The sequence below is a fragment of the Dactylosporangium sp. NPDC049742 genome, assembly GCF_040674675.1.
GTDB classification, from domain to species: domain Bacteria; phylum Actinomycetota; class Actinomycetes; order Mycobacteriales; family Micromonosporaceae; genus Dactylosporangium; species Dactylosporangium maewongense.
Genome location: NZ_JBFANF010000044.1, coordinates 1 through 57,671, shown reverse-complemented (window position 1 = coordinate 57,671; position 57,671 = coordinate 1). Strand labels below are relative to the sequence as shown.

Sequence of the window (57,671 nt, the reverse complement as noted above, 5' to 3'; positions counted from 1 at the left end):
CCGCCCGCACGTCCACCGGGTCGAACTCGTGGTCTCTCGCCCACGCCGCGAGCCTGGCGGCCCGCTCCCCCGACCCTTCCTGCAGGCCGTGGTCGACGGTCACCAGCCCGCAGCGCACCTTCAACCGGGCGGTGACAAACCTGGCCGCCACCGCCAGCGCCAGCGAGTCGGCGCCGCCGGAGCAGGCGACCAGCACCGTGCCGCCGGCCGCCACGTCGCCCAGACCGCGCCGGACCGCGGCACGCACCGCCGCCACAGCCGGCGGGAGCGCGGCCACCTCGATCAGCCGGTGGCGTCGGGCTTGGCCGGCCGCTCCTGCGCGCCCTCGTCCTCTGCCACCGCCTGGCTGCCGCCCGGCTTGACCAGCGGCTCCACCTCGGCAGGCTCCACCTCGGCAGGCTCCACCTCGGCAGGCTCCGCCTCGGCGTCCGCACCGGCCCCTTCCGAGGACCCGCCGACCGGCTCCGCCACCGTTGTGGTGGTTGCCGCGGCAGCCCCGTCACCCGGGGCGGCCGTCGTCGCGGGCGTGACCGGGGCGGCCGTCGTCGCGGGCGTGACCGGGGCGGCCGTCGTCGCGGGCGGGGCCGTGACCTCTTCCACGGACAGGCCCGCGACCTCGGTGGCGTCAGCGATCCCCGCCTCCGCCGGCGCCGTCTCGGCGGGCTCCGGCACCGTCGGCAGGGGCGCCGGAGGCGCCTCGACCACGCCGGCCTTCGCGGGCGAGCCCTCCGTCACCGGGGGCGCCGCGGCGGCCGCCGCCGGCGGAGCGGGCGGCGAGACCACGGGCCGGTGCAGCGCGCCCGACCCGTGCACCCGCACCACCCAGGCGTCGGGGTCGCTGAGCTCGTCGAGCCGCGGGATGGTCAGCGGCGACTGCCAGATCTTGTTGAAGCCGTCCATGCCGACGCGCTCCACGACCGCGTGGACGAACTTGCGGCCCTCGGCATACTGGCGCATCTTCACGTCGACCCCGAGCAGCTTGCGCAGCACCCGGTCGAGCGGGTTGGCGGCCGCTTCGCGGCGCCGGTTGAACTTGGCCCGGATGTCCTCGACGGACGGCACCACCTCGGGGCCGACGCCGTCCATGACGAACTCGGCGTGCCCCTCCAGGACGGTCATCAGGGCGGTGAGCCGGTCGAGCACGGCCCGCTGGCCGGGCGTCTGGACCAGGTCGAGCACCGACACCTTGCTGTTGGGGTCGCGGACCACGTCGGCGAGTGCGCCGATGCCGCGCCGCAGCCGCTCGGCGAGCTGGTCCTGGTTGAGCTGCGACGCGTCCACGAACGCGCCGACCTCGCCCAGGAAGTAGCCCCGCATCCAGGGCACGGCGGTGAACTGGACCCGGTGGGTGACCTCGTGCAGGCACACCCAGAGCCGGAAGTCGCGCGGCTCGGCGTTGAGCCGGCGCTCCGCCTCGACGATGTTGGGGGCGACCAGGAGCAGCTGGCCGGGGTCGACGGAGAACACCTCATACTGTCCGAGCACCTTGCCGGACAGATACGCCAGTACCGTGCCGGCCTGCACGCCGGTGAACCGTGACCCGATCGCGCTGGCGACCGGCCCCGGCTGCTTGCCGCCGGCGAGCCGCTCCGCGAGCGGCTGGATCACCTGCCGCAGGCCCTCGATGTTGGTCGCCGCCCAGTCGCGCCGGTCGACGATCCGCACCGGCGGAGCGATGACCTTCGTGCGCAGGCCGGTGAAGGAGCTGACGTGCTCGGTCGCCTCGTCCGCCAGCCCCCGGAGGTTGGTGACTGCGGCGGCGGCCTCCTCGTAGGACACGGCAGGGCCGCTCTTGCCCAACGCCGCGGCGGTTGCAGCGGCCAGATCCCAATCGACGAACTGCGCCATGCACCCACCGTACCCGCGCCGGACCACCGGCTGCTGCTGAGAAGACCCGGAGTCGACCCGTAGCGACGGGTCGACTACCGACAGCCACAAACGGCGAGCGCGGCGGCGACCCGGTCGAGCGCGACCACTGCCTTGTCCCGGTCGGTGGTCGCGTCGGCCATGAACGCGAAGGCGAGCGTCCGCCCGTCCGCGTCCACGACGATGCCCGCCAGCGAGTTGACCCCGGTGAGTGTGCCCGTCTTGGCCCGGACCAAACCTGCGGCGCCCGCCCCTTCCTGCGTTTTGACGAACCGTCCGGTGAGGGTTCCGCTGTACCCGGCGACCGGGAGCCCACTGAAGATGCCGTGCAGGTCGGCGCGGTCGGAACGGGCGGACATCGCCAGCAGGGTGGTCAGCAGCGCCGGGGACAGCCGGTCGTTGCGGGAGAACCCGCTGCCGTCGACCAGCCCGTACCCGGTCACGGGCACGTTCAGCTCCTCCAGCACCGTCCGCATCGCGGCGGCGGCACCCTCGAACGACGCGGGCTGGTTCTTGGCGAGCGCGACCTGCCTGGCCAGGATGTCGGCGAGCACGTTGTCGCTCTGCAGCAGCATGGACTCGACGAGCCGCACCATCGGCGCCGACTCGACCTTGCCGAGCTCCTTGGCACCGGTCGGCGCGGTGCCTGCGACGGCCGCGGTGGCCGGCAGGCCGAGCATCTTGGCGAACGCCTGCGCCGCCTGCACGTCCGGCTGCGGGTACCGCTTGGCGTACTGGCCGCTGTTGGGCCGGCCGCCCTCGGTCATCAGCGGGGTGATCACCGCGCCGGACCCTTCGGTGGTGGCGTCGGCGTCCCAGCCGGGTCCGATGCCGGAACCGGTGAAGAGGGACATGTCGTACACCACCTTCGTCGGCGCGGTGTCGCCCAGCGACTTCTTCACCTGAGCGGCGAGGTCGTCGAGCCGAGCGGCGCCCGGGTAATACGGCGTCTGGAACACCGCGAGCGTCGGGTCGCCGCCGCCGATCAGCACGACCTCGCCGGGCTGTGCACCGGCCACGACACGGGTCGGGATGCGGTACGCGGGCCCACGCGCGGCGAGCGCCGTCACGGCCGTCACGACCTTCGTCGTCGACGCCGGCGTCATGGCCGCGTCGGGCTCCGAGGAGTACAGGACCTGCCCCGTCGCCACGTCCACCACGGAGGCGGTGATGTGCGGGCCGAGCGCGGGCACGGTCAGCAGCGCCCCGATGGCGGCCTTCACCCCGTCCGGCGACGGCAGCGGCGCCTGGCTGTCCATTGCCGCCAGTACCGCCGGCGGCAGCTCCGGAGTGGCCCCGGCGGTCCACTTCGCCTGTTCGTCCGACCCCACGAGTCCCAGCAGGCGGATGGTCTGTGGTCCGGCGTACACCGAACCGAGCGCGGCGACGAGCGCCACGACCAGCGCGACGGCCGCGACGACAGTGCCCAGCTGTGGTCTTTCCCTCGCCAACCGACCCTCCCCGTTCTTCACCATGGTGCTGTCAGGGAGACTAATGGTCGGCGCAGCGGTGCGAGGGTGAGGAGTCATCAGATGGACTTCGACGTGACGGTCGAAATCCCGAAAGGTCAACGCAACAAGTACGAGGTTGACCATGCGACCGGCCGGATCCGGCTCGACAGGACGCTGTTCACCTCGACGCAGTACCCGGCCGACTACGGCTTCATCGAGGGCACGCTCGGCCAGGACGAGGACCCGCTCGACGCGCTGGTGCTGGTGCAGGCGCCGACGTTCCCGGGCTGCCTGATCCGCTCCCGGGCGATCGGCATGTTCCGGATGACGGACGAGAAGGGCGGCGACGACAAGGTCCTCTGCGTGCCGGCCGACGACCCGCGCCTGGAGCACCTCCGCGACATCCACCACCTCGGCGAGTTCGACCGGCTGGAGATCCAGCACTTCTTCGAGGTCTACAAGGACCTGGAGCCGGGCAAGAGCGTCGAGGGCGCGACGTGGGTCGGGCGGGTCGAGGCCGAGGCCGAGATCGCCGCTTCCCGCAAGCGCTACCAGGAGGCGGTCGCCAACGGCACCTATCACGACCCGGGCGTCGCCCCCAACGCGCACCCGACCGAATAGCCCCTTTCGCCCGCCTCGACGCGCGGAACTCAGCCCCCGCGTCGAGGGGCGAAACCTCAGCCCACATCCACGGGCGGACCTGAGCATGCCTCCGACGGGCGAGCTCAGCTTCCTCATCGAGGCACGGGCCCGCGTCGACACGAACACAACCCGTGTCGACGCGCGGAGACCAGAGCCGCGCCGACACCCGGCGCCAACCCCGGCCTGGCCTTTGACGCCAGCCTCGACGACCAGACCAGCGCATTCAACCCGCATCCATGCGGACCCCAGACCCGTGCCGGCGCGCGCCTCAGCCCGCATCGACACCCGAAACCCAACCCGCCTCGACGCGGACCTCAGCCCCCGCGTCGAGGCGGACCTCGGCCCGCACCGGCCCGCGGAACCGAGTCCGCGGCGACGGCAGAAGCTCAGCCGGCCTCGACGGGGACCACGGCCCTCGTCGACGCGGACCTCGACCGTGCCGACCCGCGAGACTCAGCCGCGGCGACGCCCGAAGGTCAGTCCGGCTCGACGTGCGCGACCTGCACCAGGCGCGCACCGTCGCGGCGGGTGACCAGCCAGCCCCGTCCGGGCGGCAGCGGGCCAGGGCGGAGGTTGCCGAGCAGCGCCCCCTCCTCCCTGTCCCCGGACAGCAGCAGCCCCGGCGACGAAAGCTCCCGCAACCGCTGCAGCACCGGCTCGAACAAGGCCCGTGCGGCGCCGCCACTGCGCCGGGCCACGACCAGGTGCAGGCCGATGTCGCGGGCCTGGGCGAGGTACGGCAGCAACGGCTCGACCGGATTGCCCGACCCGACGGCGACCAGGTCGTAGTCGTCGACCAGCACGAAGCACTCCGGCCCGGTCCACCAGCCGCGGCTGCGCAGCTGCTCCTGGGTCACCCCGGGGCCGGGCAGCCGCCGCTGCATGTACGAGGCGACCGATGCGATCAGCTCCTCGGTCTCCTGCCCGCCGGTGCCGTCGCCGATGAGGTGCTCGGTGCTCACCGCGCCGAGCAGGCTGCGCCGGTGGTCGACGAGCACGATCCGCGCCTCCTCGGGCGTGAACCGCTCGGTGATCGTCGTGGCCAGCCCGCGCAGCAGCGTCGACTTGCCCGACCCGGCGTCGCCGAAGACCAGCAGGTGCGGCTCCGCACCGAAGTCCACCAGCGCCGGGCGCAAATCCGACTCGGCGATGCCGACCGGCAGGTCCAGCGGCTCGCCGGGCCCGGCGGCGGCCGTCATCGCCGCGTGCGGCACCAGGCTCGGCAGCAGCCGCACCCGCGGCGCCGGCGGGCCGTCCCATGCCGCCGCGACCGCCCTGACCATGCCGGCCTGGTCGCCGCCGGTCAGTGAGGGCAGCGCGACCAGCAGGTGCAGCCCGTCGGCGGTGACGCCCCGGCCGGGCGACTCCTTCGGCACGTTCGCCGCGGCCTTGCGCGAGGCGTGCGAGTCGCTGTCGTCGCCGAGGCGCAGCTCGATCCGGGAGCCGAGCAGGTCCCGCAGCGCCGGCCGGAAGTCCATCCACCGCGACGCCGACGCGGCCACATGGATGCCGTACGAGAGGCCACGCGTCGCGATGTCCGTGATCGTGCCCTCAAGGTCCTCGTACTCGCCGCGGATGGTCGACCACCCGTCGATCACCAGGAACACGTCGCCCCACGGGTCCTCGCCCCACGGCCCATCGCCTGACGAAACGTCGCCAGCCGAAGGTGCACCCGACCGGAGTTCGCCCGACGAGAGTTCGCCTGACGAGACGTCGGCCGGCGGGCCGCCGGACGCGACGCCGGCCCGGTGGCGGCGATACGTGGCCATGCTGTCGATGCCGGCCTCCGCGAACCGCCGCTCCCGATCGGTGAGCAGCGCGGCGACCTCGCCGACGGTGCGACGGACCGCGGCCGGGTCGAGCCGGCCCGCGACCCCGCCGACGTGCGGGAGGTCGCGGAGCCCGAGCAGCTGCCCGCCGCCGAAGTCGAGGCAGTACACCTGGACCTCGACCGGCGTGTGGGCCAGCGCGAGCGCCGCGATCAGCGTGCGCAGCGCCACCGACTTGCCGCTCTGCGTGCCGCCGACGACCGCCACGTGCCCGTTGGCGCTGTCGAGGTTGAGCCACAGCACCTCGCGGCGCTGCACCAGCGGCTTGTCGACGACCGCGACCGGCACCTGCAACGCCCCGCGCAGCCGGTGGTCGGTGACCGCCAGCCCGCGCCCCGGCTCGGGTGCGACCGGGCCCAGCAGCTCGTCCAGCGGCGGCGACGCGTTGAGCGGCGGCAGCCACACCTGGTGCGCGGGGACGCCCTGCCCGACCAGCCGGTCGACGAGGATCTCGAGCAGGCTCGAGGTGGCGGCCGGCTCGTCGGTCGCGTCGGGCCGCGCGACCGGCGGCGGCACGAACCGCGTGTCATACGCCGTGACCCGCCGCCCGTCGCCGTCGGCACCCGGCCTGCGGCGCCGCCGGTGCGCGCCCGACACGTACGCCGTCTTGAACCTGGCCAGCGGCTCGGTGCCGGCCTTCAGGTAGCCGTGCCCGGGCGATCGCGGCAGCTCATACGCGTCGGGGACGCCGAGCACCGTGCGCGACTCCAGCGACGAGAACGTCCGCAGCCCGATCCGATACGACAGGTGCGTGTCGAGCCCGCGCAGCCGCCCCTCCTCGAGCCGCTGCGACGCCAGCAGCAGGTGCACGCCCAGCGACCGGCCGACCCGCCCGATCTGCACGAACAGGTCGATGAACTCGGGCTTCGCCTCCAGCAGCTCGCTGAACTCGTCGCAGATCACCAGCAGGCTCGGCAGCGGCGCGAGCGGCGCCCCACCGGCCCGGGCCCGCTCGTAGTCGCGGAGCGAGTCGTAGTCACCCGTGCGCCGCAGCACCTCCTGCCGCCGCACGACCTCGCCGTTGATCGCGTCGGTCATGCGGTCGACCAGCGGCAGCTCCGCCTCCAGGTTGGTGATGAACGCGGCGACATGCGGCAGCCGGTCCAGCCGCGCGAACGTCGCGCCGCCTTTGAAGTCGATCAGCACGAAGTTGAGCGTCTCCGACGAGTGCGTCGCGGCCAGGCCCAGCACCAGCGTGCGCAGCAGCTCCGACTTGCCGGACCCGGTCGCGCCGATGAGCAGCCCGTGCGGTCCCATCCCGTCCTGCGCCGACTCCTTCAGGTCGAGCTCCACCGGCTGCCCCTGCGGCCCCACCCCGATCGGCACCCGCAGCCGGTCCCGGTGCGGGCGCGGCGCCCACGCCCTCGCCACGTCGAGCGACCACGGGTCGTCCAGCGCCAGCATCGCCGCCAGGTCGGCACCGGTGTCTCCTCTGGCGTTTTCGTCGTCGGTACGACCAGCGACCGCCAGCCGCAACGGAGCCAACCGGCGGGCGATCGCTTCGACCTCGGCGGTGGCGAGCCGGTCGGGCACGCCGATGGACTCGCCCGGCGCCACGGGGTCGCCGCCGGTCGGCACCGACGTCGTCACCAGCCGGCCGCCGGACGGGTCGAGCACGATCGCGGTCCGATCGGGCAGCCGCGCCGGCGCGCCGCCCAGGTCGATCAGGGTGACCCCGTCGACGCCGCCGTCGGTGCCGAGGTGGGCGCTGCCGGCGAGATCCCCGCCGTCGAGCACGACGACGATGTGCGGCGACGAGCGCTGCGCCACCGCCCGGTCGGGCGCGAACCTTCCCCGGTTGGCGAGCAGGTCGTCGAGGAGCCCCTCCAGCTCGACGGCAGAGTCCGCGACGAGCCGGACCGGCCCGACCGCGTCGGTGCGGGTCGGGTGCATCGCGTGCGGCAACCACTTCGTCCACTCCCACCGCTCCCGGCGGCCGGTCGCGGCGCACACCGCCACCAGCAGGTCTTCCGGCGCGTGGAAGACGACCAGTTGGGCCAGCACGGCCCGTACCAACGCTGCTGACGCTTCATCGGGAGCCTCTGCGCTCAGATGGATGCGGGCGAAACTGCGCAGCGAGATCGCGACCGGCAGGTCCGGCACCACCGAGCAGGCGTCGAGGAAGCGGCGCAGCGCCCCGGCCGTCAGCGGCTCCAGATCCTCCAGCGGCCCGGTCAGGGGCGGGTGCAGCGGCGTGGCCAGGGTCTGCGGGCCGACCGCCACACGCACGACCGCGAAGTCACCGTCGGCCGGGCGGCGCTCCCACAGCCGGAAGCTGTCCACCGTCGACCACAGCGAACCCGGATCGGGATGCCGGTAGTGCAGGCCGGTGCGCTGCTTCTCCGCCGTGTCGCGGACCTGTCGCCGCAGCGACGCGAGGTGGCGCAGATAGTCACGGCGCGCCGCCATCATCTGCGCCTTCTTGGGCCCGCTACCAGCGCCGGCCGAGGTCAGCAGCATGCCCAGCGTCGAGAAGCCGAAGACCGCCCCGATCACGTAGGAGTAGGTGCCGCCGTCACGCCCGGCGAACAGCAGCGCGGTCGCCAGCGTGCCGGTCAGCATGGGCACCACCTGGACCATCTGCTGCCAGCGCGACGGCGGCGCCGGCGGGATCTCGGGCGGCGCCTGGACAACCAGCTCACCGCTCGGGATCTCGGGCGCGGGGCGCCGAGGCAACCGATTGACGACGATCGTGCTCACGCCAGGCACTGTAAGACCTGCACGAGCGGCGTGGGACGAGGTTGCATCGAGAGTTACATCTCAGTCACACAACGTGCGATCCGAGGTCGCGGGGCGCCACCGAGGCATCGATCGTGGTACCCCTGAGGCATGCCCGCAGCATCCCCCGGCCTGGCCCGCGTGACGATCAATTCGCCCCAGCGGCGCGTCGACGTCGCGCTGCCCGACGGCGTCCCGCTGGCCGAACTGCTGCCCGAGTTGTTGCAGCACGCGGGTGTCGGCCTCGCCGACGACGGCGAGCGGCACGGCGGGTGGCTCCTGCGCCGCGGCGACGGCACCGCGCTGTCCACCACCACCGGCCTGGCCGGTCAGGAGGTCCGCGACGGCGCCGTCCTGCACCTGGTCCCGGCCCGGTCGAGCTGGCCCGATCCCGAGTTCGACGACGTGGTCGACGCGATCGCCGCCGGCGCCCGCCGCCAGGGCGTCGCCTGGAGCCCGGCCGCGACGCGGGCCGCCGCGCTCACCGCCGCCGGCGCCGGCCTGGCCATCGTCCTCGGCGCCACGGTCCGCGGCGACCTGCCGCTGGTCGCGGCGGTCGCCGCACTGGTCCTCGTCCTCACCGGCACCGTCGCCTCCAGGGCCTATGGCGACGCCCTGACCGGCGCGGTCGTGGCCGCGTCCGGGCTGCCGTTCGCGGCCGCGTTCGGCTGGCTCAGCGCCCCGCCGCTCACCGACGCCGCCGGGCGCACCCTGCTGGCCTCCACGGCGCTCCTCGTCATATCGCTGCTCGCCGGCGCCGGCGTCGCGCACCTGCTCCGGCTCTTCGTCGCGGCGGCGACCGCCGCGCTGCTCGGCGCCGGGGGCGCGTTCCTGGCCGTGCAGCTGCGCCCGGCCGCGGCGGCCGCCGTCGCCCTCGCGGTCATCGTGGCCGGCGTCGCGGGCACCCCGCTGCTCGCCATCAGGCTGGGCAAGCTCCCCATGCCGGTCGTCGCCCTTCCCGGCGACCTCACCGCGACCGGCGCGGGCCTCGGCACGCCACCCGACCGCGACCGCGTCTTCGCGGCCGTCGCCCGCACCGACGAGATGCTCACCGGCATGCTGCTGGGCTCGGCCCTCGTCGCGGGCGTCGCCGCCGCCGTGCTCACCCACTCCCGTGACGTGTCCGGCCTGGTGCTGGTCGCGGTTGCCGGCGTGGCGCTGGTGCTGCGCGCCCGGATGTTCGTCACGGTGCGCCACCGTGTGCCGTTACTCGCGGCGGGCGGGTGTGCCCTGGTCACGCTCGCCCTGTCCGCTCCGCCGGGGGCGGTGCTGACGTCGCTGATCGCGGCGGCGGCGCTGGGCACCGCGCTGGTGGGAGCGCGTGCGGCGTTGCGGCCGTTGTCGCCGTATGCGGGTCGTGCCGCCGACATCCTCGACGTCCTCTGCCTGGTGTCGGCGATCCCGCTGGCCTGCGCTGTCCTGGGTCTCTATGGCCTTCTCCGGTGACGCATCGCTCGAGTAAGGGGGACTCTGATGTGAGGACGCACCGGCCGGTCCACGGGCCACTAGCGAAAGGATGCACCGGCCGGAACGCGGGCCACTGACGAAGGACGCGCAGGCATGTCCAGGTCGACGACGTGAGCGCGCACCGGCATGTCCGGGTCGACAACATGAGCACACCGGCGTGTCCGGGTCGACGACATGAGTGCGCACACCGACCTGCACGAGCCGACTGGCATGAGGACGCATCCGGCCTGCGCGGCCATCGACGTAGGGGGGCGTCGGCTCAATGAGGACTGAGGTGAGCTCGCATCGGATCGGGGTTGGTTCTTGGGGGACGTTTAGCGGCTGGTTAAGAATCCGGCGGGACGGTCAGGATGGCTGACAGACCCTGCCGGCGCGGTCCAGAATGGGTGGCATCGCACCTGTTTCCCTCTTCCGCGCCGCCGCCCGTGGCCTTGTTACGGCGGTCTTCGCGCTGCTGGTGTGCCTGGTCGCGGCGCAGCCGGCCGGGGCCGACCAGACCAGGTCGGCGCAGTGGCAGCTCAACGCGCTCGACGCCAGGGGTGCGTGGAAGGTGTCGACGGGCAGCGGGGTGATCGTGGCGGTGCTCGACAGCGGGGTCGACGCGAAGCATCCCGACCTCGCGGGGCAGGTGCTGCCGGGCGTGGACCTCGTCGACGGCGGTGACGGGCGGGTCGATCCGGTCGGGCACGGCACGACGGTCGCGGGGTTGATCGCGGGGCGGGCCGACGACAACAGCGGAGTGGCCGGCATCGCGCCGGGGGCGAAGATCCTGCCGGTGCGGGTGCTGGACAGGGCGAACAAGTACGACGATCCCGCAGTCGTCGCCAAGGGTGTGCGGTGGGCGGTCGACCACGGGGCGAAGGTGCTCAACCTGTCGCTCGGCGGCGCGCTGCGCAGCGACGAGATCGCCGAGGCGCTGCGGTACGCGGCGGCGCACGACGTCGTCGTCGTCGCCTGCACGGGCAACGTGGCGACGGACCCGTCGATCCACGAGGTCTGGTACCCGGCCCGCGAGCCCGGCGTCGTCGCCGTGGCAGGACTGAGCGGCGGAGGCGCGGGGCAGCCGAGCGCGAAGCCGGCGCCGAGCACGACCGCCAGTGACAGCGCCGGCGGTGCGGCGGGCGGGGCGGGCGCGTTGTGGACGGGCTCGTTGACGGGGCCGGAGACGGTGCTGACGGCGCCCGCTGACAATCTGACCGGCGCCAAGCCCGGTGGCGGGTACTGGCAGGTGCAGGGCACCAGCTTCGCCGCGCCGCTGGTGGCTGCGACGGCGTCGCTGGTCAGGGCGAAGTACCCGACGATGAGCGCCGCGAACGTGATCAACCGGTTGATCGGCACGGCGAAGGATCTGGGGCCGGAGGGGCGGGACGACGAGTTCGGGTTCGGCGAGGTCGATCCGCTGGCGGCGCTGCGGGAGCCGGTGGCCGAGGTGGTCGCGAACCCGCTGACCGTGACACCGCCGAAGGGCGAGGCCGGGAAGCCTGCTCAGAGCGGGGCGGCGCCGAGGGAAGAGGCCACCGAGGTGCCGGAGGAGGGCGGCGCCGCGCCGCTGCCGGCCAGCGAGGCGGCCGGCCTGGCCCGGGTCCGGCAGGTGGCGGACAGGAGCGTGCCGGTCGGGCCGAGCATCACCGTCGGGCTGCTGGCGATGCTGCTGATCCTCGCCGCCGGCGCCGCCGGAGTCGTGCTCCATCACAGAGCCAGGCACGCCAAGCGCTTCTGACACCGGAGCCCACCGGAGCAGCCCGGAGCAGCCCGGAGCAGCCCGGAGCAGCCCGGAGCAGCCCGCAGTCATCGGAGCCGTAGGACCACGCGGCCACCAGCGGACCGCAACACCATCAGCGAGCCGAAAGACCAGATCGCGCTACCCGGCGGCAGTGCCGTACAGGAGGCGAAAAGGCATCAAGCGCACTTGCCGGTGCCTGTCGGGTCGGTGTGGGTCTTGCCGGCCTCGGCGACGACCGCTGCTTCATCGGCGGTGATGGCGAAGCCCGTGTTCTGGTCGTCGGCGGCGGCGGCGAAGATGACGCCCAGGACGGTGCCGTCGGGGGCGACGAGCGGGCCGCCGGAGTTGCCGCTGCGGACCAGGGCGCGGATCGTGTAGATCTCGCGGGTGACCTTGCCGTCTTCGTAGATGTCGGGGCCGGTGATGTTGCGGTGCTCGCGGATGCGGGCGGACTGGGCGTTGTACGGGCCGTCCAGCGGGTAGCCGATCACGATGGCGTCGGCGTTGGTCTCGGCCTTCTTCGTGGCGAACGGCATGATCGGGGCGTTCAGCCCCTTGACGTAGAGGACGGCGAGGTCACGGTCGGGGTCGTACGCGACGACGACCGCCTTCTTCTGCGAGCCGTTGACCTCGACCGTGGTGGACTTCGTGCCCGCGACGACGTGGGCGTTGGTCATGACGCGGTCGGTGGCGTAGACGAAGCCGGAGCCCTCGATGCGGCGGGAGCAGCTCTGCGCGACGCCGCGGACCTTGACGACGGAGCGCTCCGACTTCTTCACCAGCTCGGAGCCGGCGAGCTTCGGGTCGGGCGCCTCGACCTCGCGGACGCGGGTGGGCGAGAGGCCGTCGAACACGTCGGGGAAGCCACGCGTGTCGACCGTGTCGCGCAGCGCCTCGGACAGCTTGTCGGCCTCCGAGGGCATGAGCTTGTCGACGCCGTTGAGGATGAACGAGTTGCTCACCGAGCGGGCCAGCCACGGCAGCGACGACTGGCTCAGGGGCGCGGCGACGAGCCAGACCACGACGAGGACGGCGATGACGGAGACGACCGCGCCGCCGGCGTTGTCGAGGCCCTGCGCGGTGCGGTTGACGATCGCCGTGCGCAGCCGGTTGCCGACGAAGCTGGCGAGGGCCTGACCGGCGACCGCGAGCCCGAAGACCGCCGCCAACGAGATGACGACCCGGATCGGGTCGTCATCGAAGTGTTCGGCCACGAGTGGCCCGATGCGCAGTCCGAGCAGCGCGCCGCCGAAGAACCCGGCGAAGGACAGCAGACCAACGAGGAACCCCTGGCGGTAGCCGTTGACGGCGAACATCACCACGAGGAGCACAAGGACGATATCGATCACGCTGCCAGACACGCATTCAGCCTACGGGGGCGGCACCAGGTGTCGGCAGTTCCTCAACCCGGTCTGTCGGCCACTCCACCGCCCATCCGCCGAGTTCCAGCAGCGTGGAGACCACGCCGGCGGTGAATCCCCACACCAACATGTCGTGAATCCGAAACGCCGGACCGATCCAGCCGCTCGGGTGACGCACCCGGAGACGGTTCGCCGGGTCGACCAGGTCACGGATCGGCAGGCGCTCGACCCGGGCCACCTCGGCCGGATCGGCGGGCCCGACGAGATGTGGCGAGCGCCACCACGCGACGACCGGCGTGACGAGGAAGTTGCTCACCGGGATCCACAGGGTCGGCAGGGTCGTGATCACCTCGACGCTCGCCGGGTCGAGCCCGACCTCCTCCTCCGCCTCGCGCAGCGCGCACGCGATCGTGTCGGCGTCGGTCGGGTCGACCGCGCCGCCCGGGAAGGCGGGCTGGCCGGCGTGGTTGCGCATCGTGGCGGCCCGCTGCAGCATCAGGATGTCGGGGCCGCTCTCCTCCTGCTCGCCGAAGAGCACCAGCACCGCGCTCTGCCGCGGCCCCTCGCCGTCGGGGGTCGGCAGCCGCGTGAAGTCGCTCGCCGAGGTGTCCCGGAGGCGGTCGAGCAGGGGTTCGAGCCAGTCGGGACGGTCGCTCACGCCGGCACCTCAATCCCCAGATACCCGGCCGTGAGGGCGCGGATCTTCTCCTCGTCGAGGGCTTCCCCCTGATACGTGTGGACGATCCGTCCCCCCGGCGCGACGAACAGCGTGGCCGGCAGCGCGCTGGAGACGGGTTTGCCCACCGCCTGGCTCAACGCGATCGAGAACTGCTGGTCGCGGTCCTCCAGCATCGGGAATGTCAGCTTCTTGTCATCGATCACCGACTGCGCGGCGCTCCGCGAGTCCTTGACGACCACGCCGACGACCCTGACCTTGCCGCCGGCCGCCGTCACGAACCGCTGGAACGCGGGCAGCTCCGTGCGGCAGGGCTCGCAGTACGACCCCCACAGGTTGAGGATCGTCGGCGTGTTGCCGAGCAGTGCGGCGTCGACGTAGCGACCGCCGTCGAAGCACTTCACGGCCATCGCGGGCAGCGGCTTGCCGTCTTTCGAGGCGGCGGCGGGCGACTCGACGGGGGTCAGGCACGGCGGGCCGGTCGGTGCGGCGGCTCCGTCGCCGGATGCCGGTGCGTCGCCGGTACAGCCGGACAGGGCGAGCAGGGCGGCCACGACCAGCCCGGTGAGCAGGCGCTTCATGAGGCGAGCGCCAGCTCGGCCAGCTCGGCGACCCGTGGCCCCTTCAACAGGGCGATCGCCGCTTCGAGGTTCGTTTCGCCTATCCCGTACGAGGGGCAGTCGCGCCGCAGCGTGCAGGCACCGCACGCCGGTTTGCGGGCGTGACAGACCCGGCGCCCGTGGAAGATCACCCGGTGCGACAACATGGTCCAGTCGCGGCGCTCGATCAGCGCCCCGACCGCGTGCTCGATCTTCACCGGGTCGGTCTCCGTGGTCCAGTGCCAGCGCTGGGTGAGCCGCTGGAAGTGCGTGTCGACGGTGATGCCGGGCACACCGAACGCGTTGCCGAGGATCACGTTGGCGGTCTTGCGCCCGATCCCGGGCAGCGCGACGAGCGCGTCGAGCGTGCCGGGCACCTGCCCGTCGTGCCGGTCGAGCAGCGCCTGCCCCAGCTTCATCAGCGAGTCGGTCTTGTTGCGGAAGAACCCGAGCGGCACGAGCATGTCCTGCATCTCGATCCGGTCGGCGGCCGCGTACGCGGCGGCGTCCGGGTAGCGCGCGAACAGCTTCGGGGTCACCTGGTTGACCCGCACGTCGGTGGTCTGCGCGGACAGGATCGTGGCGACGGCGAGCTCCAGCGGGGTGCTGAAATCCAGCTCGCAGTGCGCGTCGGGATGGATCACCGCGAGTGCCCGCCCCATCCTGCGCGCACGCCGCTTCAGCCCCAGCGCAGTCTCAGTCACGCTCCGACTCTACGTCGCCGCCCGGCGGCGGCCGGCTCAGCGTCGCCGGCCGTCGCGCGACGGCGGGCCGGCCCAGCGTCCGTCGCGGCGGCGGCCGGCGTCGTGGCAGCCGCCGGCCCCGCTGGACGAGAGGTCAGCCGCCCGGCTCGGTAATGGTCCCGTCGGCGGCGATCTTCGCCCCCGTGGACGGGAAGTCCTGCTTCGTCAGGTTGGAGACGAACGGGATCGCCTGCTTCTTCGGGTCCGGCTTCGGCAGGCCCGGCGCCACCATGTACGTCGCGGTCAGCGATCCGCTCTTGAAGGTGCCGTCGCCGGTCATCGTCACCTTGAGCACCCCGCCGATGCCGACGGTGCCGTTGTAGCTCAGCGCCTTGTAGCCGGCGAAGTTGCCGAGGCTGTACGCGATCAGCCGGCCCTTGTAGAACTCCATCGCCCGCATGACGTGCGGCCCGTGCCCGACGACCAGGTCGGCGCCGGCGTCGATCACCTTGTGCGCGAACGCGATCGTGTCGCACCGGTTCTCCCCCAGGAAGAACTCCGTGCCGGGCTTGGTGTGCGTCTTGTCGGAGCCTTCCGCGCCCTGGTGGACCTGCACGACGACCAGGTCGGCCTTGGTCGCGGCCTCCTTGATGATCGTCTCCGCCGCGCCGAGGTCGCTGCACAGGTTCGACCACTTGTATGACGCGAACCCGACGACCGCGATCTTCACGCCCTTCGCCTCGCCGACCGAGATCATCCCCGGCCATCCGGTGTACTTGATCCCGGCGCCGTCGAGGGCCTTCTGCGAGTTCTTGTACCCGACCTCGCCGAAGTCGTAGGCGTGGTTGTTCGCCATGGTCATCATGTGGAACCCGGCGTCCTTGAGGTTGCTGACGTAGCCGGGCGGGGTCCGGAACGCGAAGCACGTCTTGCCGGCCGACTCCGCGGAGCACTTGCCGACGCCCGTGTCCTCGGTCAGCACCTGCTCCAGGTTGCCCATCTGGAAGTCCGCGGTCAGGAACTCCTTGACCGGGTCGAAGAACCCCTTGCCGTTGTTGGGCGGCAGCCCGCCCGGTGCCATGCCCATCACGATGTCGCCGGTCGCGGTCATCGTGACCTCCTGCCCGGCCGCCCCGCCCGCCGCGGGCGCGGACGTGCCGCCGCCCGGCGTGCTCGCCTGGCCGCCCGGCTGCGCGACCGCCGGCTGGCTCTTGGCCGGCTCCGGGTCGTCACCGCCCAGGAACGTCGCCGCGCCCGCCGTCCCGGCCCCGATCACCAGCACCGCGAGCACGCCCAGGATGATCGCCGTCCGGCGGCCGCCGCCGTTCTTCACCGGCGGCGCCTCGCCCGGCAGCGGCAGCTTCCGCCGCCCGGCCCGCTCCTCGGGCTGGTACGCCTGCGCCGCGAACAGGTCGTCCGGCCCGCGGGTCGCCCCCGGGTCCGGCGCCCGCGTGGCGTTGTAGACCGGTCCGGCCGCCTGGGCGCCGTAGATCGGCCCCGAGGACGGCCCGTCGCCGAAGCCCCGGCCGGAGGGGCCGTCGTTGTAGCTGGGTCCTTCGCCGTACGCGGTTCCTTCGCCGTACAACGGACCGCTCACCGCGCCACCCGAGGCTCGCAGCCCGGCGTCGCGGAACGTGCCCGTGGCCTGCGGGTGCGGATCCCTGAGCGGCCCCGTCGGCGGCACGTCCCGCAGCGCGCCGCCCTGCGGGTCGCCGTCGCGGAACGCCCCCGTCACCGGCGGCCGGCCTTCCCGGAACGCGCCGGTGGCCTGCGGGTCCGCGTCACGGAACGTCCCCGTCGCGGGCGGGCGGGCCTCCCGGTACGCACCGGTGGCCTGCGGGTCCGCGTCACGGAACGTGCCGGTCGCGGGCGGCCGGCCGTCCCGGTACGAGCCCGTGGCCTGCGGGTCCGCGTCACGGAAGGTGCCGGTGGCCTGCGGGTCGCCGTCGCGGAAGGTCCCCGTCGCCGGTGGGCGGGCCTCCCGGTACGCACCGGTGGCCTGCGGGTCCGCGTCGCGGAACGTGCCGGTCGGCTCGGCGCCGGGGACGGCGGCGGCGCCATACGTGCCGCTCACCGGCCTGGCGCTGCCGCGGACCTGGCCCGTGCCCGGCGCGCCCGGGTCGAACATCGAACCGGACGGCTGCGCGCTCCCGCGGACCTGCCCCGTCGGCTGCCCGCCGGTCTCGAACATGGACCCGGACGGCTGCGCGCTCCCCCGGACCTGGCCGGTGGGCTGGCCGCCGGTCTCGAACATGGACCCGGACGGCTGCGCGCCGCCGCGGACCTGGCCGGTGGCCTGCGCGCCCGGGTCGAACAGGGAGCCGGTCGGCTGGGCGCTGCCCCGCGCCGGAGGGCCTGCGTCGAACGGCGGGGGCGGCGGCACGGCCGAGCCCCGCACCGGGGGCGGGCCGTCGTAGCCGCCCGGCGCGGCACCCCGCGGCGGGCCGGCCGGGTCGAACAGCGGTCCGGCCGGCGAAGCGCTCCCCCGGACCTGGGAGGTGCCCTGCGCACCCCCGCCGAAGGCCGGGCCGGAAGGCGGCTGCGGGCCGCGGGTGTCGTCGGGCGCCCACGCGCTGGGCGGCTGCGTCGCCCGGAAGTCGCCGCCGCGCAGCTCGCCGCCCTGCGGGTCGCCGGGGCGAGGATCGCCAGCACGAGGATCGCCGGAACGGGGGTCAGGACGGGTGTCGCCGCGCCAGGCGGCCGTCGCGGGCTCGCCACCACGGCCGTCGCCGCCCCAGACCGCGGCACCGGCGTCGGCGCCCCACGCCGCCGTCCCGGGCTCGGCACCCCAGTCGGCGTTGCGCGGATCCGGGCCGGGCGGGCCGTAACCTTCATCGCGGCCGGGCGGTTGGTCCTGTGGAGGCTGCTCGCGATCGTCGGGCCAACGGGAAGGCGATCCGCCGTACACCGTCATGCGCTTCCCACCCCACAGCTGAAACCGGTGGGGTCCACTCGCCCCGCGGCGAACATATCGCACCCCCGCGACCTCGTGGCCGTCCGGTTCCGCTGCGTCACCGGTACCGTCGAGAAGGGGCGCGCCCGCAGGTCGGCATGTATTGTGATCATCCTGCCCGACGCCCGGGAGACGACCCCGTGTGCATAAACTGACGTTCGCGTGATTGCTCATGGCGAGCGACGCGCCGACGGATTCGAGGTGGACGCGATGGACGAGGTACTGGCGCGCAGCGGCATTTTCCAGGGCGTCGAGCCCGAGGCTGCCGAATCCCTCGCCAAGGAGATGGAGACGATCGACGTCCGCAAGGGCGAGATCGTGTTCAGTGAGGGCGAGCCGGGCGACAGCCTGTACATCGTGCTGTCCGGAAAGATCAAGGTGGGTCGCCGCGCCGCGGACGGCCGGCAGAACCTGATCGCCGTGATGGGCCCGAGCGACATGGTCGGCGAGCTGTCGCTCTTCGACCCGGGGCCGCGCACCGCGACCGCCACGGCGGTGCTCGACACGCGGCTGGCCCGGCTGCGCAAGCAGGCGCTGCGGCCCTGGCTGACCAACCGGCCGGAGATCGCCGAGCAGCTGCTGCGCGTGCTGGCCAGGAGGCTGCGCCGCACCAACGACGCCCTCGCCGACCTGATCTTCACCGACGTGCCGGGCCGGGTCGCCAAGACGCTGCTGCAGATGGCGGGCCGCTTCGGCACCCGCGACGGCGGCGTCCTGCGGGTCAACCACGACCTGACCCAGGAGGAGATGGCGCAGCTCGTCGGCGCCTCGCGCGAGACGGTCAACAAGGCCCTCGCCGACTTCGCCTCCCGCGGCTGGCTCCGCCTCGACGGCAAGAGCGTCATCATCATGGACCCCGAGCGCCTGGCCCGCCGCGCCCGCGTCTGAGGCACAGCGGAGCAGGACAGAGGAACAGAACAGACACCCCAAAAAGGCACGCCGCCGCGTGCCTTTTTGCCTGCGGTCAAAAAAGTCAGGCTTGACTGTTTGTTTTGAACGGGCCAACCTCGAAGGTGTGAGCGCAACCCGAGCCCCGCAGCAGGAGCGCAGCCGCGCCACCCAGCAGCGCCTGCTGGAGGCGACCGTCGACTGCCTGGTCCTGCACGGCTGGTCGGGCGCCACGACCACGGTCATCGCCGAGCGCGCCGGCGTCTCCCGCGGCGCCCAGCTGCACCACTACCCGACCCGCGCCGCCCTGGTGCTCGCCGCCGTCACGCACCTCGCCGAGCGGCGGGCCGAGGAGATCCGCACCGAGGCCGCCGCGCTCACCGGCGACCGCGACGAGCGGCTCGACAAGGTCCTGGACATGCTGGCGGCCGCGTTCACCGGTCCGCTGTTCGTCGCCGCCCTCGAGGTGTGGGTCGCCGCCCGCACCGACGTCGGCCTCCGCGACGCGCTGGTGCCCCTGGAGGCGCGGGTGGGCCGCGAGATGCACCGCCTGACGGTCGAGCTGCTCGGGGCCGACGAGCGCCGGCCGGGCGTCCGCGAGGCGGTGCAGGCGACCCTCGACCTGCTGCGCGGCCTCGGCGTGGCCAACCTGCTCACCGACGACAGTCACCGCCGCGGCCAGCTGCTCGCGGCGTGGAAAGTGCAGCTCACGACGATCCTGGGGACCTGAGATGGTGACGTTGGACGACGTCCTGCAAGACCTGAAGGCGGAGTCGGCATCGCTCGACCGCCTCGTGTCGGCGCTGGACGACAAGGACTGGAGCCGGCCGACCCCCGCGAAAGGGTGGACGGTCGCGCACCAGATCGCCCACCTGCACTGGACCGACACGGTGGCGACCCTCGCGGCGACCGACCCGGCGGCGTTCATCGAGCGGATGAGCGCGATCGAGGACCCGTTCACGATGGTGGACCGCGCGGCGGCCGAGCACATCGCCCCGCCCGAGGAGCTGCTGCGCCGCTGGCGCGACGGCCGCGACGCGCTGGCGAAGGCGCTGACCGACAGGCCCAAGGACGAGAAGCTGCCGTGGTTCGGCACCGCGATGTCGCCGCTGTCGAGCGCGACCGGCCGGATGATGGAGACGTGGGCGCACGGCCAGGACGTGGCCGAGACGTTCCCGGAGCGGCTCGACGCCCAGGAGCACCGCCGCCCCACGGACCGCCTGCGGCACGTGGCCAACCTCGGCTTCCGCACGATCGGGCACAGCTTCCTCAGCCACGGCCGCGGCGCGCCGGCGGGCCCGTTCCGGGTCGAGCTGTCCACGGTGGACGGCACACAGTGGACGTTCGGACCCGAGGACGCGCCGAACCGGGTCGCCGGCCCGGCCCTGGACTTCTGCCTGCTGGTCACCCAGCGCAGAAACCCGGCCGACCTCGCGCTGCAGGCCACCGGCGACGAGGCGCGGGAGTGGATGACGCTCGCCCAGGCGTTCGCCGGGCCGCCCGGGCAGAAGCGGGAGCCGCGGCAGTGATCCGCGTCGGCAACGCCTCGGGGTTCTACGGCGACCGCGCCACGGCCTGGCAGGAGATGCTCGACGGCGGCCCGCTCGACGTGCTCACCGGCGACTACCTCGCCGAGCTGACCATGCTGATCCTGGCCAAGGACCGCATGAAGGACCCGGGCACCGGCTACGCCAAGACGTTCCTCAGGCAGCTGGAAGGCTTCGTCCAGACCGCCCGCGACCAGGGCACGAAGATCGTCACGAACGCCGGCGGCCTCAACCCGGCCGGCCTGCGCAAGGCGATCGAGGCCGTCGCGCCGGGCGTCAAGGTCGCGCACGTCGAGGGCGACGCCATCGGTCCCAACGCCAACGCGTACCTCGGCGCGTTCGGCATCGCCGAGTGCCTCAAGGCAGGTGCGGACGTCGTGGTCACCGGCCGGGTCACCGACGCGTCCCTGGTCGTCGGCCCCGGCATCGCCCGCTACGGCTGGACCCCCGCCGACCTCGACGCCCTCGCCGGCGCCACCGTCGCCGGCCACATCCTCGAGTGCGGCGCCCAGGCGACCGGCGGCAACTACTCGTTCTTCACCGAGATCCCCGACCTCGACCACGCCGGCTTCCCGATCGCCGAGCTGCACGGGGACGGGTCGTCGGTCATCACCAAGCACCCCGGCACCGGCGGCGCCGTCACGGTCGACACGGTCACCGCGCAGCTGCTGTACGAGATCGGCGCCCCCGAGTACCTCGGCCCGGACGTCACCACCCACTTCGACACGATCCGGCTCACTCAGCTCGGACAGGACCGGGTCGAGGTCACCGGGGTCAAGGGCAGCCCCCCGCCGGACACGCTGAAGGTCGGCACCATCGCCCTCGGCGGCTTCCGCAACAGCATGACGTTCGTCCTGTGTGGACTGCGGATCGAGGAGAAGGCGGCCCTCGTCGAGCGGCAGCTGCGGCGCAGGCTGGACCACCCGATGGAGTTCACGCTGGCCCGCACGGACCACCCCGACGCCGACGACGAGCAGCGGGCGAGCGCGCTGCTGGCCGTGCACATCAAGAGCACCGACCAGAAGGCGGCCGGCCGGGCGTTCTCGCAGGCGGCCGTCGAGCTGGCCCTGGCCTCCTATCCCGGCCTCACCCTGACCGGTCCGCCGGGCGACGCCACGCCCTTCGGAGTGTTCTCAGCGGGTTCGGTACCGCGCGGTGAGGTCCCGCACGTCGCGGTCCTCCCTGACGGCAGCACGGTGGAGGTCCGATGAGAGTGCCACTGGGGACGCTGTTCGGGGCCAGGTCCGGCGACAAGGGCGGCGACGCCAACATCGGCGTCTGGGCCCGCTCCGACGAGGCGTACGCGTGGCTGCGGGCCACGCTCACCGAGGACCTGCTCAAGACGCTGCTGCCGGAGGTGCGCGACGTCAGCCGCTACGAGCTGCCGAACCTCCGCGCGCTCAACTTCGTCGTGCGCGGCATCCTCGGCGACGGGGTCGCGGCCAGCACCCGCTTCGACCCGCAGGGCAAGGCCCTCGGCGAGTGGCTGCGATCGAGGGTCGTCGACATCCCCGACGAGCTGCTGCCATGATCGACGCGTTCGCGAAGCCGGAGCTGCGGGACCTTGTGCGGAAGTTCACCCGCAACGAGATCGTGCCGCACCTCGACGCGTGGGAGCGGGCCGGCGAGGTGCCCCGCGACCTGCACCGCAAGGCCGCCGAGCTGGGCCTGCTCGGGATCGCGTTCCCGGCGGAGGTCGGCGGCGAGGGCGGTGACCTGCTCGACTCGATCGTGGTCACCGAGGAGATCATCCAGTCGGGCGGCTCGTCGGGGCTGATCGCGGCCCTGTTCACCCACGGGATCGCGCTGCCGCACATCGTCGCGAGCGGCGACGCCGACCTCATCGACAGGTACGTGCGGCCCACCCTGCGCGGCGAGCGCATCGGCTGCCTGGCGATCACCGAGCCGGACGGCGGATCCGACGTCGCCGGGATCCGGACCACCGCGAAGGCCGACGGCGACTCGTACACCGTGAACGGCACGAAACTCTTCATCACCAGCGGCGCCAGGGCCGACTTCGCCACCACGGCGGTGCGGACCGAGGACGGCGTGCGGCTGGTCGTGGCGGAAGGCTTCACCGTCACCAGACGACTGGAGAAGATGGGCTGGCACTGCTCGGACACCGCCGAGCTGTCCTTCGTGGACGTGCGGGTGCCGAGGAGCCACGACGTCGGCGGCATCCAGACGCTGCTGGCGCACTTCGCCGCCGAGCGACTCTCCCTCGCCGTGCAGTGCTACGCGACCGCGCAGCGGTGCCTCGACCTGACGCTCGCCTGGGTCCGCGACCGGCACACGTTCGGGCGGCCGCTCGCCGGCCGGCAGCTGGTCAGGCACCGGCTCGCCGAGATGGCCCGGCAGGTCGACGTCGCCCGCACCTACGTGCGACACACCGCGCTGCGTGTCGCAAGCGGCGATCAACTCGTTACGGAGGTGGCGATGGCGAAGAACACGGCGGTCGCGGCCTGCGACCACGTCGTCGACCAGGCCGTGCAGCTGCACGGTGGCCTCGGGTATCTGCGCGACGCCGAGGTCGAGCGCCATTACCGGGACGCTCGGATCATGGGCATCGGCGGCGGGACCACGGAGATCATGAACGAGATCATCGCGAAGCAGTTGGGGGTCTGAGCATGCCGATCCTGACCAGTGCGCTGGACCCGCGCGGGCCCGCCTACCTGGACAACCGGGAGGCGATGCTGGAGCGGCTGACCGAGCTGGAGTCGGCGCTGCGGCAGGCTCGCGGCGGGGGCGGCGAGAAGTACGTGACCAGGCACCACGCCCGCGGCAAGCTGCTGCCCCGCGAGCGGATCGAGCTGCTGGTCGACCGCGACTCGCCGTTCCTGGAGATCTGCCCGGTCGCCGCGTGGGGCACCGACTACCCGGTCGGGGCGAGCGTCGTCACCGGCATCGGCATCGTCGAGGGCACGCCGTGCGTGATCGTGGCGAACGACCCCACGGTCCGCGGCGGGGCGGTCAACCCGTTCTCGCTGAAGAAGACCCAGCGGGCGGGGCAGATCGCCCGCGAGAACCGGCTGCCGATGATCAACCTGGTCGAGTCCGGCGGCGCGGACCTGCCCCAGCAGGCGGAGATCTTCATCCCGGGCGGGGCGGCGTTCCGCGACCTGACCCGGCTGTCGGCGGCCGGCATCCCGACGGTCGCGGTGGTGTTCGGCAACGCGACGGCCGGCGGCGCGTACGTGCCCGGCATGTCGGACTACACGATCTTCGTGCGGGACCGGGCGAAGGTGTTCCTCGCCGGCCCGCCGCTGGTGAAGATGGCCACCGGCGAGACCGTCGACGACGAGACGCTGGGCGGCGCCGCGATGCACGCCTCCCGCTCCGGCCTGGCCGACTACATCGCCGAGGACGAGCGCGACGCGCTCCGCCTCACCCGGGGCGTCGTCCGCAATTTCGGGCATTCCGTCGGCCGGAGCTACGGCGCCGAACCCAAGTTCGACGCCGACGACCTCCTGGGCATCCCGAGCGCCGATCTCCGCGTCCCCTTCGACCCCCGCGAGATCCTCGCGCGGATCCTCGACGGCAGCGAGTTCGACGAGTTCAAGCCCGCCTACGGCCAGGCCCTGTGCACCGGCTGGGGCGCCATCCACGGCCACCGCATCGGCGTCCTCGCCAACGTCCGCGGCGTGCTCTTCTCCGCCGAGGCGCAGAAGGCGGCCCAGTTCATCCAGCTCGCCAACGCCGCCGGCACGCCGCTGCTCTTCCTGCAGAACACCACCGGGTACATGGTGGGCAGCGAATACGAGCAGGGCGGCATCATCAAGCACGGCGCGCTCATGATCAACGCGGTGGCGAACTCCAGGGTCCCGCACCTGACGGTCAACATCGGCGCGTCCTACGGCGCCGGCAACTACGGCATGTGCGGCCGCGCCTTCGAGCCGCGGTTCCTCTTCACCTGGCCCAACGCCAAGTCGGCCGTCATGGGCCCGCAGCAGCTCGCCGGGGTGCTGTCGATCGTCGCCCGGCAGGCCGCGGAGGCCAAGGGCCACGCCTACGACGAGGAGCAGGACCGCACCATGCGGTTCATGGTGGAGCACAAGGTCGAGCAGGAGTCGGCCGCCCTGTTCCTGTCCGGCCGCCTGTACGACGACGGCGTCATCGACCCGCGCGACACCCGCACCGTGCTCGGCATGTGCCTGGCACTCGTCCGTTCAGGCGACCAGAACCCCAACTTCGGCGTCTTCCGCCTCTAAGCAAAGGACCAGCCGTGATTCGCAGGCTACTTGTCGCCAACCGCGGCGAGATCGCCCGGCGGGTGTTCGCCACCTGCCGGGCGATGGGCGTCGAGACGGTCGCCGTCTACTCCGACTCCGACGCCGACGCGCCGCACGTCGCCGAGGCCGACTACGCCGTCCACCTGCCGGGCAACGCGCCGGCCGCCACCTACCTGCGCGGCGACCTGCTCATCGCGGCGGCCCGCAAGTGCGGCGCCGACGCGGTGCACCCCGGCTACGGGTTCCTGTCGGAGAACGCCGAGTTCGCGCGGGCCGTCATCGACGCCGGGCTCACCTGGGTCGGGCCGTCGCCGAAGGCGATCGCGCTCATGGGCTCGAAGATCGAGGCGAAGGCGCTGCTCGCCGACGTGGGCGTGCCGATGCTGCCGACCGCGCTCGAGCCCGAGCAGGTGGAGACGTTCCCGGTCCTGGTGAAGGCGTCCGCGGGCGGCGGCGGCCGGGGCATGCGCATCGTGCGGGACCGCGAGTCGCTCGCCGAGGCGGTCGCGGCCGCGCGGCGCGAGGCGGCGTCGGCGTTCGGCGACGGCACGGTGTTCTGCGAGCGGTACATCGAACGCGCCCGCCACATCGAGGTCCAGATCATGGCCGACACGCACGGCAACGTCGTGACGCTCGGCGAGCGCGAGTGCTCCATCCAACGCCGGCACCAGAAGATCGTCGAGGAGACGCCGTCGCCGGCCGTCGACCCGCAGCTGCGGGACCGGCTCTGCCAGGCGGCGCTCGCCGCCGCCCGGGCGGTGTCCTACGTGGGCGCCGGCACCGTCGAGTTCCTCCTCGCGCCGTCGGGCGAGTTCTTCTTCCTGGAGATGAACACCCGGCTGCAGGTCGAGCACCCGGTCACCGAGTGCGTCGTCGGCGTCGACCTCGTGCGGCTCCAGCTGGTCGTCGCCGAGGGCGGGTCGCTGCCGTTCAACGGCCCGCCGCCGCTGCGGGGGCACGCGATCGAGGTCCGCCTGTACGCCGAGGACCCCGCCTACGCGTGGATGCCCTCGACCGGCACGCTGCACCGCTTCGACGTGCCGGGCGTCGCGCACGCGTTCGGCCCGCTGCCCGCCCCGGGGCTGCGCCTGGACGCCGGGGTCGTGGACGGCTCCGTGGTCGGCGTGCACTACGACCCGATGCTCGCGAAGCTCATCGCCTGGGCGCCGACCCGCGCCGAGGCCGCCAGGATGCTGTCCAACGCCCTCGCCCGCGCCCGCTTCCACGGCGTCACCACCAACCGGGACCTGCTGGTGCGGGTGCTGCGGCACTCGGCGTTCCTGTCCGGCGGCACCGACACCGGCTTCCTCGACCGGCACCCCGAGGTCTTCGTGCCGCTGCTGTCCTCAGTGGACGCCGTGCGCCTCTCGTGCCTCGCCGCCGCGCTGTCCGGCGCCGCCCGCCGCGCCAAGCGGGCCACCCTGCCGGGGCTGCCCTCCGGATGGCGCAACGTCCCGAGCTCGCTGCAGTCCGTGGTGTACGAGGGGCCGACCGGCATCATCGAGGTCGGCTACCGGCTGGACCGCCTGAACGACCTGGCGGCCTGGGCGGTGCGCCGCGTCGACCCCGACGACGTCGACCTGCCGGGCGCCGCGCTCGACCCGGCCGGCGCGCCCGACCACCCGCCGGTCGAGATCCTGTCCGCGACCGGCGACCAGGTCGTGCTCGACGTCGCCGGGGTGCGGCTGCACTTCGCCGTCCACGAGGTCGGCCCGGTGTCCTACGTGGACAGTCCCGAGGGTTCGGTGACGCTGGCCGAGCTGCCCCGCTACCCGTTGCCGGTCGCCGAGCAGCCCGAAGGTTCCCTGATCGCGCCGTTGCCCGGCGCGGTCGGCCGCGTGCTCGTCGTGCCCGGCCAGCGGGTCGCCGCCGGCGAGCTGCTGCTGACCGTGGAGGCGATGAAGCTCGAACACCCCGTCCACGCCCCCACCGACGGTGTCATCAGCGACCTGCGGGTCGCGGCCGGCTCGCAGGTCGAGTCGGGAGCCCTGCTGGCGGTGCTGTCGCCGGCCTAGCTTTGGTTTCGTTTTCGATTGGAGCCCACCCCTCATGGACTTCGACTACACCCAGGAACAGCAGGACCTCCGCGACGCGGTGGCGAAGCTCGGCAAGCGCTACGGGCACGAGTACTTCGTGCGCAAGGCGAAGGCCGGCGAGCACTCCGACGAGCTGTGGGACGAGGCGGCCAAGCTCGGCTACCTCGGCGTCAGCGTCCCCGAGGAGTTCGGCGGCGGCGGTGGCGGCATCACCGAGCTGGCGATCGTCTGCGAGGAGCTGGCCGCGGCCGGCGCGCCGCTGCTGCTGCTCGTGGTGTCGCCCGCGATCGCCGCGACGATCGTCGACCGGCACGGCACGCAGGCGCAGCGGTCCCGCTGGCTGCCGGGCTTCGCCGACGGCACGCGGAAGGTCTGCTTCGCCATCACCGAGCCCGACGCCGGCTCCAACTTCCACAAGCTGTCCACCGTGGCCCGCCGCGACGGCGACGACTACGTGATCACCGGCCGCAAGGTGTACATCTCCGGCGTCGACGAATGCTCGCAGGTCGTGGTCGTCGCCCGGATGGCCGACGACCGCACCGGCAAGCTCAAGCCGGCGCTGTTCATGGTCCCCACGGACGCCCCCGGGCTCACCATGTCCAAACTGGACATGGAGATCGTGTCGCCGGAGAACCAGTTCCTGCTGTTCTTCGACGAGGTACGGGTCCCGGCTTCCTGCCTGATCGGCGAGGACCCCGACGCGGGCCTGCCGGCGCTGTTCTCCGGCCTCAACCCGGAGCGGATCACGGTCGCGGCGATGGCCTGCGGCACCGCGCGGTACGCGCTGGAGCGGGCCTCCACCTACACCGCCTCGCGCTCCGTCTGGGGCCGCCCCATCGGCAGCCACCAGGGCGTCGCGCACCCCATGGCGCACGCGCACATCCAGGTCGAGCTGGCCCGGCTCATGGTCGCGAAGGCGGCGGCCCTCTACGACGCGGGCCGCGACCTGGAGGCGGGCGTCAACGCCAACATGGCCAAGTACGCGTCGGCGGAGGCGTCGGCGCTGGCCGTGGACACCGCGATCCAGGCGCACGGCGGCAACGGCATGACCACCGAGTACGGCGTCGCGACCCTGCTCGGCGCCACCCGCGCCGGCCGCATCGCGCCGGTCTCGCGGGAGATGATCCTCAACTTCGTCGCCCAGCACCTGATGGGGCAGGAGAAGTCTTACTGACGCGCAGCTGCTGGCCGGTGAACGTGCCCGGCGGCTCGCCGGCCAGGCAGCGGAACGTGGTCGGTCCCGCCTGCTGCTGCGCCACGCCGGGCAGCAGCACGTCCACGTCCCATCCCACCGCAGGCAGGTACACGAGCAGCAACGTCTTCACGTTGCACACCTCGCGGACCGTCTGACTGTCCTGGGCCGACCGCACCTGGCTGCCCTTGGGGAGGTCGCCGTAGGCGAACACCTCCCAGGTGTGCGGTGTCTCACAGCCGACCGCCTTCTTGGCCGCGTCGAAGCACTCCACGGTCTGCGAGCAGCGGGCGGTCTTCGGCGCGGTCGGCGGGCACGCGATCGTCGCCGGGATGCCCTTCTCGGTGGCCGCGCTCGCGGACGGGCTCTTCGCCGGGTCGGGGCCTTCCTTCTTGCCGGCCTTCAGGTTGTACGCGATGCCGGCGCCGGCGAGGGCCGCCACGAGCAGCAGGACGGCCGCGGCGACCAGGATGAACCGCTTGGCGCCCGGCGGCGGGGTCGGCGTGTCGAGCACGATCTCCGGCCGCTCTTCGATGCCGTGCTGGACCGTCTTGTCGGGGTCATCCCTGTTCTCGACCGGCGGCTTCTTCTCGACCGGCGGCTTCTTCTCGGCCTGGGGCTTCGACGTGTACACCGGCTCCACCGGCGGCGAGCCGAGCGGCGGGACGACCACCTGCGGCGCCGGCTCCAGGCGCAGGTTGATCAGCTGGTCGCGGAGCTCGATCGCGGACGGCCGGGCGGTCTCGTCGTTGGCCATGCCGGCCCGCAGCACCGCCATCAGGTTCTCGGGGCAGCCGGGCAGGTCGGGGATCTGCTCGTTGAACATGTCGACCAGCGACAGCAGGCTCGGCGCCTGGTCCTCCCGCCACCGCGGCGGGCGCCCGCGCATGAGCGCGTACAGCGTGGCGCACAGCGAGTACACGTCCGCCGACCCGGCCGGCGGCGACTGCCGGAACGTCTCCGGCGGCGCGTAGGCCGGCGTCAGCGTGTCGAGCGTCATGGACTCGTCGCGCCACTCGGCCAGGATCGCCAGCCCGAAGTCGGCGAGCGCCGGCTCCCCGAACCGGCTGAACAGGATGTTCGCCGGCTTCACGTCCCGGTGCAGCACCCCGAGCGCGTGCGCGTCGGCCAGCGCATCAGCAATCTTGAACCCGACGTCCCGCGCCTCGGCCGCACTGAGCGGCGAGTCCCGCATCCGCTCCGCGTACGACCCGTCGCACAGCTCCATGATCAGGTACGGGTGCCCGAGGTCGGTGACCCCCGCGTCGAACAGGTCCACCACGTGCGGGTGGCTCGACATCCGCCCGGCGGCCCGCGCCTCACGCATGAACCGCCGCCGGTCCCGCTCGGACTCCAGCGTGCGATGCTCGACCTTGACCGCCACCTCCCGCCCGACCGACTCCTGCGTCGCCCGGTAGACGGTCGCATACCCGCCACGCGCAAACACGGTCAACCCGGTCATCCCGGGCACCGTCGGCAGGGGTACGGCATCGGCCACGGCTAGAACGGTACGACAGCCACCCGACATTCGCCGTCACGCATCGGCCACAACACCCCGCCAGCCATCGATACCCGTCCCCCACGCCGCCCACCGCCCCCTTGATCACCCCGCAAACACGCCACCCACCCATCCACAAGAGCCGCCGCCCCACCCACCGCGCCCGCCACCCACCACACAGGCGCGATCTCGTCGCCCACGCCCACGTTTGTCGCCGCTGCCGAGTCCGCCAGCCTGCCGTCGCTGGGATCGCCGCAGCGGCCTCCGCCGGCGCTGGGATCGCCGCAAAGGCCTCCGCCGGCGCTGGGATCGCTGCAGAGGCCGAGGCCGCCGCCAGGGTCGCGGGTGCCGGGGGCCGCCGCCAGGGGCAGAGCCCCGCCAGGGCTGGGTCTTTGCCGGGCTGGAGCCGTCACCGCCAGGGTCGCCGCTCACCGGGCTGGGGAAGAACGCACTGGAACGAACCCCAGAACCCGACCCGCACTGTCACAAGCAACGTGGATCTTCGCGGTCTGCCCACCTCAAGATCCCCCGACGGCGTGAGCCGGTTTGCGGCGACGACCCGAAGGACCGCCCGATTCGCCGGGTTCCCACGGCCTCTTGCCGCCACCGGCAGCACGCTGATGCACCCGCACTGCGCTCGATTCCACCGACGCCCGGCCAGTCGAGCCACCGGAGCTAGTCGATGCCACCGGCGGCGACCACGTCGGCCCGCACACCGGCCAGCATCCGGTCGAAGGCGATCAAGGGCCCGCCGGCGAAACCGTGCCCCGGTCAGACACAGGCCCGCCGGCGAAACCGTGCCCCGGTCAGACACAGCGGCGCCCGGAAGCGCACCTTCCACACGAGACCGCCGGGCACCCGCCGATCATCCCCAGCCAGGAGCCGCCGGCCCGCCACTCGCGTCCGCCGCCTGACGCGCAGACGCGCGAGCACGTCGTCAGGCCAAGTCATCGTCGCGGTCGGAGGCCGGCGTTGCCGGGGCGTCGCTCGACCGGGAACGCACCAGGGCGAGGTCGGCGCTGCGTGGCCGCTTTGAAGCTACCTTACACCCTCACCGGAAATTGATCTCCAGTCGAGTTACCACACAATCACGTCGCGTCAGCGCGTGACGCGGTGTGTCAGGTGGCTAGGGCGGCGGTGACGACGGCGGCCTCGTCGCACTGGCCGTTGGCCTCGAGGGCGTCGGCCAGGACGCGGGCCGCGTAGATCCGGCTGCGGACGTCCTCGCCGGCCAGGGTCTGCGCCTGCCGGGCCCAGTCGAGGGCCTCGACCTGCCGGCCCGCGGCGAGCAGGGCAGCGGCGTAGGCGGCCACCGCGTGCCGGCGGGAGAACATCACCGACGGGCCGGGGCGGTCCGCGGCCACGCAGCCGAGCACCTCCAGCGCCGCCGCCAGGTCGCCCTGGGCCTGGCGGGCCAGGCCGAACAGGACCCGCGGCGCGACCTTCGCCGCTTCGAGGACGTCGTGGGTCTCCACGACCTGCAGGACGGCCCTGGCGTCGTCCTCGGCGGCCGCCGCGTCGCCGCGGTCCAGGCTGACGAAGCCGCGCATCGTCCGCGACATGCCGATGAGCAGCGGGTGGCCGGTCTTCTCGCCGTACTCGGTGGCGTCGGTGAGCAGGTCGAAGGCGTGCGCGGGCTCGGCCAGCTCGCGGGCGACCACGCCGCGGACCACGAGCGCGAGGCCGCGGCCCCAGTCGTCGCCGGCGGCGGCGAAGTCGCGGTAGGCCCGGCGCGCCTCCCGGTCGGCGTCGGCCAGGTCGCCGCTCTCCGCGGCCGCGAAGGCCTCGACCGCGCGCAGCGTGCCGACCGCCCAGGCGTCGCCGACCCGCTCGCCGAAGGGCAGGAACGCCTTCGCCAGGCGCCTGGCCTCGCCGAGCCTGCCGGCGAGCAGGCGGACGAAGGCGGTGGTGCCGCGCAGCCAGGCCCGGCCGACGGGGTCGCCCAGCTCCGCGAAGCGGCGGGCGGCCCGGCCGAGGGCGGCGTCGGCGCCGGCGAAGTCGCCGCGGGTGGTGGTGACCCAGGCCAGGTGCTGCAGCGACCATGCCTGCGCCCGCCGGTCGCCGGAGCTGACCGCGATCTGGAAGGACTCGGCGAAGCGCCCGCCGGCCTCGGCGAGGCGGCCTTCGAGGAAGTCGGCCATGCCGAGCCGGCGCATGGCGTCGCCCCGCTCGTACGTGAGGCGCGCCTCCGTCGCCGCTTCGAGGGCTTCGCTGAGGGTCTGGTAGCTGCGGCGCTGGTCGCCGGTGGCGCGGTAGGCGCGGCCGGCGACGAGCAGGGCGCCGACCCGGACCGCGGGGTCGTCGGGCGCGTTGGCGGTGACCTTCTCGGCGCTGGCGAGGGCCTCGGAGACCCGGCCGAGCTGGAGCAACGCCCGTGCGTGGACGAGCCGGTCGCCGAGTGCGACGGCGCCGAGGGCGGCGGCCCGGTCGGCGGCCTGGGCGGCCTGGGCGGGTTCGCCGGTGGCGAGGGCCTCGCGGGCGGCGCGGCCGAGGGCCTGGACGCCGAGCGGCGCGGCGGAGCGGGCGAGGGAGTCGGGGCGCAGCCCGACGACGTCGGCGAGTTGGGAGGCGCGCTCGGCGTGGTCGGCGATGAACGCGTCGGCGGCGCCGGCGGTCATGTTGAGGCCGGTGACGGTGCCGCCGGTGTTGCCGGAGGTCTGCCAGGCGGTCATCGCCGCGGCCGCCCAGCGGGACAGCGCTGCGTGCCGCTCGGCGAGGTCGGCCTTGCCGATGCCGGCGTACGCGGCCTCGCGCAGCAGCGGCGTGGCGAACGCGTACCCGCCGCGGGCGCGGCGCAGCATGCGCCGCTGGAGCAGCTCCTCGACGGCGCGCTCCAGCTCGACGGCGGCGACGACGGCGGGCCGGGCCGGCTGGCCGGGCGGGTTGAAGCGCAGCGCCTCCAGGGCCCGGCTGGGCACGGTGTCGCCGATGACGGCCGCGTCGCGCAGCACGGCGCGGGTGTCGGCGGGCAGCGCGTCGATGCGGGCGGCGAGGACGGCGGCGAGGTCGCGGGAGAGCAGCCGCCCGCCGAGGGAGCCGGGGGTGAGCCGCCAGCCGACGGGGTCGCTGCCGGGCACGGTGCTCAGCGCGCCGCGCTCCTGGAGGAGGGTGACCAGTTCGGCGAGGTAGAACGGGTTGCCTTGCGCGGTCGCGAGGAGCCGGTCCTCGTCGGGTGCCGCGAGCCGCCCGCCGCCGAGGTACGCGCTGAGCAGCCGCGCCGCGTCGGCACCGCGCAGCGGCGGGATCGGCACCAGCTCGGCGTCGGGCACGCGGGTGAGGACGCCGGCGGAGCGGACCAGCTCGGGCCGGCCGAGCAGCACGATGAGGACCGGACCGGTGATCCGCTCGATGACGGCGCCGAGCGCGTCGACGGTCTCGGCGGTCGCGTCGTGCAGGTCGTCGACGATGACGACGAGGGGCGTCTCGGCGGCCATGCCGGACAGCAGCTCCGCGACCGCGTTGGGCACGGCGTGCAGGTCGAGCTCGTCGGGTTTGGCGCCGGGCGCAACCCAGGATGCCTCCGCCGACGAGCCGGAGTAGCCGATGAGGCTCAGCAGCAGGTCGGTGGCGAAGCGGGGCGGCTCGGGGCGGCCGCGGGCGGCGCGGGCCAGCCGCTGCGCGAGGCGGCGCAGCCGCTCCTCGACCGCCTCGCGGGTGAGGTTGGTGGCGTCCGGCGGCAGGCCGATCGCGGCGCGGACGAGGTCGGCGAGGGGCGCGAGCCGACGGCGTTCGCCGAAGGCGGCGCAGTGCACGGACAGCACGCGGGCGCCGCCGCCGGGCGCGAACCCGGCGCTCGGCGTGTAGCCCGCGGTGCCGAGGTAGCCGGCGGCGAAGCGCTCGATCTCGCCGGCGAGCCGGGACTTGCCCAGCCCGGCCTCGCCGGTGAAGACCAGGACGCGGGTCTCCTGCCGGTCGGCGATCTCGGCGAGCCGGCCGGAGACGCGGGCGAGCTCCGCCTCGCGGCCGACGAACGGCGCCTCGTCGCCGAGGCCGGAGCGGGTGCCGGGGGCGTCGAGCAGGCCGAGCAGCTCGTACGCCTCGACCGGCTCCCGCTTGCCTTTCAGGCGGAGGGGGCGCAGCGCGCGCCAGGAGGCGAGCCGCCGGGTGGTGGCGGAGGTGCGGTCGCCCGCGTAGACGGCGCCGATCGCGGCGGCGTCGGCGAGCCGGGCCGCCGTGTTGACGGTGTCGCCGATGACCGTGTATTCGATGCCCGCCTGTACGCCGGCGACGACGGTGCCCGTGTTGAGTCCGATGCGCAGCCCGAGCGGGGCGCCGCCGCCGCGCTCGTCGTCGAGGACCCGGCGCACCGCCCGTTGCATGGACAGCGCGGCGCGGACGGCCCGCTCGGCGTCGTCCTCGTGGGCGACGGGGGCGCCGAAGACGGCCATGATGCCGTCGCCGGTGAGCTTGTCGACGTGGCCGCCGAAGGTCTTGACCGCGCCGGCGAGCGCGGCGAGCACCCGGTCGGTGACCGCGCCGACCCGCTCCGGGTCGAGGTCCTCCGACCAGGCGGTGAAGTCGGACAGGTCGCCGAAGAGAACAGTCACGATCCGCCGCTCGGCGGCCGGGAGGGTGGCCGCGGCCGGCAGCGCGGAGCCGCAATGGTGGCAGAACCGCGCACCCGGAACGGCCACGGTTCCACACACCGAACACGTCACGTTGCGTCCAACCCTGGCTGGGGTGGTTGTGATTCCCGACTCAGATAGGCAAGTTGCGCCCGGACGGACCACTCGGCCGCTGTCCACAGGCTGCGGTCGACATCGGCGTACACCAGAGCGACGACCTCGGCGGGATCGGTGGCGCCCGCGGCGAGCGCCGCCCGGACCTGCTCGAGGCGGGCCTCGCGGTGCTGGTGGTAGAAGCGGGCGGCGACGGCGGTGTCGGTGAGCGCCGGACCGTGTCCGGGCAGCGCGGGCACGCCCTCGAAGCCGGCCAGCAGCCGCAGGCTGGCCAGGTAGTCGCCGAGGTCGCCGTCGGGCCAGGCGACGATGGTGGTCCCGCGGCCGAGGATGGTGTCGCCGGTCAGCATCAGCCGCTGGTCGCCGTGCCGTGCGGCGAAGCAGACGGAGTCGGCGGTGTGACCGGGCGTGATGACAGGTTCGATGAGGACGCCGTCGACGTCGAGTGTCGTGTGTACCGGCGGCTGGTGGACCGGCGCGCCGGTGAGCTCGGCGAGCCGCGGTACACCTTCGGTGTGGTCCTCGTGGCTGTGCGTGAGGATGATGGCCGCGATCGGCGCGTGGCCGGCGACTGCCCGCAGGTGGCCCTCGTCCAGGGGGCCCGGGTCGACGACGACGCAGCCGCCGCCGGGCGCCCGCAGGAGCCAGGTGTTCGTGCCGTCGAGCGTCATCGGGCCCGGGTTGGGCGCGCGGACCAGCGTCACCCAGTCGGGCAACGACGTGAGGACCTCGGCGGTCGGGACGGTGACGTGGCTTACCACGAAGTGATCGTACGGCGGGCCGGTTCCCACGACACGTCACCCGACCGGGCATCGAACCCGCACGGGGGTCCGTCGCTCAGGCGACCTCGAAGATCGCTTCGACCTCGACCGGGGTGTTGAGCGGCAGGGAGGAGACGCCGACGGCGCTGCGGGCGTGCCGGCCCGCCTCACCGAAGACCTCGGCGAACAGCTCGCTGGCGCCGTTGATGACGCCCGGCTGGCCGGTGAAGCCCGGCGCCGACGCGACGAACCCGACGATCTTGACGACTCGGACGACCTTGTCCAGGCCGACCAGGGCGTGCACGGCGGCGAGGGCGTTGAGCCCGGCCTGGCGGGCGAGCTCCTTGGCCTGCTCGGGGGTCACGTCGGCGCCGACCAGGCCGGCGGCGACGAGCTTCCCGTCGACCATCGGCAGCTGCCCCGAGACATACACGTGGTTGTTCGTCTGTACGGCCGGCACGTAGGCGGCGACCGGCGGCACGACCGCCGGGATCGTCAGGCCCAGTTCCTCCAGCCGGGTGAACACCTCATTGCCCACGTCAGTCCGCCTTGGGACGCTTGAAGTAGGCCACGAGGTTCTCCGGGTTGAGGCCCGGCACGATCGCCACGAGCTCCCAGCCGTCCTCGCCGAAGTTGTCCAGGATCAGCTTCGTGTTGTGGACCAGCAGGGGTGCGGTCAGGTACTCCCATTTCTGCATGAGGGGAGACTATCGGTCGCCTGCGGCGCGACGAGCGGACGCCGACCGAAATGGGGTCCCCCAATGCTCGCGTGCGACGGCTACCCTAAGGGCCGCGCCGCACGGGTCCCGGGAGCCGGACCGCCGGCGGACCGGCCGTCGCACACGAGGTGGAGACATGACACAACCGCCCCAGTACCCCGGGCAGCCTGAATACCAGGGCCAGCCGGGCGACCCTTACGCCGCGCCGGGTCAGGCACCGCAGCCGGCTCCGGGGCAGGGCTGGCCGCCCGCGCCGGGCCCGCAGGACCCGTTCGCCGTGCCGCCCACCTCGGCGCCGCCGACCTCCGCTCCGCCGACGTCCGGCCAGCCGTACGCGGTGCCGGTCCAGCCGCCGTTCCCGCAGGCCGGGTATCCGCAGCAGCCGGACCCGACGCAGTTCGGGCAGCAGCCGCAGTTCGGGCAGCCGGATCCGGCGCAGTACCCGCAGCAGGGCTACCCGCAGCAGCCGCAGTACCCGGCGACGGGCGCGTTCCCGACGGGTCCGCAGCCGACCGGGCCGTTCCCGACGGGTCCGCTGCCGCAGCAGCCGACCAGCGGTTTCCCGGCCCAGCCCACGAGCGGCTTCCCCGGCCAGCCGACCAGTGGCTTCCCGGCCGACCCGTACGCGGGTGGCTACCAGCCCGGCTACCAGCAGCCGGCGCCGCCGCGGAAGCGCGGCCTGATGATCACCCTGATCGTCCTGGCGGTCGTGCTCGTCCTGTGCGGCGGTGGCGGCGCGGCGGCGTACTTCGTCCAGAAGGGCAACCAGGGCAAGGGCCAGGCGAGCGCGGTCGACGCGGTCAACGGCTTCCTGAAGGCCGTCTACAAGGACAAGAACACCACCGAGGCGCTCAAGTACGTCTGTGCGTCGTCCCGTGACAAGAACAAGCTGGCCGCCCGGGTCGACGACATCAAGAAGTACGACGCCGGCCTGACCAGCCCGACCTACACCTGGCCCGCCCCGACGGTCGAGAAGCAGGACGCCTCCTCGGCGACGCTGGTCGTGGGAATCAAGGTCGCCACGAGTGACGAGAAGGTCGCCGAGTCGAAGTACAAGTTCCTCGCGACGAAGGACAACGGCTGGTGGGTGTGCGAGATCACTGCCGCGTAGTCGCTGACGGCGCCCTGTAGCGTCGAGGGGTGACAACGCGCGAGTCTCAGGACGGGCGGGGCGGCCGTGCAGGAAGCATGGGCTGGCCCGCCCGTCTGCATGTGGTCACCGGCAAGGGCGGCACCGGCAAGACCACGGTCGCCGGCGCGCTGGCGCTCGCGCTGGCCCGGGACGGCCGGCGGACGCTGCTGATCGAGGTCGAGGCCCGGCAGGGCATCGCGCAGGTCTTCGACCGCGACCCGCTGCCCTACCAGGAGCTGCGGATCGCCACGGCGAGCGGCGGCGGCGAGGTCCGCGCGCTGGCCGTGGACGCCGAGGAGGCGCTCCTGGAGTACCTGGAGATGTTCTACCGGCTCGGCGTGGCCGGCCGGGCGCTGCGCAAGGTCGGCGCCGTCGACTTCGCCACGACCGTCGCGCCGGGGCTCCGCGACGTGCTGCTGACCGGCAAGGTCAAGGAGGCGGTGACGCGCACCGTCGACGGCCGCCGGGTGTACGACGCGGTGGTCCTCGACGCGCCGCCGACGGGGCGGATCGGCCGGTTCCTCAACGTGACCGCCGAGACGGCCCGGCTGGCGAAGGTCGGCCCGATCAAGACGCAGAGCGAGGGCGTCGCGGCGATCCTGCGCTCGCCGATGACGGCTGTGCACGTGGTCACTCTTCTGGAGGAGATGCCGGTCCAGGAGACCGCGGACGCGATCGAAGAGCTCAGCCGGCTCGGCATCCCGATCGGCACGGTGATCGTCAACGCGACCCGCCCGCCCGTGCTGGCCGGGGCGAAGGTGACCCAGGCGGACCTGCGCCGGGGGTTGACCGCGGCGGGGCTCACCGCCGACAAGGAGACCCTCGCGGGGCTGGCGGGCGAGGCCAAGGCGTATCAGACCCGGGTCGCCGCGGAGGCGTCGCTGCGGGCCGACCTGCAGGGTCTCGGCCGGCCGGTGGTGGAGTTGCCCGTGCTCCCGGGTGGTGTCACCCCGCAGGCGCTGGAGTCCCTCGGTGATCTCTTGCTCACCTGAGCTTGACCGAGCGATGAACGGATACGCTCGCTAGGTGGGGACCCCCAAGCTCGACGTCGACGCGATCCTCGCCGACCCGGCGATCCGCATCGTCGTCTGCTGCGGCTCCGGCGGAGTCGGCAAGACCACGACCGCGGCCGCGCTCGCGGTGCGCGCCGCCGAGCGGCACAGCCGTCGCACGGTGGTGCTCACCATCGACCCGGCACGCCGGCTGGCGCAGGCGCTGGGCCTGACCGAGCTGGACAACACGCCGCGACTGGTCAAGGGCTTGCAGCCCGACGCGGCCGAGCTCCAGGCCATGATGCTGGACATGAAGCGGACCTTCGACGAGGTCGTGCTCGAGCACACCGACCCGAAGCGGGCCGAGGAGATCTTCGCCAACCCCTTCTACCAGGCCATGAGCTCCACGTTCTCCGGCACGCAGGAGTACATGGCGATGGAGAAGCTCGGCCAGCTGCGGGCCCGCGACGAGTGGGACCTGATCGTGGTCGACACGCCGCCGTCGCGCTCCGCGCTGGACTTCCTCGACGCGCCGGCGCGGCTGTCGCGGTTCCTGGACGGCAAGATGCTGCGGCTGCTGCTCGCCCCGGCCCGGGCCGGCGGGCGCAGCGTGTTCAACCTGGTGTCTGCCTCGTTCGGGCTGTTCAGCCGTACCGTCACCAAGATCCTCGGGGCGCAGCTGCTGACCGACCTGTCGGGGTTCGTCGGCGCCCTCGACTCGATGTTCGGCGGCTTCCGTGAGCGCGCCGAGCAGACGTACCGGGTGCTCCAGGCGCCGGAGACGGCGTTCCTGGTGGTGGCGGCGCCCGAGCCGGACGCGGTCCGGGAGGCGATGTATTTCGCCGGGCGGCTCGCGGCCGACCGGATGCCGCTGGCGGGTCTCGTGCTCAACCGGGTGGTGTCGGTGCCCGCGGCGCTGAGCGCCGACGATGCCCGTGCCGCCGCCGGCCGCCTCGACGAGCTGGGTGAGCATCCCGCGACGGCGGAGGTGCTGCGCGTGCACGCGGAGCTCGCGGACCAGCGGGACAGGCAGGCGGCGGTGTCAGGTCGGTTCCTGCGGGCCCACCCGGGTGTGCCGGTCGTGAAGATTCCGGCACAGCCCGCCGACGTCCATGACCTCGACGGGCTGCGCGCGATCGGATACTCGTTCTAGCCGGTGCCTCAGCCGGTCGGAACGAGCTCCTTGGTGGCGTCCTTCTCGTTACGATCCATGGCGGCTTCGAACATCTTGCGCCAGCTGGGCACCTGCGGGTGACGGCGCAGCAACGCACGGCGCTCGCGCTCGGTCATGCCGCCCCAGACTCCGAACTCGATCCGGTTGTCGAGGGCATCCGCCAGGCACTCATACCGCACGGGGCAGCTCCGGCAGATCCGCTTCGCCACGTTCTGCTCGGCACCCTGGACGAACAAAGCGTCCGGGTCGCCATTGCGACACGCGGCGATGCTGGGCCAGTCGACGACCATGCTCATATTTCCTCTTCCCCCCTTGGACTCCCCCCGGGTCCATCCGCCGTGCTTGCCCCAGCGAATAGCACCCAAACCACGTCCCCCCATGGCTTTTGGATGCAGTTCGCCGGGCTACCCGGCGCGACAGGAGGGTCCCCGGCCACGGGAACCCCGAGAGGAGCTTTCCGGAACATCATGCTCTGTAGTCGTCCAGTTACGCAACGTTGTTGCACCAGGTTAACCGGCCTTATGTGATCCACCAAAAGGCCGGAGCGTGCTACCGCTGCGTCACGACCGGGTGCGATTTGCCCAAAAAGCCCGCACCCCCGCGATCCGTGTATCAGACTCGGCTACGGGTCAACCTCACGCCCGGTGTCACGCGTCTAGGACAACGAGGACGCCACCATCAGGACGCGGCCTCATGACGCCGTCCCGTAGTCTGAGGAAGTGACCTGGATGCGCAAACGCGAACACGGCCTGCTGCCCAATGCAGCATCACTCCTGCTGTGTGGGCTGCTCGCGGGCTTGGTGGTCGCTGCGGCCGCATTCCCCGCGGTCGCGATGTCGGGCCTCGCCGCGAAGGCCGGCGCCGACACGTTCGAGAATCTGCCGACTGACATCGATGTGCTGCCGTCGCCGCAGATCAGTTATGTGTACGCATCCGACGGCAAGACCCTGCTGGCGATGATGTACGACGAGAACCGCCGCGACGTCACCAACCTCACCGACGTCGCCGACGTCATGCGCAAGGCGATCGTGGCCGCCGAGGACAACCGGTTCTACGAGCACCGCGGTGTCGACGTGAAGGGTGTGGCGCGCGCGTTCGTCGCCAACCAGAACGCCGGCGGCTCCGCCGAGCAGGGCGCCTCGACGCTGACCATGCAGTACGTGCGGCAGGCGATCTCCTACTCGGCCAAGACGCCGCAGGACGTGGTGGACGCCACCGACAAGACCCCCACGCGCAAGCTGCGCGAGATGAAGTACGCGATCGACCTTGAGAAGAAGCTCAACAAGGACGAGATCCTGCTTCGGTACCTCAACATCGCCGCGTTCGGTCACGGCGCCTACGGCATCTTCGCGGCCGCGCACGTGTACTTCGAGAAGGACCCGAAGGACCTGACCCTGCCCGAGGCCGCGCTCATCGCCGGCCTGGTCAAGGCGCCCGGCACGAGCGACCCGGCGACCGCCGAGGGCCTGCCCCGCGCGCTGGACCGGCAGAAGTACGTGCTCAACCAGATGGTCGCGATGGGCTACATCAACCAGCAGCAGGCCGACGAGGCCGGCAAGACCAAGCTGAACATCGTCGGCAAGCGCACGCCCGAGGGCTGCGAGTCGGTGCAGCGCCCCAACGAGCTGGGCGCCGGCTTCTTCTGCGACTACCTGCGCCGCTGGTGGATGGAGCAGAAGGTCTTCGGCGAGGACCAGTACCAGCGCGCCAACCGGCTCCGCGCCGGCGGCTACACGGTGATCTCCTCCCTCGACGTCAACACCCAGACCGCGGCCTTCAAGTACGCCGCCGACCAGCCGAACGTCGGCAAGAACGAGAAGATCCGGCTGGGCAACCAGAACGCGATCATGCTCGCCGCGGTCGAGCCGGGCACCGGCCGGGTCACGGCGATCGCGACGAACCGCACGTTCAGCAACGACAACAGCAAGAACGGGGCCAACACCAACCCGGACAAGAAGGGCCAGAAGGGCAACTACCCGAACACCACGGTGCCGATCATCACCGGTGACAAGGACATCCCCGGCTACCAGGCCGGCTCGACGTTCAAGATGTTCACCGCGGTGGCGGCGCTGGAGGCCGGCCTGCCCCTGGCGACGACGATCAACACCGAGAAGCAGTTCCAGTCGACCTTCAAGATCAACCCGAGCAGCCCGGCCGCCTGCAACGGCCCCTGGTACTGCCCGAAGAACGCCGGCGGCCAGTCCGGTCCGTACAACATGTGGACCGCGTTCGGCAGCTCCATCAACACGTACTTCGTGCCGCTGGAGCAGCAGGTCGGCGCCGACAAGGTGGTCGACGTGGCGAAGCGCCTCGGCATCCAGTTCAACGCCCCCGAGGACGCCAACCTGGCCCAGCCCCAGAACGCGAAGGGCTGGGGCGCCTTCACCCTCGGCGTCAGCGCCACCACGCCGCTGCAGCTGGCCAACGCCTACGGCACGCTCGCCGCGGACGGCCTGTACTGCGAGCCGACCCCGATCCTCGAGGTCAAGGACAACAGCGGCAAGAAGGTCGAGGGGCTCGACCCGAAGTGCAAGCAGGTCGTCGACAAGGAGGTCGCGCGCGCGGCCGTCGACATGGCCCGCTGCCCCGTCGGCGACCAGTCCGCCACCGGCAAGTGCGGCGGCGCCACCGCGGGCTACGCCCGCAAGTACGTCGGCCGCCCGGTCGCCGGCAAGTCCGGCACCACCGACTCGGAGAAGAGCGCCACGTTCGTCGCGATGACCAAGCAGCTCGCGGTCGGCGGCTTCCTCACCGACCCCGACTGGCCCGAGACCAACAAGGACATGAAGCACCCCCAGATCAACTACGCGACCCTGGGCACGCTCAAGGACGGCCTCGCCGGTAAGCCGGTGGTGCAGTTCACGGCGCCGACCAAGGACAAGTCGATGGGCAAGCTGGTGGAGATCCCGTCGGTCAAGTGCGCCCCGGTCGACCAGGCCCGCAGCCGCATCAGCCGGGCCGGCTTCACCGTGACGGTCTCCCCGAGCCAGGTCCCCTCCCCCTGCCCCGCCGGCACCGTCGCCCGCACCGAACCCGGCGGCGCCACGGTCAAGGGGGGCCAGGTCGCCCTGATCATCAGCAAGGGCCCCGGCAACCCCGCCCCGCCCTACCTGGGCACCGACCCCGCCACCGGCAACGGCGTCCGCGACGACACGGAATGCCCACTCCCCTGGGTCTGCTGACCCCGCACCACAGCACACAAAGCGGCCGCCCCGGACCTCCCGGGGCGGCCGCTCCCGTCTCCGCTCTTCTCCAACGCCCCGCACGCGAGGCCCTCGAATTGCCCAACCGGGCCTCGGCCGACACACGGAGTGCCGGACAGACGGGCGGGACTGGGCAGGTCAGGGGACGGCGCGAGCCGGACAGACCAGCGCAGGACAGGCAGGGCCGGGGCAGGCCGGGCCGGACCAGGGCGGGCCAGAGCAAGAGCGGGGCCGGCAAGCCAGGCCCGGGTCGAGGCAGGCCAGCCTGGCGGGTCGAGGCAGGCCAGGCGGGTCAAGGGCAGGGCAGGCGAGCCAGGCCGGGTCGGAGTCGCGCAGGCCAGGCGGGGCAGCACAACACCAGGGCGGCGCAGGACAGCCCAGGGCGGGGCGGGCCAAGGTCGGGCTACGGCAGGACGAGACAGAGCGGAGACGGGACCGCTGAGCGTCGAGGCCAGAGGCCGAGCGCCGAACCAGGCGCTCAGCTTGCAAGTGCGCTGCGCGACAACGAAGCACCCAGCTCTGAATGGCCCGGGCCGCGTCTGACCTGAATCCCTGGGTCGCTTAGCCGCACTCAGCCTCGGTCGCTCGGCCTCCGCCGCTCAGCCTCGCTCAGCCTCTGTCTGCCTCCGTCGTCGCTCAGCCCCGCTCGGTCTCCGTCGCTCGGACTCGGTCAGCCCCTGCACGGCCTCGGTCGGTGCTCCGTCGGTCAGGACTTCGCTAGCTGGGCGCGGACCTCGGCGGCGACGCGGCCGCCCTCGGCCCGGCCGGCGACCGCGGCCTGCGCGGCCTTCATCGCCTTGCCCATGCTCGCCATCCCGCTCAGCCCCTCCGCCGCGAGAGCGTCGCGCACGATGCCGGCGAGGTCGTCGTCGGAGAGCTGGGCAGGCAGGTATCCGGCGAGGATCTCCTCCTCGGCCCGCTCCTTCGCCGCCTGAGCCTCCCGGCCCGCGCCGGCGAAGGCCTCGGCGGCGTCGCGCCGCTTCTTCGCCTCCTTGGTGAGCACCGAGAGGATCTCCTCGTCGGAAAGCTCTCGGGCGGCCTCGCCGGCCACCTCGGCGTTGCGCACCGCGGTGATCGCCATCCGCAGGGTCGAGGTCACCAACCCGTCGCGGGCCTTCATGGCCGTGCGCAAGTCGGACTCCAGGCGCTCCTTCAACATGAACCAAGTCTATCCGCGGGGTCCGACACAAATTCGGTTGTAAAGGGCCGCTGAGGGCCGCCCGGTACGCTGGGCCAATGCGCGCGAAGACTGTCCGGCGACTTGCCGTCGGTACCGTTGCGGCCGGTGCCGCCACATTTGCCTATGCCTCGCTCGTCGAGCGCAACATGTTCACGCTGCGCAGGTTCGACGTGCCGGTGCTCGCGCCCGACGCGGAGCCGCTGCGGATCCTGCACCTGAGTGACTTCCACCTCACCCCCGGCCAGCACCGCAAGCAGCGCTGGATCGCCGAGCTCGCCGGCACCGACCCGGACCTGGTCGTCGTCACCGGTGACAACATGGCGCACGTCGATGCCGTTCCCGCGGTGGTGCGAGCGCTGACGCCCCTGCTCGATCGGCCCGGCGCCTTCGTGTTCGGCAGCAACGACTACCGCGGTCCGGTGCTGAAGAACCCGTTCGGGTACTTCGATCGCGACAAGCCGTATGTGCAGGGTGCCGTCCTGCCCACCGAGGAGCTGCGGGATGTGCTCACCGGCTCGGGCTGGTCGGACCTCAACAACGCGCGGACGACGATCAAGGCCGGCGGCCGCACCGTCGAGCTGGTCGGCGTCGACGACCCGCACATCGGCCGCGACGACTACGACAGCGTCGCGGGGCCGGCCCTGGCGGACGTCGACGTGCGCATCGGGCTCACGCACTCGCCGGAGCCCCGCATCCTGGACCGCATGGCCGACGACGGCTTCGACCTGCTGCTGGCCGGGCACACCCACGGCGGGCAGGTCGCGGTGCCGTTCTTCGGGGCGCTGGTGACCAACTGCGGCCTCGACCGTCGCATGGCGAAGGGCCTGCACCGCTGGCCGTTCTCCTCGGCGTTCCTGCACGTCTCCGCCGGTCTGGGCACCCACCCGACCGCGCCGGTCCGGTTCTCCTGCCCGCCGGAGGCGTCGATCCTGACCCTCGTCCCGCGATGACCGCCACGCCGGCCGTCCCCGCGGCGCCCGCCGCCGTCCGCAAGTGGCCCCGCCGGGCCGCGTACGCGGGCGTGGCCGGCGCGGCCGGGCTCGCCGTGCTGCTGCCGACGGGCACCGCGGGCGCCGGCTGGTTCCTGGCCGGTCAGGTCCTCAACGCCAATGCTGTGCGGGCCTGGCCGGTGCGGGTTCGCGCGTACGCCGGCAACCGCATCACCTTGACCCGCACTCCCGACACGGCCCGCTCGATGCCGCTCGCCTTCGTGTGGCCCGCCGGCCATGCGGTGCTCGGGCCTGTCATCGCCACCGATCGGGCGAGCGTGACCCGTGAGATCACGTCGCTGACCCGGGGGACACTGACCAGCGGGCTCAAGGGGTACACCACCGGCTATGTCTATGAAGGTGACCCCATGTCGGCCCGTGGGCTCCCTTTCGACGAGGTCCGCGTCCCGGCCGAGCTCGGCGACTGTCCGGCGTGGCTGGTGCCGCCGACGACCGGTCCCGCCGACGACACCTGGATCGTCGCCGTCCACGGCCGCGGCGCGCCGCGTGGTGAGGCTCTGCGCATCCTGCCGACCCTTGCCGAGTCCGGGCACAACACGCTCGTCGTCACGTACCGCAACGACCCGGAGGCGTTCCCGAGCCCCGACGCTCTGTTCCACCTCGGCCACACCGAGTGGCGTGACGTGCTGTCGGCGATCGACTACGCCCGCTCCGCCGGCGCCCGCCAGGTCATCCTGTATGGCTGGTCGATGGGCGGAGCCGCGATCCTCAACCTGTTGCGCTCGTGGGACCACGGCGGCTTCGTCCGCGGGATCGTCCTGGACTGCCCCGTCGTCGACTGGATCGCGACGTTGCGGATGAACGCCCGCCAGCTCAACGTCCCGCCCCTGTGGACCTGGACCGCCCTCAAGCTGATCCAGCACCGCCTGGGCGTGCGCTCCGCCGATCTGATCTACCGCGACGTGCCCCTGGACGTCCCGACCCTGCTGTACGTCGACCACGACGACCGCACGGTCGCCCCCGAGCCGACGGTCGCCCTGGCCGCGGCCTGCCCATCCGTCCAGCTCGTCGAGACCCGCGAGGCCGGTCACTGCCGCAGCTGGAACCTCGATCCGGCCGCTTACGAGTCCACCGTGAGCAGCTTCATCAAGTCCCTCTGACGCAACAGGGGATACCGAGTTGGAGCCCTGCCGAGCGTGGGCTACGATTACTCGGCACGCTCGGGGTATAGCGCAGCTTGGTAGCGCGCTTCGTTCGGGACGAAGAGGCCGTCGGTTCAAATCCGGCTACCCCGACAGCGTCCAGGGCCGGTCTTCCACACGGGAGGCCGGCCCTGAGTCATTTTTTTGTCGTACCCGCGTGGGATGCTGCGGGCATGAGCAAAGGTGACCTGCACCGCTATCTGCAGTCCGGCCGCGATGCGCTGCTGTGGAAGCTGGAAGGGCTGTCGGAATATGACGTACGGCGCCCGCTGGTGCCGACGGGCACCAACCTGCTCGGTCTGGTGAAGCACGTGGCCAGCGTCGAGTCGGGCTATTTCGGTGTGACGTTCGGCCGGCCGTTCGAGGAGCCGATGCCGTGGATCGGTCCGGGCGCCGAGCCGAGCGCCGACACGTGGGCCACGCCTGACGAGAGTCGCGAGCAGATCGTCGCCCTGTACCGGCGGGTGTGGGCACACTCCGACGCCACGATCGAGGCGCTGCCGCTCGACGCCGCCGGGCAGGTGCCGTGGTGGTCCGCCGGGCACCGCGACGTGACGCTGCACCGGATCCTGATCCACATGATCGCCGAGACGGACCGCCACGCCGGCCACGCCGACATCATCCGCGAGCTGATCGACGGCGCCGCCGGCTTACACCAGGGCAACGACAACCTGCCGGCCGAGGACAAGGCCTGGTGGGCGAGCCACTACGACCGCGTGGAGCGCGCGGCGAAGGAGGCCGGCGACGGGTGACGCTTGCGTTCCTACGGTGAGCGGGGCCGTCGCGGTGAGCGGGGCCGTCGCGGTGAGCGGGGCTGTCGTGCTCATCGAGGGCGCGGCGGTGGGAGCCCAGCAGAGCGGGTCACAAGACAACCCTGGAGCAACAAACTCACCAAGGCGGCCAATCCACCGGACCTGCTGCCCGCCGAATGTCCATCCCAGCGAACCGACCAGTCCACCGGAGCGACCATCCCAGCGGACCGGCAGCCCGCGGAGGTGCTGACCGTCTGCACGGGTCCTCGTAGCGGCCGGGTGCTTGCGACGGCGTCAGGTTCGTTGGGTCGGTACCCGTCGGTGTGGGTGCCCGTTCGCGTCGGCGTCCGTTTGGCGTCAGGTCCGTCGGTGTGGGTATCCGTCCGTGTTGGCATCCGTCCACTTCAGCGGCGGCATCCGTCCACGTTGGAGACGTTCGGTTGCGGGCGGCTACAGGCTGGCCGGCGGTGGCTGCTGGACGTGTCGCAGGGCGGTGATGGCGACCGTGGTGTAGGGCATCGTGAAGGTGCCGCCTAGGTGGTCGATGGCGGTGCCGACGCTGGCCAGGATCTCGGTCAGGCGGTCCTGGGGCACGCGGGTGAGGGAGCCTGACGTGGGGAGCTGGTCGAGCCAGGTGGCCGTGGTGTAGGTGTGCTCCCAGGAGAAGGTCCACTCCTCCGGCTCGGTGAAGGCGCCGGTCGCGCGGATGCCGGCGGCGGCCTGGGTGAACATCGGGCGGTACATCGCGACGCCCTGCACCGACGGCTGGATGGTGAAGGGGGTGTCGGGCAGGACCCGGTGGTAGACCTCGGCGAAGGTCTCCGCGAGCGGCGGAGGCAGCTCCCAGGTGTGCCAGAAGGCCGCTAGCAGGCCGCCCGGCCTGAGCACCTCAGCGGCCTTGGCCGCGCCCGCTGAGGGGTCCACCCAGTGCCAGGCGGTGGCGGCGACGACGGCGTCGAAGGAGCGGGCCGCGGGGTCCCAGGACTCGAAGGTCGAGACCTCGACGTCGATGCCGGTGGCGCGGGCGAAGGCGGCCATCCGGGGGTCGGGCTCGACGCCGAGCACCGTGCGGCCGGCGGCTCGCAGTTGGCGGCTCGCGATGCCGGTGCCGCAGCCGACGTCGAGGACATCTGGGCCGGGTGCGGTGGCGGTGATGCGGGCGATCAGCGCCTCCGGGTAGGCGAGGCGGGTCCGGTCGTAGCGGCCGGCGTCCACGCCGAACGACTCGGCAACCGCTCGGCGCTGCTCCGGGCTCGGACCCGGCTGCGGCGACAACGCCGGACCCGGCTGCGCCGACGACCCCGAAGCCGACGACAACCCCGAACCCGACGACAACCCCGAACCCGGCGATGACCCCGAAGCCGGCGCCGAAGTTGGCAACGGATCCGGCACCGGATCAAGGGACGGAGAGGGCGGGGACGAAGACGGCGGTAGAGTGGCCATGCGCCCACTATAAATGGGCAAGCGCCCATTCGGAACGGGCAAGCGCCCATCTGTAGCGGGAGCATGTCCGCACGACGGCTGGAACAAGCAGGACGGAGGCAGAGTGCCGACTGGGGTGGCGTTACGCGACGCGCGGCAGCAGTTGCTCGATGCGGCGGAGCGGGTGCTGTTGCGGGACGGACCGGGGGCGCTGACCAGCCGGACGGTCACGGCGGAGGCCGGCTGTGCCAAGGGCGTCCTGCACCGGCACTTCAAGGACTTCGACGACCTGCTCGTCGAACTCGTCCGCGACCAGGCCGGGCGGACGGTGGCCCGCGGGGATGCCCTGAAGGCCGCCGTGGGCACGGGCACCGTCCAGGACAACGTCGCCGAGGCGTTGGAGGAGTTGTTCAGCTCGGTGGCGGTGGCGGTGGTGCCGCTGATGACGTTCCGGGACGAGCTGCGGGCCAGGCTGCGTGAGACCTGGCCCACGAGCCTGCCGGTCCTGCAGGAGGCGGCCGAGTCGATCGCCGCCTACCTGGCCGCCGAGCGTGACCTGGGCCGCGTCGCCGCACAGGCCGACACCGACACCCTGGCGAGGATGCTGATCGGCACGGGCCATCTGCTGTACGCCGACCGCCGCGCCGCACCACCGGCCGGCGGGACCGTCCGAGCCACCATCGCCACCGCGCTCGCCGGCGGCGTCCCGCCCACCGTCGTCTGATTCGGCACCGCCGATCGACTGGACCGGACCGCCGAACGGTGGCGTGCGGCCGGTCCGTGGCCGGGCGTGGGCGCCCGAGGGGGTCGGTCTGCGTGGCGAGGTGGTCAGGTCCCGAACGAACCCGGCGTGGAACGATCGGCGCGCTCGTAGGCTCCGGCCAACCGGAGCGAAGGAGCACCGCCATGCCCGTCTTGGTCAAAGGCGCCAACACCGCCCTGTCGGCGACGTCCGTGCGGGCGGTTCTGGGATGGACCGCCGGCGCCGGAGTGCCCGATGTCGACGTCTCGGCGCTGCTGCTCACCGCCGCCGGAACAGTGCGCGGGGATCAGGACTTCGTCTTCTACAACCAGCCGGTCCATCCTGGCGGCGCGGTGCGTCACGCCGGGAAGCAGATGGCGGGCGGCCCGGCGCACGACAGCATCGTCGTCGACCTGGCGCGGGTCGACCGCGGGGTGGAGCGGGTCGTGATCGCCGCCTCCGCGGACGGCGGGACGTTCGGGCAGGTGCCGGGGCTGCACATCAGCATCGTGGACGCCACGCTCGGCACGGAGATCGCGCGATTCGACGACATGCGGGCGACGTCGGAGCGGGCTTTCGTCGCGGGTGAGCTGTACCTGCGCAACGGCGCCTGGAAGTTCCGGGCGGTCGGACAGGGGTGGGACTCGGGCCTGGCCGGCCTGGCGACGGCGTTCGGCATCACCGTCGACGACGAACCGCCGGCAAAGGCCGCCCACCAGATCCCGGCCCAGCCGCCCACCCAGGCACCGACCATGACACCGGTGGCACCGATGGCACCGGCCGCGGCCGCGATGCCGCCTGCGGCGCCGTCCCGGCACACCGGAGTCCTCCCGAGGCAGGGATGGGCGCCACCCGTACCCCGGCAGCCGACGACGATCAGTCTCACCAAGGGCAGCGGCCCAGCCCGCCTCACCAAGACGGCCACGATCGTCGCGTCGGCGTCATGGAGTTCGAGGACGGACTACGACCTGTACGCGCTCGTCGTCACCAGAGACGGCAAGGTGCACCACGTCGCGCGGTTCGGCGCTATAGGGGTCAGGGCGTCGTCGAAGTTCCGCGGCGTCCGGCAGGAGGGCGACGTCGGCCGGGCCGCGGGTGCGCAGGGGACGGCGACCGAGCGGTTGACGATCGCGTTCGACGACACCATCGCGGCCGTCGTCCCCGTCGCGTACTCGGCGCAGTCGAACGGGACCGGGTCGTTCCACCAGTACCGGGTGTCGCTCGCGGTCGACAACGGCGCCGGGGAACGCGTCACGATCGACGCCAGCAACGGCAACCGGAACAACCGGATCTACACGTGCGTGCCCGCGGTGATCCACAACGGGCGGGACGGCAACGTGTGGGTGGAGTACCTGGAGGCGTACTCGCGGCCCAACTCGGAGTGCCGGCCGGACGCGCACATCGGACCCGACGGGCGGGTCGTGGTGCGGATGGACGCGGGGCCGGTCAACCGGTTCAAGTAGCCGTCAGAAGATCTTGCCGGGGTTGAGGATGTTGTCGGGGTCGAGGGCGGCCTTGATCGAGCGGTGCGCCTTCAGGCCGGTGGGGCCGATCTCCCGGGCGAGCCAGTCGCGCTTGAGGAGGCCGACGCCGTGCTCTCCGGTGGAGGTGCCGCCGAGGGAGAGGCCCAGGGACATGATGGCGTCGAAGACCTTCTGGCCGCGGGCCAGGCTGGTGGGGTCGGAGCGGTCGATGACGATGATCGGGTGGAGGTTGCCGTCGCCGGCGTGGCCGACGGTGGCGACCACCACGCCGTGGGTGGCGGCGATGGACTCGATGCCTTCGATGAGCTCGACGAGCCGGGTGCGCGGGACGGCGACGTCGTCGACCATGATGCCGCCGCCGCCCGGGTAGAGCTGCGCGGCGAACTGCTCCAGCGCGGGGTGGGCGAGGCGGCGGGCGGCGAGGAGGGCGTCGGCCTCGACGCTGTCGGTGGCGACGTGGATGTCGGAGGCCTGCGCGTGGCGGCAGAGGGCGGCGATCGCGGCGAGGTCGTCGGGGGCCCGGCTGCCGGAGTCGACGGCGGCGATGAGCAGCGCGGCGGCGGTCGTGGGCAGGTCCATGGGGCGGTACGCCTCGATGGCGCTGAGGCTGACCCGGTCGATGACCTCCAGCATGCTGGGCTGCAGGCCGGAGGCGATCACGGACGAGACGGCGGCGCCCGCGGCGGGGAGGGTGTCGAAGACGGCGACGAGGGTGAGGGAGTCGGCGGGCGCGGGGCGCAGCTTGACGGTGATCTCGGTGATGACGCCGAGGGTGCCCTCGGAGCCGACGAAGAGGCTGGTGAGGTCGTAGCCGGCGACGCCCTTGGCGGTGCGCCGACCGCAGTTGAGGACCTCGCCGCTGGCCAGGACCACCTCGAGGCCGATGACGTGGTCGCTGGTGACGCCGTACTTCACGCAGCACATGCCGCCGGCGTCGGTGGAGACGTTGCCGCCGATGGTGGACTGCTCCCAGGAGCCGGGGTCGGGCGGGTAGTAGAGGCCCTTGTCGGCGACGGCGCGGCGGAGCTGGGCGTTGACGACGCCGGGCTGGACGACGGCGACACGGTTCGCGGCGTCGATGTCGATGATCTCGTTCATGGCGATGAGGGACAGCACGATCGCGCCGTCGATGGCGTTCGCGCCGCCGGCCAGGCCGGAGCGGGCACCCTGCGGGATGACGGGGACGCGGTGCTGACTCGCGGCGCGGAGGACGGCGGAGACCTGGCCGGTGGTCCGGGGACGGACGACGACCGCGGGGGTGCCGTACGCGCACAGGTCGGCCTCGTCGTGCTCGTACGAACGCAGCAGGTCCGGGTCGGTGATGACACCGCCTTCGTGAGGCAGTGCGGCACGGAGCGCCTGAATGAGATCCATGCTGAGATCCATGTTTGGCAGGCTAGTAGGCGTGCTCTACATCGACACGCCGCGGTGGCCGGCGCACGGCAGGTTCTGGGCCCATCTGATCAGCGACGTGTCGGCGGCGGAGCTGCACGCGTTCGCGGAGCTGCTGGGGGCGCCGCGGCGCGGGTTCGAGCGGGATCACTACGACGTGCCCGCCGAGATGGCGCAGCGGGCCGTCTGGCTGGGCGCGGAGCGGGTGACCGGCAAGGAGATCGTGGCGCGCCTGAAAGCTGCCGGCCTGCGTCGGCCACGGCATTTGTCCGACTCCACTGGCGCATCCAAGACAGTGAAATAGCTGCTCAGGGGTTGTTTTTGGAGGTAACTTAGGCGACCCTTGCTTAGGTAAGGCTAAGCGAGGAGTGCACCGTGTATGTCTGCATCTGTGCCCGCGTCCGGGAGTGCGAGATCCGGCGGGCCATCCGCGCCGGGGCGCACAGCGAGGACGCCGTCGGCGACGAGTGCGGCGCCGGCACCGGCTGCGGGACCTGCCTCGATCGGGTGGCGGACCTGATCGAGGCCGAGGCGCCGAATGCGGTATTGCCCGCTTTGGCCTAGAAAAGCGGCTACCCTGCCCACATGCAGGGGGATGCACGAGTCATTGAATTTCTCAACGAACAACTGACCGCCGAGCTCACGGCGATCAACCAGTACTTCCTTCACGCCAAGATGCAGGAGAACTGGGGATACACGGTCCTGGCGAAACACACCCGGCACGAGTCGATCGACGAGATGAAGCACGCCGAGGTGCTGACCGACCGGATCCTGTTCCTGGACGGTCTGCCCAACTATCAGCGCCTCTTCGCGCTGCGAATCGGCGAGACCGTGCCGGAGCAGTTCAAGTGCGACATGCAGATCGAGATGGAGGCCGTCGACCGGCTGCGGCGCGGCATCGAATACATGCGCTCGATCGGCGACGTGACGTCGGCCAACATCTTCGAGGAGATCCTCGAGGACGAGGAGCACCACGTCGACTACCTGGAGACCCAGCTGGCCCTCATCGAGAAGCTGGGCGAGCCCTTGTACCTGCAGAACGTCACGGAGCATCCAGAAGCGTCGTGATCTCGGCCCGCAGGTTGTCGTGTGCGCGGGCGGTCCACTCCGCCCGCGCCGGCACCGCGCGGAACAGCGATGGCTCGGCGAGGAACGCCCCCAGGATCTGTGCCCGCCCGGAGCGGAAGGCTTCCTCAGGGACGGCCGCGTACTCCGCTCGTACAGACGCCGCATAACGGGCATATTCGGCCGGCGGTGCCGCGAGGATGGCGAGGTCGGCGTCCGCGAGCAGGGCGCCGTTGCGGTCACCGCCGGCGACGGTGTGGCCCGCCGTCAGGCGGACGAGCCGGGCCACCTCGGCCGCCCGGTCCGGCGAGACGCCCAGGCCGGGCAGCACGTCCAGCGCCAGGACGGCGCTGCGCTCCTCATTGTCGGCGGCGAACGGCTCGTAGACCGCGTCGTGGAACCACGCCGCCATCCGCACGGCGTCGACGTCGTCGGCGGCATCGCCGTGATCGTCGATGACCTGGAGCATGAAGCCCAGGTGGTCGAGGGTGTGGTACCGCCGGTGCGGCTCCGACCAGCGGGCGATCAGATCGGCCCCGATCGAAGCGTCACCGGGAAACAGGCGCTGCCAGTCAGCCAACGACACCATACGAGGACTGTAGGGCCTCCACGATGTGCTCGATGCTGACCGCCCGTCCCGCGGCGCGGTCCCGCTGGTGGTCCGGCAGCAGCGGCAGCGTCACGGAGCGCAGCGTCTGCGCGTCCGGCGGCTCCGTGAGCCGGTGCCGGGCCCGCAGGCCGTCCGCGGCGCCGATCAGCCGCGCCGCGTGCCCCGGGTCGTCGGCCGCGACCAGCGCCGCGACCACGTCCAGCGAGATCGCCAGGTCCAGCCGGTCGCCGACCTCGTGCCGGGTGACCAGCGCGGTCACCAGCAGCCGCAGCGCCTCGACCCGGTCGCCCTCCAGCCGGGCGGCGAGGCCGAGCTGGTGCTGGGCCATCGCGGCGCCGAACGCGTCGCCGATCTGCCGGCTGAGGGTGAGGCTCTCGTCGAGGGCCTCGCGGGCCGCGGCGACGTCGCCCCGGGCGAGCATGATCTGCCCGAGGCACTCCAGGGCGAGCTGGATGCCCCGCGTGTTGCCGGCGGCACGCTCCAGCGCGAGACACTCGGTGGCGTAACGCTCGGCGACGGCGATCTCACCCTGCGACAGGGAGACCTTGCTCAGGTTGCCCAGCGACGCGGCGACCCCCTGCGGCACGTCGAGCTCCCGCCAGATCGCCAGGCTGTGCCCGAAGTGCTCGGTCGCGGCCGCGTGGTCGCCGCCGCCGATCGCCGCGATGCCCATCGCGTTGTGCGCGTGGCCCACGGTGGCGCGGTCCCCCGCCGCGGTCGCCTTCTCCAGGGCGGAGGCGCCGTAACGGAACGCCTCCTCGTGCTCGTCCTGGGTCGCGGCGAGGATGGCGGCGGCGTGCAGCAGCCGCGCCAGGGCGCCGTCCTCGAGTCCCGGGGCCGCCAGCAGCGCCGAGAGCCATTCGCGACCCTCGTTGATGTGGGCGCCGTTTCGCCAGTACCGCCAGAGCCCCAGACAGATCCGGGTCTTGATGCCCACGCCCGCGTGCGCGAAGGCGGCCCGCACGTTCTGGTAGTCCGCCTCGACCCGGCCCGTCCACTCGACCTGCTCCGGCCCGGACAGGCCGGCGGCCGACGCCTCCGCGAACTCGGCGTAGAAGTCGGCGTGCCGGTCCAGCGGCGCGGCCTCGTCGCCGAGGCGGTGCCTGGCGTACGAGCGGATCGTCGACAGCAGCCGGAACCGGCCGTCGTCCTCGTCCCGGACGACCAGGTGCTTGTCGACGAGCCCTTCGAGCCGCTTGACCAGCAGGTCGAGGTCGCCGCCGGGCAGCGTGACGGCGAGCGCGGCGGCGGCCGTCCAGCCGCCGGCGAACACGGACAGCTCCGTGAGCAGCCGCTGCCCCTCGGCGTCGAGCAGCACGAAGCTCCAGTCGATCGCCCCGCGCAGGGTCTGCTGCCGCGCCGGCAGGTCCCGCGGGCCGGCGCCGCCGAGGGAGTCGAGGTCGCGGTCGAGGTGCTCGGTGAGGTGGTTGAGCAGCTCGTCGGGGGTCCAGCGGTCGATGTGCGCGGCGGCCAGCTCGATGGCGAGCGGCAGGCCGTCGAGCCGCCGGCACAGCGCCGCGACCGGCAGCGCCGTGTCGATGGTGATCTCGAAGTCGGCGTCGACGGCCCGGGCGCGCTGCTCGAAGAGCGTCACCGCGGGCGAGTCGGCGAGCGTCGGCACCTGGTACACCTGCTCGCCGTAGAGCGAGAGCCGCTCCCGGCTGGTGACCAGCGCGCGGACGCCCGGCGCCGCGGCCAGCAGGTCGCTGACCAGGGCCGCGCCGTCGTCGACCACCTGCTCGAAGTTGTCCAGGACCAGCAGCAGCTCCGACTCCTCGAGCTGGTCCAGCACCGTGTCGAAGAGGTGCTGGTCGGGCAGCTCGCTGACCTGCAGCGCCCGCGCCAGGGCGGCGGTCATCTGCTCGGCGTCGATGCTGTCGGCGAGCGGCACGAACACGGCGCCGCCCTCGAAGTCGTCGGCGACGGTGGTGGCGGCCGCCAGCGACAGCCGGGTCTTGCCGATGCCGCCGGGGCCGACCAGCGTGACCAGCCGCGCGTCCCGGATCAGGGCGGCGACCTTCGCGGTCTCCCGGTCCCGTCCGACGAGCCGGGTCATCGGCACGGGCAGCCGGCTGCGGCGGCGCCTCGCCTTCGGTGGCTTGACCGTCCAGGTGCCGTCGGGGGCGCCGATGAGCTCGCCCTGCGACCGCAGCCGCGCCAGCTCCGCCTCGGCCTTCGCCGGCAGGCCGCCGGAGCGCTCGACGAGCCGGTCGACCAGCGCCTTGCTGGGCTCGCCGGCCAGGGCGATGCGCATCCAGATGCGCAGCGTCGCCGGCGACCACGGGGTCAGCTCGACGACGGCCTCGCGCAGCCCGGTGCGGCGCGGGTCGTCGTCGCGCGGGTTCGTGGTCGCGTACACGATCGCCGCGGCGTCCCCGAGCTCCGGCAGCGGGTCGCCCACGTCCGCCAGCAGGATGCATCCGGGGGTGCGCTCCGCCGCCAGTACAGCCGGAAAACCGCGCAAACGGGCGATCTGGGCGACTTCCCGGAGGAAGCGGGTGTGGCCCGCGCCCGGTGGGCCGACGATCCGCAGGGCGGCGTGGCCACCGGCGGCGACCCTCGTGAGGAACTCCTGCGTGCTGCTCAGCGCCGCGTCGCGCTCCCACAGCCGGGACGAGCCGCCACCCTGGCCGCCCGAGACCTCGACGTCGTCGCCGACCGCCTGCCCGCGGCCGCGGCGCTTCGCCAGATAGTTGCGGCGGTCGGCGGCGGCGATCAGGGTCTCGCCGTCGGTACCGTCGACCGGGCTGGTCGCCACGCCGAGGCTGATCGACAGGTGCAGCGGCGGGGTGCCGGCGAACTCCCGGGCGCGGATCTCGTCGGTCAGCCGGATCGCGAGGCGCAGCGCCTCGTCGGCGCCGGTGTTGGGCAGCAGCAGCACGAACTCGTCGCCGCCGTAGCGGAACAGCATGTCGTCGGTGCGGATGAGCTCGGCGATCCGGTCGGCGAGCTGGCGCAGCAGCAGGTCACCGCGGAGGTGGCCGAAGGCGTCGTTGACCGTCTTGAAGTGATCGACGTCGAACAGCAGCAGGCTGCACCCGGCGACGTCGTGCAGGGCGTCGTCCAGCGCGGCACGCGAATGAGCACCGGTGACTGGATCCATCGTCACCGGTGCTGGGCCGCCCTGCACGTTCATTGTCAACTTGATCGGCCTTCCGGGGTCGCCGATGAGGTGTTCAGCAGGTTTTGACCGTCCGGTGTCCACCCGCTGGATGTTCGTCGGCGCCGAATGTCTCTTTGCGTCCGCGGGACGTGACTATCTGTAAGCCCTCCTGCATGTTGGGTGAGCCGGCACCGATCGGGCCGGACCCCAGGAAGGAGCACTGGTGGCAGCTCACAGGACTGTCGTCGCGGGTGCGTTGGCGCTTGGTCTCATGTCACCCGTCGTCGTGGAACCGGACACACCGGCCGCTTTCGCCCACGACCAAGGGTCGAAGGTCTGGCACGCGGACGCGTGGTCCAACGCCGGCGGCACCGGGCTCACCGCCACCGACCTGGGCAACGCCTACTCCTCGCAGGTCGGCGGCGGCGACGGTACGGGGGTCGGCGTCGCGCTGATCGACACCGGCGTCGTGAACGTGGCCGGCCTGCCCGCGTCGCAGGTCGTCAACGGGCCCGACCTGTCGTTCGAGTCGCAGTCCGCGAACCTGCGCTACCTGGACACGTTCGGCCACGGTACGCATCTCGCCGGCATCATCGTCGGCAACGACCCCGCGACCGGCTTCCGCGGCATCGCCCCCAAGGCGAAGCTGACCTCGATCAAGGTCGGCGCATCCGGTGGTGCCGTGGACGTCTCGCAGGTCATCGCCGGGATCGACTGGGCCGTGCAGCACCGCAACGACGACAAGGCCAACCCGATCCGGATCATCACCCTCGCGTACGGCACCGACAGCACCCAGCCGACCCTCTACGACCCGCTGAACTACGCCGTGGAGAACGCGTGGCGCAACGGCGTCGTCGTCGTGGCCGCGGGCGGCAACGACGGCACCGTCGCCACGCTCACCAACCCGGCCAACGACCCGTCGGTGCTGTCCGTCGGCTCGGCCTCGGTCAACAACACCGTCAGCAGCGCCGACGACACCGCGTCGTCGTTCAACTCCCGCGGTGTCGCGCGCAACCTGGACCTGCTCGCACCCGGCGAGCAGATCGTGTCGCTGCGCGACCCGGGCTCCTACCTCGACCAGACCTACCCGGGCGCCCGCGTGGGCGACAGGTACTTCCGGGGCAGCGGCAGCTCGCAGGCCGCGGCGGTGACGTCCGGCGGCATCGCCCTGCTCCTGCAGAAGCGCCCCACCCTCACCCCCGACCAGGTCAAGGCGCTGCTCAAGAGCACCGCCACGGCGCTGCCGGGCGGCGTGGGCGAGCTCAACCTGGCCGCGGCGGTCAAGGCCGCGACCCCGGCAACGGTCCAGAGCGCCGGCACGGCGGCGGGCGTCGGGTCGTTGGAGTCCGCGCGCGGCTCCAACCACGTCGTGCACGACAACCAGCAGCTGGTCGGCGAGTTCGACATCTTCGGCGGCTTCAACTCCGCGGTCTGGGCGCAGGCGGCCCGCAACGGCACCTCCTGGAACGGCGGCGTGTGGATGGGCCGCCGCATGGCGGGCGACGGCTGGACCGGCACCTCGTGGGCGTCGAAGACCTGGGCCTCGGCGGCGTGGGCCGGCGAGAGCTGGGCCGACGAGACCTGGTACGACGACACGTGGTCGGGCCACTACTGGTCCGGCGGGACGTGGTCGGGGCACTACTGGAGCGGGCACTACTGGAGCTCCAGCACCTGGTCCGCGAAGCGCTGGAAGTGAGGTGGTCGGGGGGGCCCGCCGGGGCGGGGGACCGCGGGGTTTATTGGGGGGTTTT

General features: G+C 72.6%; 41 protein-coding genes, 1 tRNA gene and 3 pseudogenes (1 of these 45 running past the window's edge). 25 read left to right on the top strand and 20 right to left on the bottom strand.

The genetic code is table 11. The features are described from left to right. From tilS to dacB, 3 genes and pseudogenes are all read right to left on the bottom strand, one after another. On the bottom strand, positions 1-277 hold the beginning of the coding sequence (gene tilS / locus AB0J72_RS39590; RefSeq protein WP_363408672.1) for a tRNA lysidine(34) synthetase TilS. 692 nt of this gene lie to the left of the window's left edge; only the first 277 of its 969 coding nucleotides appear in the window; its start codon is at positions 275-277; its stop codon lies off the left edge, out of view. A gap of 527 nt (positions 278-804) precedes the next feature. Then, positions 805-1,848 (bottom strand): annotated as a pseudogene (locus tag AB0J72_RS39585) (zinc-dependent metalloprotease); the annotation flags it as partial. 74 nt (positions 1,849-1,922) lie between these two features. Beyond that, positions 1,923-3,317 (bottom strand): D-alanyl-D-alanine carboxypeptidase/D-alanyl-D-alanine-endopeptidase, encoded by a 1,395-nt coding sequence (gene dacB, locus AB0J72_RS39580; RefSeq protein WP_363408669.1) that lies wholly within the window; start codon positions 3,315-3,317, stop codon positions 1,923-1,925. Positions 3,318-3,398: 81 nt separating this feature from the next. On the opposite strand from dacB, the gene AB0J72_RS39575 reads away from it, so the two are divergent. Then, positions 3,399-3,938, top strand: a complete 540-nt coding sequence (locus AB0J72_RS39575; RefSeq protein WP_344514118.1) for an inorganic diphosphatase — start codon at positions 3,399-3,401, stop codon at positions 3,936-3,938. 497 nt (positions 3,939-4,435) lie between these two features. Here AB0J72_RS39575 and eccCa read toward each other — a convergent pair whose 3' ends face one another. Further along, positions 4,436-8,488, bottom strand: a complete 4,053-nt coding sequence (eccCa, locus tag AB0J72_RS39570; RefSeq protein WP_363408664.1) for a type VII secretion protein EccCa — start codon at positions 8,486-8,488, stop codon at positions 4,436-4,438. A 129-nt stretch (positions 8,489-8,617) separates the two neighbouring features. Here eccCa and eccD point away from each other — a divergent pair, with 129 nt between their 5' ends. After that, positions 8,618-9,952, top strand: coding sequence for a type VII secretion integral membrane protein EccD (eccD, locus tag AB0J72_RS39565; protein WP_363408661.1), 1,335 nt, complete (start codon positions 8,618-8,620; stop codon positions 9,950-9,952). A 403-nt stretch (positions 9,953-10,355) separates the two neighbouring features. Then, positions 10,356-11,693: a S8 family serine peptidase gene (locus AB0J72_RS39560; RefSeq protein ID WP_363408658.1), complete on the top strand. Its 1,338-nt coding sequence runs from the start codon at positions 10,356-10,358 to the stop codon at positions 11,691-11,693. A gap of 179 nt (positions 11,694-11,872) precedes the next feature. Here the strand turns inward: AB0J72_RS39560 and AB0J72_RS39555 are convergent, their stop codons facing one another. From AB0J72_RS39555 to AB0J72_RS39535, 5 genes are all read right to left on the bottom strand, one after another. Beyond that, on the bottom strand, positions 11,873-13,057 hold the full coding sequence (locus tag AB0J72_RS39555; RefSeq protein ID WP_363408655.1) for a MarP family serine protease: 1,185 nt from the start codon (positions 13,055-13,057) through the stop codon (positions 11,873-11,875). Positions 13,058-13,061: 4 nt separating this feature from the next. After that, the gene (locus tag AB0J72_RS39550) at positions 13,062-13,715 is read right to left on the bottom strand and encodes a CoA pyrophosphatase (RefSeq protein WP_363408652.1); all 654 of its coding nucleotides are present in this window, start codon (positions 13,713-13,715) and stop codon (positions 13,062-13,064) included. After that, positions 13,712-14,314, bottom strand: a complete 603-nt coding sequence (locus AB0J72_RS39545; protein ID WP_363408649.1) for a TlpA disulfide reductase family protein — start codon at positions 14,312-14,314, stop codon at positions 13,712-13,714. The genes AB0J72_RS39550 and AB0J72_RS39545 overlap by 4 nt, the downstream gene beginning before the upstream one ends. Next, a complete protein-coding gene (gene nth / locus AB0J72_RS39540; protein WP_363408757.1) occupies positions 14,311-14,994 on the bottom strand; it encodes an endonuclease III in 684 nt (227 codons plus the stop codon). Before nth ends, AB0J72_RS39545 begins: the two co-directional genes overlap by 4 nt. A 175-nt stretch (positions 14,995-15,169) precedes the next feature. Further along, complete coding sequence (locus AB0J72_RS39535; protein WP_363408646.1) at positions 15,170-17,929, bottom strand: CapA family protein; 2,760 nt, start codon at positions 17,927-17,929, stop codon at positions 15,170-15,172. 249 nt (positions 17,930-18,178) lie between these two features. On the opposite strand from AB0J72_RS39535, the gene AB0J72_RS39530 reads away from it, so the two are divergent. From AB0J72_RS39530 to AB0J72_RS39495, 8 genes and pseudogenes are all read left to right on the top strand, one after another. Next, the gene (locus tag AB0J72_RS39530; RefSeq protein WP_033363643.1) at positions 18,179-18,856 is read left to right on the top strand and encodes a Crp/Fnr family transcriptional regulator; all 678 of its coding nucleotides are present in this window, start codon (positions 18,179-18,181) and stop codon (positions 18,854-18,856) included. A 91-nt stretch (positions 18,857-18,947) separates the two neighbouring features. Next, on the top strand, positions 18,948-19,586 hold the full coding sequence (locus AB0J72_RS39525; protein WP_363408643.1) for a TetR/AcrR family transcriptional regulator: 639 nt from the start codon (positions 18,948-18,950) through the stop codon (positions 19,584-19,586). 1 nt (position 19,587) lies between these two features. Next, the gene (locus AB0J72_RS39520) at positions 19,588-20,385 is read left to right on the top strand and encodes a TIGR03084 family metal-binding protein (protein ID WP_363408640.1); all 798 of its coding nucleotides are present in this window, start codon (positions 19,588-19,590) and stop codon (positions 20,383-20,385) included. 56 nt (positions 20,386-20,441) lie between these two features. Further along, positions 20,442-21,934, top strand: a pseudogene (locus AB0J72_RS39515) (acyclic terpene utilization AtuA family protein). Further along, complete coding sequence (locus AB0J72_RS39510) at positions 21,931-23,028, top strand: acyl-CoA dehydrogenase family protein (protein WP_363408637.1); 1,098 nt, start codon at positions 21,931-21,933, stop codon at positions 23,026-23,028. Before AB0J72_RS39515 ends, AB0J72_RS39510 begins: the two are co-directional and overlap by 4 nt. 2 nt (positions 23,029-23,030) lie before the next feature. Then, complete coding sequence (locus tag AB0J72_RS39505) at positions 23,031-24,611, top strand: carboxyl transferase domain-containing protein (protein ID WP_363408634.1); 1,581 nt, start codon at positions 23,031-23,033, stop codon at positions 24,609-24,611. Between the two features lie 14 nt (positions 24,612-24,625). Beyond that, positions 24,626-26,647, top strand: coding sequence for a biotin carboxylase N-terminal domain-containing protein (locus AB0J72_RS39500; protein ID WP_363408631.1), 2,022 nt, complete (start codon positions 24,626-24,628; stop codon positions 26,645-26,647). 34 nt (positions 26,648-26,681) lie between these two features. Continuing rightward, the gene (locus AB0J72_RS39495) at positions 26,682-27,842 is read left to right on the top strand and encodes an acyl-CoA dehydrogenase (RefSeq protein WP_354889084.1); all 1,161 of its coding nucleotides are present in this window, start codon (positions 26,682-26,684) and stop codon (positions 27,840-27,842) included. On the opposite strand, the gene AB0J72_RS39490 is transcribed toward AB0J72_RS39495, so the two are convergent. The 5 genes and pseudogenes from AB0J72_RS39490 to AB0J72_RS39470 form a co-directional block, all read right to left on the bottom strand. Next, positions 27,796-29,358 carry a serine/threonine-protein kinase gene (locus AB0J72_RS39490; protein ID WP_363408627.1) on the bottom strand — a complete coding sequence of 521 codons (1,563 nt, stop codon included), beginning with the start codon at positions 29,356-29,358 and terminating at the stop codon, positions 27,796-27,798. The genes AB0J72_RS39495 and AB0J72_RS39490 overlap by 47 nt on opposite strands. Before the next feature lie 1,163 nt (positions 29,359-30,521). Further along, positions 30,522-34,016 (bottom strand): annotated as a pseudogene (locus AB0J72_RS39485) (adenylate/guanylate cyclase domain-containing protein); the annotation flags it as partial. After that, positions 34,013-34,798 (bottom strand): MBL fold metallo-hydrolase, encoded by a 786-nt coding sequence (locus tag AB0J72_RS39480; RefSeq protein ID WP_363408624.1) that lies wholly within the window; start codon positions 34,796-34,798, stop codon positions 34,013-34,015. The gene AB0J72_RS39480 and the pseudogene AB0J72_RS39485, both read right to left, overlap by 4 nt. Before the next feature lie 76 nt (positions 34,799-34,874). After that, the gene (locus tag AB0J72_RS39475; RefSeq protein WP_363408621.1) at positions 34,875-35,336 is read right to left on the bottom strand and encodes a RidA family protein; all 462 of its coding nucleotides are present in this window, start codon (positions 35,334-35,336) and stop codon (positions 34,875-34,877) included. 1 nt (position 35,337) lies between these two features. Further along, positions 35,338-35,496: a hypothetical protein gene (locus AB0J72_RS39470; protein ID WP_344515934.1), complete on the bottom strand. Its 159-nt coding sequence runs from the start codon at positions 35,494-35,496 to the stop codon at positions 35,338-35,340. 157 nt (positions 35,497-35,653) lie between these two features. On the opposite strand from AB0J72_RS39470, the gene AB0J72_RS39465 reads away from it, so the two are divergent. The 3 genes from AB0J72_RS39465 (at position 35,654) to AB0J72_RS39455 (ending at position 38,794) form a co-directional block, all read left to right on the top strand. Further along, entirely contained in the window at positions 35,654-36,628 is a 975-nt protein-coding gene (locus tag AB0J72_RS39465) for a hypothetical protein (RefSeq protein WP_363408618.1), read from the top strand. Positions 36,629-36,705: 77 nt separating this feature from the next. After that, a complete protein-coding gene (locus AB0J72_RS39460) occupies positions 36,706-37,641 on the top strand; it encodes an ArsA-related P-loop ATPase (protein ID WP_363408615.1) in 936 nt (311 codons plus the stop codon). 34 nt (positions 37,642-37,675) lie between these two features. Continuing rightward, positions 37,676-38,794, top strand: a complete 1,119-nt coding sequence (locus AB0J72_RS39455) for an ArsA-related P-loop ATPase (RefSeq protein ID WP_363408612.1) — start codon at positions 37,676-37,678, stop codon at positions 38,792-38,794. Between the two features lie 8 nt (positions 38,795-38,802). On the opposite strand, the gene AB0J72_RS39450 is transcribed toward AB0J72_RS39455, so the two are convergent. Beyond that, on the bottom strand, positions 38,803-39,111 hold the full coding sequence (locus AB0J72_RS39450) for a WhiB family transcriptional regulator (protein WP_344515926.1): 309 nt from the start codon (positions 39,109-39,111) through the stop codon (positions 38,803-38,805). A 432-nt stretch (positions 39,112-39,543) separates the two neighbouring features. On the opposite strand from AB0J72_RS39450, the gene AB0J72_RS39445 reads away from it, so the two are divergent. Next, positions 39,544-41,997 carry a transglycosylase domain-containing protein gene (locus AB0J72_RS39445; protein ID WP_363408609.1) on the top strand — a complete coding sequence of 818 codons (2,454 nt, stop codon included), beginning with the start codon at positions 39,544-39,546 and terminating at the stop codon, positions 41,995-41,997. A gap of 727 nt (positions 41,998-42,724) precedes the next feature. On the opposite strand, the gene AB0J72_RS39440 is transcribed toward AB0J72_RS39445, so the two are convergent. Then, on the bottom strand, positions 42,725-43,177 hold the full coding sequence (locus AB0J72_RS39440; protein ID WP_344514212.1) for a GatB/YqeY domain-containing protein: 453 nt from the start codon (positions 43,175-43,177) through the stop codon (positions 42,725-42,727). A gap of 77 nt (positions 43,178-43,254) precedes the next feature. On the opposite strand from AB0J72_RS39440, the gene AB0J72_RS39435 reads away from it, so the two are divergent. From AB0J72_RS39435 to AB0J72_RS39420, 4 genes are all read left to right on the top strand, one after another. Then, positions 43,255-44,148, top strand: a complete 894-nt coding sequence (locus AB0J72_RS39435; RefSeq protein WP_363408605.1) for a metallophosphoesterase — start codon at positions 43,255-43,257, stop codon at positions 44,146-44,148. Next, positions 44,145-45,308 carry a prolyl oligopeptidase family serine peptidase gene (locus AB0J72_RS39430; protein WP_363408602.1) on the top strand — a complete coding sequence of 388 codons (1,164 nt, stop codon included), beginning with the start codon at positions 44,145-44,147 and terminating at the stop codon, positions 45,306-45,308. Before AB0J72_RS39435 ends, AB0J72_RS39430 begins: the two co-directional genes overlap by 4 nt. 61 nt (positions 45,309-45,369) lie before the next feature. Next, positions 45,370-45,443: transfer RNA gene (locus tag AB0J72_RS39425), tRNA-Pro, on the top strand. Between the two features lie 80 nt (positions 45,444-45,523). Next, a complete protein-coding gene (locus AB0J72_RS39420; protein WP_363408599.1) occupies positions 45,524-46,102 on the top strand; it encodes a DinB family protein in 579 nt (192 codons plus the stop codon). Between the two features lie 450 nt (positions 46,103-46,552). On the opposite strand, the gene AB0J72_RS39415 is transcribed toward AB0J72_RS39420, so the two are convergent. Continuing rightward, complete coding sequence (locus AB0J72_RS39415; RefSeq protein WP_363408596.1) at positions 46,553-47,377, bottom strand: class I SAM-dependent methyltransferase; 825 nt, start codon at positions 47,375-47,377, stop codon at positions 46,553-46,555. A 271-nt stretch (positions 47,378-47,648) separates the two neighbouring features. Between AB0J72_RS39415 and AB0J72_RS39410 the strand changes: the two genes are divergently transcribed. Next, on the top strand, positions 47,649-48,248 hold the full coding sequence (locus AB0J72_RS39410) for a TetR/AcrR family transcriptional regulator (protein ID WP_363408593.1): 600 nt from the start codon (positions 47,649-47,651) through the stop codon (positions 48,246-48,248). A 182-nt stretch (positions 48,249-48,430) separates the two neighbouring features. Then, positions 48,431-49,729: a TerD domain-containing protein gene (locus AB0J72_RS39405; RefSeq protein ID WP_363408590.1), complete on the top strand. Its 1,299-nt coding sequence runs from the start codon at positions 48,431-48,433 to the stop codon at positions 49,727-49,729. 3 nt (positions 49,730-49,732) lie between these two features. On the opposite strand, the gene AB0J72_RS39400 is transcribed toward AB0J72_RS39405, so the two are convergent. Beyond that, positions 49,733-51,124, bottom strand: coding sequence for an FAD-linked oxidase C-terminal domain-containing protein (locus AB0J72_RS39400; RefSeq protein ID WP_363408587.1), 1,392 nt, complete (start codon positions 51,122-51,124; stop codon positions 49,733-49,735). Between the two features lie 31 nt (positions 51,125-51,155). Here AB0J72_RS39400 and AB0J72_RS39395 point away from each other — a divergent pair, with 31 nt between their 5' ends. From AB0J72_RS39395 to bfr, 3 genes are all read left to right on the top strand, one after another. Further along, positions 51,156-51,446, top strand: coding sequence for a DUF4031 domain-containing protein (locus AB0J72_RS39395; RefSeq protein WP_363408584.1), 291 nt, complete (start codon positions 51,156-51,158; stop codon positions 51,444-51,446). 71 nt (positions 51,447-51,517) lie between these two features. Further along, positions 51,518-51,706: a (2Fe-2S)-binding protein gene (locus AB0J72_RS39390; RefSeq protein WP_363408581.1), complete on the top strand. Its 189-nt coding sequence runs from the start codon at positions 51,518-51,520 to the stop codon at positions 51,704-51,706. 21 nt (positions 51,707-51,727) lie between these two features. Beyond that, entirely contained in the window at positions 51,728-52,210 is a 483-nt protein-coding gene (bfr, locus tag AB0J72_RS39385) for a bacterioferritin (protein ID WP_344514230.1), read from the top strand. Here bfr and AB0J72_RS39380 read toward each other — a convergent pair. Both AB0J72_RS39380 and AB0J72_RS39375 read right to left on the bottom strand, forming a co-directional pair. Then, positions 52,185-52,796, bottom strand: a complete 612-nt coding sequence (locus AB0J72_RS39380) for a metal-dependent phosphohydrolase (RefSeq protein WP_363408578.1) — start codon at positions 52,794-52,796, stop codon at positions 52,185-52,187. The genes bfr and AB0J72_RS39380 overlap by 26 nt on opposite strands. Next, the gene (locus AB0J72_RS39375; RefSeq protein WP_363408575.1) at positions 52,780-55,920 is read right to left on the bottom strand and encodes a diguanylate cyclase; all 3,141 of its coding nucleotides are present in this window, start codon (positions 55,918-55,920) and stop codon (positions 52,780-52,782) included. Before AB0J72_RS39375 ends, AB0J72_RS39380 begins: the two co-directional genes overlap by 17 nt. 286 nt (positions 55,921-56,206) lie before the next feature. On the opposite strand from AB0J72_RS39375, the gene AB0J72_RS39370 reads away from it, so the two are divergent. Next, positions 56,207-57,616, top strand: coding sequence for a S8 family serine peptidase (locus AB0J72_RS39370; RefSeq protein ID WP_363408572.1), 1,410 nt, complete (start codon positions 56,207-56,209; stop codon positions 57,614-57,616). Positions 57,617-57,671: the final 55 nt, after the last annotated feature.

Coding starts and splice junctions, on each gene's coding strand:
- AB0J72_RS39545 (WP_363408649.1), bottom strand. CDS start 14,314: ATGAAGCGCCTGCTCACCGGGCTGGTCGTGGCCGCCCTGCTCGCCCTG.
- AB0J72_RS39420 (WP_363408599.1), top strand. CDS start 45,524: ATGAGCAAAGGTGACCTGCACCGCTATCTGCAGTCCGGCCGCGATGCG.
- AB0J72_RS39505 (WP_363408634.1), top strand. CDS start 23,031: ATGCCGATCCTGACCAGTGCGCTGGACCCGCGCGGGCCCGCCTACCTG.
- AB0J72_RS39510 (WP_363408637.1), top strand. CDS start 21,931: ATGATCGACGCGTTCGCGAAGCCGGAGCTGCGGGACCTTGTGCGGAAG.
- AB0J72_RS39380 (WP_363408578.1), bottom strand. CDS start 52,796: ATGGTGTCGTTGGCTGACTGGCAGCGCCTGTTTCCCGGTGACGCTTCG.
- AB0J72_RS39535 (WP_363408646.1), bottom strand. CDS start 17,929: ATGACGGTGTACGGCGGATCGCCTTCCCGTTGGCCCGACGATCGCGAG.
- eccD (WP_363408661.1), top strand. CDS start 8,618: ATGCCCGCAGCATCCCCCGGCCTGGCCCGCGTGACGATCAATTCGCCC.
- AB0J72_RS39405 (WP_363408590.1), top strand. CDS start 48,431: ATGCCCGTCTTGGTCAAAGGCGCCAACACCGCCCTGTCGGCGACGTCC.
- AB0J72_RS39460 (WP_363408615.1), top strand. CDS start 36,706: ATGGGCTGGCCCGCCCGTCTGCATGTGGTCACCGGCAAGGGCGGCACC.
- AB0J72_RS39575 (WP_344514118.1), top strand. CDS start 3,399: ATGGACTTCGACGTGACGGTCGAAATCCCGAAAGGTCAACGCAACAAG.
- bfr (WP_344514230.1), top strand. CDS start 51,728: ATGCAGGGGGATGCACGAGTCATTGAATTTCTCAACGAACAACTGACC.
- nth (WP_363408757.1), bottom strand. CDS start 14,994: ATGGGGCGGGCACTCGCGGTGATCCATCCCGACGCGCACTGCGAGCTG.
- AB0J72_RS39450 (WP_344515926.1), bottom strand. CDS start 39,111: ATGAGCATGGTCGTCGACTGGCCCAGCATCGCCGCGTGTCGCAATGGC.
- AB0J72_RS39470 (WP_344515934.1), bottom strand. CDS start 35,496: ATGCAGAAATGGGAGTACCTGACCGCACCCCTGCTGGTCCACAACACG.
- AB0J72_RS39375 (WP_363408575.1), bottom strand. CDS start 55,920: ATGGATCCAGTCACCGGTGCTCATTCGCGTGCCGCGCTGGACGACGCC.
- AB0J72_RS39465 (WP_363408618.1), top strand. CDS start 35,654: ATGACACAACCGCCCCAGTACCCCGGGCAGCCTGAATACCAGGGCCAG.
- AB0J72_RS39495 (WP_354889084.1), top strand. CDS start 26,682: ATGGACTTCGACTACACCCAGGAACAGCAGGACCTCCGCGACGCGGTG.
- AB0J72_RS39445 (WP_363408609.1), top strand. CDS start 39,544: ATGCGCAAACGCGAACACGGCCTGCTGCCCAATGCAGCATCACTCCTG.
- AB0J72_RS39560 (WP_363408658.1), top strand. CDS start 10,356: ATGGGTGGCATCGCACCTGTTTCCCTCTTCCGCGCCGCCGCCCGTGGC.
- AB0J72_RS39430 (WP_363408602.1), top strand. CDS start 44,145: ATGACCGCCACGCCGGCCGTCCCCGCGGCGCCCGCCGCCGTCCGCAAG.
- AB0J72_RS39530 (WP_033363643.1), top strand. CDS start 18,179: ATGGACGAGGTACTGGCGCGCAGCGGCATTTTCCAGGGCGTCGAGCCC.
- AB0J72_RS39520 (WP_363408640.1), top strand. CDS start 19,588: ATGGTGACGTTGGACGACGTCCTGCAAGACCTGAAGGCGGAGTCGGCA.
- AB0J72_RS39440 (WP_344514212.1), bottom strand. CDS start 43,177: ATGTTGAAGGAGCGCCTGGAGTCCGACTTGCGCACGGCCATGAAGGCC.
- AB0J72_RS39400 (WP_363408587.1), bottom strand. CDS start 51,124: ATGGATCTCATTCAGGCGCTCCGTGCCGCACTGCCTCACGAAGGCGGT.
- AB0J72_RS39435 (WP_363408605.1), top strand. CDS start 43,255: ATGCGCGCGAAGACTGTCCGGCGACTTGCCGTCGGTACCGTTGCGGCC.